General features: G+C 44.6%; 47 protein-coding genes, 1 tRNA gene and 1 pseudogene. 21 read left to right on the top strand and 28 right to left on the bottom strand.

Going from position 1 to position 55,234, the window contains the following annotated elements; translation table 11 throughout:
* Positions 1 to 176: 176 nt before the first annotated feature.
* From glyQ to H6F77_RS02830, 4 genes are all read left to right on the top strand, one after another.
* The gene (glyQ, locus tag H6F77_RS02815; protein ID WP_190485163.1) at positions 177 to 1,043 is read left to right on the top strand and encodes a glycine--tRNA ligase subunit alpha; all 867 of its coding nucleotides are present in this window, start codon (positions 177 to 179) and stop codon (positions 1,041 to 1,043) included.
* Between the two features lie 316 nt (positions 1,044 to 1,359).
* On the top strand, positions 1,360 to 1,839 hold the full coding sequence (locus H6F77_RS02820) for a DUF4079 domain-containing protein (RefSeq protein ID WP_190485165.1): 480 nt from the start codon (positions 1,360 to 1,362) through the stop codon (positions 1,837 to 1,839).
* Positions 1,839 to 4,271, top strand: a complete 2,433-nt coding sequence (locus H6F77_RS02825; protein WP_190485167.1) for a ComEC/Rec2 family competence protein — start codon at positions 1,839 to 1,841, stop codon at positions 4,269 to 4,271. Before H6F77_RS02820 ends, H6F77_RS02825 begins: the two co-directional genes overlap by 1 nt.
* 53 nt (positions 4,272 to 4,324) lie before the next feature.
* A tRNA-Ser gene (locus tag H6F77_RS02830) sits at positions 4,325 to 4,411 on the top strand.
* A gap of 17 nt (positions 4,412 to 4,428) precedes the next feature.
* On the opposite strand, the gene H6F77_RS02835 is transcribed toward H6F77_RS02830, so the two are convergent.
* The 3 genes from H6F77_RS02835 to H6F77_RS02845 all read right to left on the bottom strand — a co-directional run bounded on the left by H6F77_RS02835 (position 4,429) and on the right by H6F77_RS02845 (position 7,824).
* Complete coding sequence (locus tag H6F77_RS02835) at positions 4,429 to 5,325, bottom strand: phosphodiester glycosidase family protein (RefSeq protein WP_190485169.1); 897 nt, start codon at positions 5,323 to 5,325, stop codon at positions 4,429 to 4,431.
* A complete protein-coding gene (locus H6F77_RS02840) occupies positions 5,300 to 5,446 on the bottom strand; it encodes a hypothetical protein (RefSeq protein WP_190485171.1) in 147 nt (48 codons plus the stop codon). Before H6F77_RS02840 ends, H6F77_RS02835 begins: the two co-directional genes overlap by 26 nt.
* A 71-nt stretch (positions 5,447 to 5,517) precedes the next feature.
* Entirely contained in the window at positions 5,518 to 7,824 is a 2,307-nt protein-coding gene (locus tag H6F77_RS02845; protein WP_190485173.1) for a slr1591 family oxidoreductase, read from the bottom strand.
* Between the two features lie 107 nt (positions 7,825 to 7,931).
* On the opposite strand from H6F77_RS02845, the gene H6F77_RS02850 reads away from it, so the two are divergent.
* Entirely contained in the window at positions 7,932 to 8,534 is a 603-nt protein-coding gene (locus tag H6F77_RS02850; RefSeq protein ID WP_190485175.1) for a glutathione S-transferase N-terminal domain-containing protein, read from the top strand.
* 33 nt (positions 8,535 to 8,567) lie between these two features.
* Here H6F77_RS02850 and H6F77_RS02855 read toward each other — a convergent pair whose 3' ends face one another.
* Complete coding sequence (locus H6F77_RS02855; protein ID WP_190485177.1) at positions 8,568 to 9,308, bottom strand: ABC transporter ATP-binding protein; 741 nt, start codon at positions 9,306 to 9,308, stop codon at positions 8,568 to 8,570.
* On the bottom strand, positions 9,301 to 10,107 hold the full coding sequence (locus H6F77_RS02860; protein ID WP_190485179.1) for an ABC transporter ATP-binding protein: 807 nt from the start codon (positions 10,105 to 10,107) through the stop codon (positions 9,301 to 9,303). The genes H6F77_RS02855 and H6F77_RS02860 overlap by 8 nt, the downstream gene beginning before the upstream one ends.
* A 450-nt stretch (positions 10,108 to 10,557) precedes the next feature.
* Here H6F77_RS02860 and H6F77_RS28815 point away from each other — a divergent pair, with 450 nt between their 5' ends.
* From H6F77_RS28815 to H6F77_RS02875, 3 genes are read left to right on the top strand one after another with little or no spacing between them, the layout of a single operon-like run.
* Positions 10,558 to 10,635 (top strand): hypothetical protein, encoded by a 78-nt coding sequence (locus H6F77_RS28815; protein WP_375335914.1) that lies wholly within the window; start codon positions 10,558 to 10,560, stop codon positions 10,633 to 10,635.
* Entirely contained in the window at positions 10,629 to 10,820 is a 192-nt protein-coding gene (locus H6F77_RS02870) for a hypothetical protein (RefSeq protein ID WP_190485181.1), read from the top strand. The genes H6F77_RS28815 and H6F77_RS02870 overlap by 7 nt, the downstream gene beginning before the upstream one ends.
* A gap of 49 nt (positions 10,821 to 10,869) precedes the next feature.
* Positions 10,870 to 11,640 carry a class I SAM-dependent methyltransferase gene (locus H6F77_RS02875; RefSeq protein ID WP_242021862.1) on the top strand — a complete coding sequence of 257 codons (771 nt, stop codon included), beginning with the start codon at positions 10,870 to 10,872 and terminating at the stop codon, positions 11,638 to 11,640.
* Here the strand turns inward: H6F77_RS02875 and H6F77_RS02880 are convergent.
* From H6F77_RS02880 to H6F77_RS02920, 9 genes are all read right to left on the bottom strand, one after another.
* Positions 11,637 to 12,569, bottom strand: coding sequence for a branched-chain amino acid ABC transporter permease (locus tag H6F77_RS02880; RefSeq protein WP_190485183.1), 933 nt, complete (start codon positions 12,567 to 12,569; stop codon positions 11,637 to 11,639). The two genes, H6F77_RS02875 and H6F77_RS02880, sit on opposite strands and share 4 nt — an antisense overlap.
* Before the next feature lie 291 nt (positions 12,570 to 12,860).
* Positions 12,861 to 14,513 (bottom strand): diguanylate cyclase, encoded by a 1,653-nt coding sequence (locus H6F77_RS02885; RefSeq protein WP_190485185.1) that lies wholly within the window; start codon positions 14,511 to 14,513, stop codon positions 12,861 to 12,863.
* Positions 14,506 to 14,898 carry a response regulator gene (locus H6F77_RS02890; protein ID WP_242021864.1) on the bottom strand — a complete coding sequence of 131 codons (393 nt, stop codon included), beginning with the start codon at positions 14,896 to 14,898 and terminating at the stop codon, positions 14,506 to 14,508. The genes H6F77_RS02885 and H6F77_RS02890 overlap by 8 nt, the downstream gene beginning before the upstream one ends.
* Before the next feature lie 84 nt (positions 14,899 to 14,982).
* A complete protein-coding gene (locus tag H6F77_RS02895) occupies positions 14,983 to 21,033 on the bottom strand; it encodes a PAS domain S-box protein (protein ID WP_190485187.1) in 6,051 nt (2,016 codons plus the stop codon).
* A gap of 490 nt (positions 21,034 to 21,523) precedes the next feature.
* The gene (locus tag H6F77_RS02900; protein ID WP_190485189.1) at positions 21,524 to 22,474 is read right to left on the bottom strand and encodes a branched-chain amino acid ABC transporter permease; all 951 of its coding nucleotides are present in this window, start codon (positions 22,472 to 22,474) and stop codon (positions 21,524 to 21,526) included.
* Positions 22,475 to 22,608: 134 nt separating this feature from the next.
* A complete protein-coding gene (locus tag H6F77_RS02905) occupies positions 22,609 to 23,826 on the bottom strand; it encodes an ABC transporter substrate-binding protein (RefSeq protein ID WP_190485191.1) in 1,218 nt (405 codons plus the stop codon).
* A gap of 243 nt (positions 23,827 to 24,069) precedes the next feature.
* Positions 24,070 to 25,074, bottom strand: a complete 1,005-nt coding sequence (locus tag H6F77_RS02910) for a DnaJ C-terminal domain-containing protein (RefSeq protein ID WP_190485193.1) — start codon at positions 25,072 to 25,074, stop codon at positions 24,070 to 24,072.
* Positions 25,075 to 25,188: 114 nt separating this feature from the next.
* The gene (dnaK, locus tag H6F77_RS02915; RefSeq protein WP_190485195.1) at positions 25,189 to 27,312 is read right to left on the bottom strand and encodes a molecular chaperone DnaK; all 2,124 of its coding nucleotides are present in this window, start codon (positions 27,310 to 27,312) and stop codon (positions 25,189 to 25,191) included.
* Between the two features lie 227 nt (positions 27,313 to 27,539).
* The gene (locus H6F77_RS02920) at positions 27,540 to 27,935 is read right to left on the bottom strand and encodes a hypothetical protein (protein ID WP_190485197.1); all 396 of its coding nucleotides are present in this window, start codon (positions 27,933 to 27,935) and stop codon (positions 27,540 to 27,542) included.
* Between the two features lie 170 nt (positions 27,936 to 28,105).
* Here H6F77_RS02920 and pds point away from each other — a divergent pair, with 170 nt between their 5' ends.
* Together pds and crtB are read left to right on the top strand one after the other, a co-directional pair.
* Entirely contained in the window at positions 28,106 to 29,551 is a 1,446-nt protein-coding gene (pds, locus tag H6F77_RS02925; RefSeq protein ID WP_190485199.1) for a 15-cis-phytoene desaturase, read from the top strand.
* A gap of 146 nt (positions 29,552 to 29,697) precedes the next feature.
* On the top strand, positions 29,698 to 30,636 hold the full coding sequence (gene crtB, locus H6F77_RS02930; RefSeq protein ID WP_190485200.1) for a 15-cis-phytoene synthase CrtB: 939 nt from the start codon (positions 29,698 to 29,700) through the stop codon (positions 30,634 to 30,636).
* Positions 30,637 to 30,674: 38 nt separating this feature from the next.
* On the opposite strand, the gene H6F77_RS02935 is transcribed toward crtB, so the two are convergent.
* From H6F77_RS02935 to H6F77_RS02945, 3 genes are all read right to left on the bottom strand, one after another.
* A complete protein-coding gene (locus tag H6F77_RS02935) occupies positions 30,675 to 32,111 on the bottom strand; it encodes an adenylate/guanylate cyclase domain-containing protein (protein ID WP_199321152.1) in 1,437 nt (478 codons plus the stop codon).
* Positions 32,112 to 32,374: 263 nt separating this feature from the next.
* Positions 32,375 to 33,466: a molybdopterin-dependent oxidoreductase gene (locus tag H6F77_RS02940; protein ID WP_199321153.1), complete on the bottom strand. Its 1,092-nt coding sequence runs from the start codon at positions 33,464 to 33,466 to the stop codon at positions 32,375 to 32,377.
* Between the two features lie 30 nt (positions 33,467 to 33,496).
* The gene (locus H6F77_RS02945) at positions 33,497 to 34,084 is read right to left on the bottom strand and encodes a thioredoxin family protein (RefSeq protein WP_190485203.1); all 588 of its coding nucleotides are present in this window, start codon (positions 34,082 to 34,084) and stop codon (positions 33,497 to 33,499) included.
* Between the two features lie 158 nt (positions 34,085 to 34,242).
* On the opposite strand from H6F77_RS02945, the gene H6F77_RS02950 reads away from it, so the two are divergent.
* A complete protein-coding gene (locus tag H6F77_RS02950) occupies positions 34,243 to 34,698 on the top strand; it encodes a hypothetical protein (protein WP_190485205.1) in 456 nt (151 codons plus the stop codon).
* Positions 34,699 to 34,828: 130 nt separating this feature from the next.
* Positions 34,829 to 35,617: a class I SAM-dependent methyltransferase gene (locus H6F77_RS02955; protein WP_190485208.1), complete on the top strand. Its 789-nt coding sequence runs from the start codon at positions 34,829 to 34,831 to the stop codon at positions 35,615 to 35,617.
* A 20-nt stretch (positions 35,618 to 35,637) separates the two neighbouring features.
* Here H6F77_RS02955 and H6F77_RS02960 read toward each other — a convergent pair whose 3' ends face one another.
* The 3 genes from H6F77_RS02960 to H6F77_RS02970 all read right to left on the bottom strand — a co-directional run bounded on the left by H6F77_RS02960 (position 35,638) and on the right by H6F77_RS02970 (position 38,978).
* Positions 35,638 to 36,501, bottom strand: a complete 864-nt coding sequence (locus tag H6F77_RS02960; protein WP_190485210.1) for an NAD(P)-dependent oxidoreductase — start codon at positions 36,499 to 36,501, stop codon at positions 35,638 to 35,640.
* A gap of 125 nt (positions 36,502 to 36,626) precedes the next feature.
* Positions 36,627 to 37,319, bottom strand: coding sequence for a class I SAM-dependent methyltransferase (locus H6F77_RS02965; protein ID WP_190485212.1), 693 nt, complete (start codon positions 37,317 to 37,319; stop codon positions 36,627 to 36,629).
* 75 nt (positions 37,320 to 37,394) lie between these two features.
* On the bottom strand, positions 37,395 to 38,978 hold the full coding sequence (locus H6F77_RS02970) for a M48 family metalloprotease (RefSeq protein ID WP_190485214.1): 1,584 nt from the start codon (positions 38,976 to 38,978) through the stop codon (positions 37,395 to 37,397).
* Positions 38,979 to 39,088: 110 nt separating this feature from the next.
* On the opposite strand from H6F77_RS02970, the gene H6F77_RS02975 reads away from it, so the two are divergent.
* The 3 genes from H6F77_RS02975 (at position 39,089) to H6F77_RS02985 (ending at position 43,908) form a co-directional block, all read left to right on the top strand.
* The gene (locus H6F77_RS02975) at positions 39,089 to 39,385 is read left to right on the top strand and encodes a hypothetical protein (protein WP_190485216.1); all 297 of its coding nucleotides are present in this window, start codon (positions 39,089 to 39,091) and stop codon (positions 39,383 to 39,385) included.
* A 451-nt stretch (positions 39,386 to 39,836) separates the two neighbouring features.
* On the top strand, positions 39,837 to 42,173 hold the full coding sequence (locus H6F77_RS02980; protein WP_190485218.1) for a 3-keto-alpha-glucoside-1,2-lyase-like domain-containing protein: 2,337 nt from the start codon (positions 39,837 to 39,839) through the stop codon (positions 42,171 to 42,173).
* Between the two features lie 112 nt (positions 42,174 to 42,285).
* Positions 42,286 to 43,908, top strand: a complete 1,623-nt coding sequence (locus H6F77_RS02985) for a Dyp-type peroxidase (RefSeq protein WP_190485220.1) — start codon at positions 42,286 to 42,288, stop codon at positions 43,906 to 43,908.
* Between the two features lie 186 nt (positions 43,909 to 44,094).
* Here H6F77_RS02985 and H6F77_RS02990 read toward each other — a convergent pair whose 3' ends face one another.
* The 3 genes from H6F77_RS02990 to H6F77_RS03000 all read right to left on the bottom strand — a co-directional run bounded on the left by H6F77_RS02990 (position 44,095) and on the right by H6F77_RS03000 (position 46,770).
* Positions 44,095 to 44,565, bottom strand: a complete 471-nt coding sequence (locus H6F77_RS02990; protein WP_190485222.1) for a GUN4 domain-containing protein — start codon at positions 44,563 to 44,565, stop codon at positions 44,095 to 44,097.
* Positions 44,566 to 44,645: 80 nt separating this feature from the next.
* Complete coding sequence (locus H6F77_RS02995) at positions 44,646 to 45,686, bottom strand: N-acetyltransferase DgcN family protein (RefSeq protein ID WP_190485224.1); 1,041 nt, start codon at positions 45,684 to 45,686, stop codon at positions 44,646 to 44,648.
* A 46-nt stretch (positions 45,687 to 45,732) separates the two neighbouring features.
* The gene (locus H6F77_RS03000; RefSeq protein WP_190485226.1) at positions 45,733 to 46,770 is read right to left on the bottom strand and encodes a dipeptide epimerase; all 1,038 of its coding nucleotides are present in this window, start codon (positions 46,768 to 46,770) and stop codon (positions 45,733 to 45,735) included.
* Positions 46,771 to 46,847: 77 nt separating this feature from the next.
* On the opposite strand from H6F77_RS03000, the gene H6F77_RS03005 reads away from it, so the two are divergent.
* Positions 46,848 to 47,474, top strand: a complete 627-nt coding sequence (locus H6F77_RS03005; protein ID WP_190485228.1) for an NUDIX hydrolase — start codon at positions 46,848 to 46,850, stop codon at positions 47,472 to 47,474.
* Here the strand turns inward: H6F77_RS03005 and H6F77_RS03010 are convergent.
* Entirely contained in the window at positions 47,404 to 47,739 is a 336-nt protein-coding gene (locus H6F77_RS03010; protein ID WP_309228789.1) for a DUF6464 family protein, read from the bottom strand. The genes H6F77_RS03005 and H6F77_RS03010 overlap by 71 nt on opposite strands.
* A 255-nt stretch (positions 47,740 to 47,994) precedes the next feature.
* Here H6F77_RS03010 and H6F77_RS03015 point away from each other — a divergent pair, with 255 nt between their 5' ends.
* The 3 genes from H6F77_RS03015 to H6F77_RS03025 all read left to right on the top strand — a co-directional run bounded on the left by H6F77_RS03015 (position 47,995) and on the right by H6F77_RS03025 (position 50,388).
* On the top strand, positions 47,995 to 49,014 hold the full coding sequence (locus H6F77_RS03015) for a CHAD domain-containing protein (protein WP_190485230.1): 1,020 nt from the start codon (positions 47,995 to 47,997) through the stop codon (positions 49,012 to 49,014).
* Between the two features lie 89 nt (positions 49,015 to 49,103).
* Positions 49,104 to 49,733, top strand: a complete 630-nt coding sequence (locus H6F77_RS03020) for a Crp/Fnr family transcriptional regulator (RefSeq protein ID WP_190485232.1) — start codon at positions 49,104 to 49,106, stop codon at positions 49,731 to 49,733.
* 22 nt (positions 49,734 to 49,755) lie between these two features.
* The gene (locus H6F77_RS03025) at positions 49,756 to 50,388 is read left to right on the top strand and encodes an alpha/beta hydrolase (protein WP_190485233.1); all 633 of its coding nucleotides are present in this window, start codon (positions 49,756 to 49,758) and stop codon (positions 50,386 to 50,388) included.
* A gap of 146 nt (positions 50,389 to 50,534) precedes the next feature.
* Here the strand turns inward: H6F77_RS03025 and H6F77_RS03030 are convergent, their stop codons facing one another.
* Positions 50,535 to 51,029 carry an iron uptake porin gene (locus H6F77_RS03030; protein WP_190485234.1) on the bottom strand — a complete coding sequence of 165 codons (495 nt, stop codon included), beginning with the start codon at positions 51,027 to 51,029 and terminating at the stop codon, positions 50,535 to 50,537.
* A 108-nt stretch (positions 51,030 to 51,137) separates the two neighbouring features.
* Here H6F77_RS03030 and isiD point away from each other — a divergent pair, with 108 nt between their 5' ends.
* Together isiD and coaBC are read left to right on the top strand one after the other, a co-directional pair.
* A complete protein-coding gene (gene isiD, locus H6F77_RS03035; protein WP_190485235.1) occupies positions 51,138 to 51,350 on the top strand; it encodes a protein IsiD in 213 nt (70 codons plus the stop codon).
* Positions 51,351 to 51,488: 138 nt separating this feature from the next.
* On the top strand, positions 51,489 to 52,736 hold the full coding sequence (gene coaBC / locus H6F77_RS03040) for a bifunctional phosphopantothenoylcysteine decarboxylase/phosphopantothenate--cysteine ligase CoaBC (RefSeq protein WP_190485236.1): 1,248 nt from the start codon (positions 51,489 to 51,491) through the stop codon (positions 52,734 to 52,736).
* Between the two features lie 294 nt (positions 52,737 to 53,030).
* Here the strand turns inward: coaBC and H6F77_RS03045 are convergent, their stop codons facing one another.
* The 3 genes and pseudogenes from H6F77_RS03045 to H6F77_RS27750 all read right to left on the bottom strand — a co-directional run.
* Positions 53,031 to 53,699 (bottom strand): AIM24 family protein, encoded by a 669-nt coding sequence (locus tag H6F77_RS03045; protein WP_190485237.1) that lies wholly within the window; start codon positions 53,697 to 53,699, stop codon positions 53,031 to 53,033.
* Positions 53,700 to 53,792: 93 nt separating this feature from the next.
* Positions 53,793 to 54,422 (bottom strand): GUN4 domain-containing protein, encoded by a 630-nt coding sequence (locus H6F77_RS27745; RefSeq protein ID WP_309228790.1) that lies wholly within the window; start codon positions 54,420 to 54,422, stop codon positions 53,793 to 53,795.
* Positions 54,405 to 55,109: pseudogene (locus H6F77_RS27750) on the bottom strand (serine/threonine protein kinase); the annotation flags it as partial. The pseudogene H6F77_RS27750 and the gene H6F77_RS27745, both read right to left, overlap by 18 nt.
* Positions 55,110 to 55,234 lie beyond the last annotated feature (125 nt).

Below are 55,234 nucleotides of genomic sequence, written 5' to 3' on the forward strand. Positions count from 1 at the left end.
GGCCGTCAGTTCGCTTCGCTTGCGCTTGGCTCTCTCCACCGCTTTATCAATGTAGCTTGCTTCTCCTAAAAGTGTCAAGTATTTTGAAAAAAAAACTTCCAGGTTGCTAAAATAGCCTCGTAGAGCGGATTTGCGCCAAAATGAATTATGCGTTGCACGCTTGAGGGACGAAATTTGTGAATTTTCAGTCGGTGATCGCTACATTAAATGGATTTTGGGCCGAACGCGGTTGTCTGATTGCCCAGCCATATGACATAGAAAAAGGAGCGGGTACTATGAGTCCGCATACTTTCTTAAGGGCAATCGGCCCTGAACCGTGGTCGGTAGCCTATGTGGAACCTTGCCGTCGCCCCAGTGATGGACGCTACGGTGAGAATCCTAATCGCTACCAGCACTACTATCAGTACCAAGTAGTAATCAAACCTTCACCAGATAATATTCAAGAAGTTTATCTGGATTCGCTTAGAGCTTTAGGCATTCGTCCTGAAGATCACGACATTCGGTTTGTGGAAGACAACTGGGAATCACCGACTTTAGGGGCTTGGGGTGTTGGTTGGGAAGTCTGGCTTGACGGAATGGAAATTACTCAATTTACCTACTTCCAGCAGTGTGGAGGGCTTGATTGTCGTCCTGTCTGTATTGAAATTACATATGGTCTTGAGCGGTTGGCAATGTATCTCCAGGAAGTAGATGCATTGACTAAAATTCAATGGACGGCTGACATTACTTATGGGGATGTTCATCTTCAGGGGGAGATTGAGCAGTGTACTTATAATTTTGAGGCGTCAAATCCTGATTTGCTGTTTACGCTGTTTGGTCTTTACGAGCAGGAAGCAGAGCAACTTATACAACAGGGCTTGATTCTGCCCAGCCTTGACTATGTTTTAAAATGTTCTCATACCTTCAACTTGCTCGATGCTAGAGGTGTAATTTCTGTAACCGAGCGGACACGTTATATCGGCAGAATCCGCAATTTGGCACGAAGAGTGGCTCAACTATACCTAGAACAGCGAGAACGGCTGGAATTTCCGCTCAGAAGATAGGTAGAGTTTAAGAGAAGCGATGAATCGGTAAGACTGTAAATTATCTGGTTCATCTGCTATGAGGTTTAGTGGCACTTTAGGTAGACACACAAGATGCGATCGCATCTTGTGTTTTCCACAACCAGGTATCTGGCAGCCGTTTTACTTGCCAAAAGGGAGTTCGCAAAATTAAGTTAATAGCAAGATGACAATCAGCCCTAGCTGTATTAGAGGAACTTTTAAGGCATTAAGAGTTTAATAACAACGATTGCATCGTCTTCTGAGGGCACGCTTCAGTTACAATGTGACACGAACAAGTTTTAAGGATGTGAATCCAATGGCTAGTCTCAATGAGCTTCTGGAGCCAATTGCTAACCAATTCCGCAATCTGGGAATTCCAGCTCCAATCGTGCATTGGGGACATCCATTGATGATGGCAATTGTAGTGTTGGTAATGGGCAGCTTTGTTGGCTGGGTAGGCTGGCGCGGACGGTTAGTTGCCGATAAAGATGCCGCTATTAAAAGTCGAGCAGATCAGCGCAAACTTGCACCTTGGATGTTTCTATTCCTGTCACTGGGTTACACAGGGGGAGTTTTATCTCTGGGGATGCAGCATCAAGCTATTACAGAAAGTCCACATTTTTGGACAGGTTCAATTGTGCTAGTGTTGTTGGCTCTCAATGCAGTAATTTCTATGAGTAGCTTTGGAGGCAATAGACCGTCGATGCGGACGGTACACGCCTACTTAGGAAGCACGGCACTGTGTATTCTGTTCCTTCATGCTGTACTAGGTTTGAAGCTGGGTCTATCAATATAATGAATCCGGCAAGCGGCGCTATTTTAAGCCTAGCGTATATTCTTGGTTTAGTTTCTACAGCTATACTGGGCCTTCGGTCTACTGGACTTCAAGATTGGGAAAGATCTGGGATAGCCCTTTTAGGAATGGGGGTGCTAGGGGTCGTAGCGGCAACGATAGTACCAAAATTGTGGAGAAGTGGCCCAAAACCTAGATTGTGGTTAGCTGCTGCAATAGTTGGAGCGATCGCCTTTGTATACTTTCAGGTGAGAATGCCGCAGCTTGCTGAAAATGACATCAGCAAGTTTGTTCCACAGACTGGAGAGAGGGCGCAAGAACAAGTTGTAACGATTCAGGGCAAGGTTGATAGCATACCGCGCCTGACGAGGAATCAAAGAGCGCAATTTTGGCTAGAGGCGATACAGCTTAATGAGATAGAGGGTAGCCGGGACAAACCCGCTGATGTGAATAAGAAGGTGACAGGCAAACTTTACGTGACTGTGCCTTTACTCCAAGCTACAGGTATTTATCCAGGTGAAGCGATCGCTGTTACGGGCATATTATATAAACCAAAACCTGTTGCTAATCCAGGAGGCTTTGATTTTCAAGCTTTCCTAGCTCGGGAAGGAGGATTTGCGGGGCTTAGCGGGCGTCAAATTACCTTACCAAATACAGAGATAAGCGATCGCTGGGGATGGTGGGCTGTGCGGCAGCGAATTATTAGGTCGCAAGTTCGCGCCTTAGGAGTTCCGGAAGGCCCGCTTCTTAGTGCAATGGTAATCGGCAACCGTTCAGTCGATATGCCCTACGACATTCGCGATAGCTTCGTGCGAATTGGGTTAGCTCATGCTTTAGCCGCTTCTGGATTCCAAGTTTCTCTAATTTTAGGTGTTGTATTAGCACTTACCCAGCGGCATTCGGCGCGGATACAATTCATCTGCGGAGTGGTTGCATTGCTGATTTTTGTAGGCTTGACAGGGGTGCAACCATCAGTAATGAGAGCGGCAGTGATGGGATTTGGGGGTTTAATAGCCCTCGTTATGAAAAGAAAAGTCAAGCCCTTGGGATCGCTGCTTGTTGCAGCAACTATCTTGCTAGTATTAAATCCTTTATGGATTTGGGATTTAGGATTTCAACTTAGTTTTTTGGCGACGCTGGGATTAGTGGTAACAGTATCGCCGTTAACTAAAAAATTAGATTGGTTGCCGCCTGCGATCGCTACTTTAGTTGCTGTTCCTATTGCTGCAACAGTCTGGACTTTACCACTACAAATTTATACGTTTTACCTTGTTTCGCCCTACAGCCTTCTTGCAAATGTCATTAGCGCACCTTTGATATCAGTCATTAGTTTAGGTGGCTTTATCAGCGCGCTCGCTGCATTAATTTTGCCAATGGCGGGAAGCGCCCTAGCGTGGTTGTTATATTACCCAACGCACGCACTAATTATTCTTGTACAGTACTTTTCTCAGCTGCCTGGAAATACTGTTGCAGTTGGCAGCATTTCCCTTCTCCAAATGCTGGGACTCTACGGGCTAATTTTGCTAACTTGGGTTCATAATTGGTGGCAGCGGCGGTGGTGGTTCGCAATGCTTATTGCTTTGAGCCTGGTTGCTGTACCATCTTGGCAAACTAAAGCAGCTTTATTTCGCGTTAGTGTATTGTCAACAATGGGACAACCTGTATTAGTGATTCAAGACCAGAAGCAGGTGCTACTCGTTAATAGCGGGGATGCTGATACAGTCGATTTTACTGTTCTACCTTTTCTACAACAACAGGGTGTTAATCAAATTGACTGGGGAGTAGCAATTGATTCGCAGCCCGCTAGCAAAAGTGGCTGGATACAAATTCTTAAAAGGCTACCAATTAGAACTTTTTATATTAACTTTGGTACAAACAGCCCTACAGCAGCTAAAAATCGGGCATCAGAAGAAAAAAATAAAACACCTAAGCAAGATTCTTCTGTAGAGCAAGATTCTAGTAATTCTCCAAAAGATACTTTTACTGATACGGAAACAATTATACGTGCTGTTAAATCTCATCAAGGTATTCTGCAAAACTTGCCTGTTAAGAAAGATTTGCAGATTGGCGCAACAACTCTTAAGTTAATAAGTGCTTACCCTACGGTGTTACAAATGCAAATACAGGATCAAACTTGGTTATTAATGGGGGATCTTAAGTCTGCCGACCAAAGACAGCTATTATCTGAAAATCTGCCTCGCGTCCAGGTATTGCAATGGTCTGGAGAACCTTTGATATTAGAGCTTTTGAAGGCGCTAGAACCTAAAGTAGCGATCGCTTCATCTAATAGTATCGACCCAGAAACAGCCCAAATGATGCGGCAAAGCAATACTAAAATTTATTGGACTGGTAAGGATGGCGCTATCCAGTGGACGCCTAAAGGTGAGTTTGAGACAACCCTAGAGACCACAGAAAGCGATGGTTCGCTTTTATAAACCCCTGCCGAAGTATGCAATAGATGGTAAACTATACTAAGTAACAACTCTGTGGAGAGGTGGCAGAGTGGTTGAATGCGGCAGACTCGAAATCTGTTATGGGGTAACAGCCATCGTGGGTTCAAATCCCACCCTCTCCGTTTAAAATCTGCAAATATTAGCTGGATACTTGAGGATAGGATGGCCTTTCTCCGGCTTGGAAGCGCATCCAAGCGTCTCTGATAGCTGTAGGAGCTGGATGTTTTGCATCATAAACAACGATAACGTTTGTTAGCTCCCGTCCAGGACGAACCAAGATTTTTCCGGTTTTGGCTAGTGCTATAGATGAGCCACCATCAAGATTCATGGCTTCGTAACAGCCAATTTTCCTCATCAGCTGCGCCTCGCGTTCTAAAGTTAAGCGCGTTAGAAAGGTGACGAGAACGAGTTTTTTTCCCCCTGCTGGGAAACCAATGGCCGATCGAGGTGCAATCCCCATCACACGAGGATCGGTAAAGCCTTCAGTTCGAGGCGCTACAAAAATTTTTCCGTTTCTCAATAGTCTAGGACCGCTGGTGATGGAGAACCAGTGCTGATGCCATTCTGGAGTACCATCAATTCGTGTTGTCAGCATTTCTGGTATATTGCCAGCGCGGAGGCCTAGGGTTGTGCCATAGTTTTCTTGAGGAATATATTGAATAAATTGTCCGGCTGAGACTAAGTTTCCCAGCACTTGTTTTTGAGCATTTTTGCCAAAGAATGTGCCGCTGGCAACTATAGCAGCATGATACCGCGCAACCATCCTGCGAAAAGATTCATCGCCGTTAGCTCTTTCGGTGTTAGAAATGTTGGAATTATTAGCTAAACCAAGGACAATTAAAGTTTGAGGGTTAGTAAGGTCAATAGTGGTTTGATAGAAAGGAACTCCGGCAACTCGACGGCGCTTTACTTGTAAGGGTGGAGATGCGCTCGCTGGTGGGATTGTTAATGCTGTGGCTAAGGCAGCGCTACCTAAATATAGAAAAGACCGCCGCGACATTTTACCGAGGCTATTCGGTTGTTTTGAGCTGAGCATAAGAACCTTTGAGCAGAGTTGTGAAAAAGTAAATTATGGCGATCGCACCTTGTCTATAAAAATATTCCACCACCCGTAAATCATTAATTTTTGCGGTGTTGGAAATAATTACTCTGCTCAAAAAGCTATATCCGGAAAGTTAGGAATGGAGAACATTAAACCCCTAATCATCAGTCATCAGTTGCGAGATTGCTAAATAATTTCTATCGTTTTTGCTCCTTCAATTGCTGGAATGACACGACCAATAATGCGACTTTCCTGATAGCCTAATGCTTTTAGGGAGGCTAAACAGACGGCTGCTCGTTCAACAGGTATGGATGCAAGTAAACCACCTGCTGTTTGGGGGTCGAAGAGGATAGGAAAAATAGAGCGATCGCTCGCTTGTGATAAATTAGTAATATGTCGTGATGCCTGTAGGTTCTGCGGATATAAAGAACTAAATAGCTCTAAGTTTAAAGTCTCTATTGCACCATCTAAAACTGGTAGTGCTTCTAATTTCAACTCCACACCTACACTAGAAGCTTTAATCATTTCTACTAAGTGTCCCAGCAGACCAAAACCAGTAACATCAGTACAGGCAGATGCTTGATGTTCAAACAAACACTTAGCTGCTAGTTGATTTGACAACAACATAGACTTAACAGCGCCATCAATCCACCTACCTTTGGCTTTTAGGCGCATATCAGCAGCAAATAAAGTACCTGTACCCAAGGCTTTAGTTAAAATTAGTAATTGCCCTGGTTGCATACCGCTTTTTTTTAGTAATTGGTGCGGATAAGCTAATCCGTTGCACGATAGCCCAAATACAAGTTCAGTACCTTCAGTTGTATGTCCACCTACAAGAGGAGATTGCGATTGGCTAAGTATCTTCATTGCACCGGATAGCAATTGATATAAGGTTTCTTCCTGCTTTTCTTCTAATCCATAGGGTATTGTGGCAATTGCTAGGACGCTTTGAGGTTTTGCTCCCATAGCAAAAATGTCGCTTAAGCAGTGATTGGTAGTAATTTGACCAAAGATAAAAGGATCGTTGATTAAGGCGCGAAAATAGTCAATAGTATGCACCATCAAACACCCATCTGGAACTTTAACAACAGCGGCATCATCTGGGGTGTTAAGTCCAATAACTATATCGTTAGTAACAGTTAATAAAGATTGGTCTTTATTAAGTCGTTGCAACGCTTTTTCTAAAATAGTACTACCAACTTTAGAACCACATCCCGCACAATGCATCGCGGGAGTTGGGATTATAGCTTGCGATTCTGGAGTAGAGTTTATTCCAAGGCTTAGTAAACCAACGTTAAATTTAACTATGCGATCGCTAGCATCTGACATATCTGGCAAGTTACTGAACTTTGCCATAAATTGACGGTCAATATAATCTTTTAAACGCCATAATAAAGGAGATTGCCAGCCGAAAGCGCCCCAGGAGGCGATCGCGCTTCCGTCTCCAGTTCCAATTAAACTTAAATATTCTTTCTGAGGCCTCCAAGACTTAAGAGGTTTTTCTAGTAACTGACGCCGCAAATTATTAAACAATGGCTTCCCCGCACGCACAGCAAAGACGCCAGCTTTGGGACGCGGATGATTAACAATTGTAGCTATATCACCGGCAGCAAATACTTGGGGATGAGATAGCGATCGCAAATAGTCATCTACTTGGATAAAACCTTGTGAATCAGTAGCAAATACTGCTGATTCTATCCAATTAGGTGCTGAGGCTTGAGTTACCCAAAAAAGCTTATCGTAATCAAGTGTAAACCCCGAATTGCATTTAATATTTTGCGGTTGAACTTCACTTACAATTTCGTTTAAATGTAAATTAACGCCCTGTTCTATTAAAGATTGCTGAACCAGACGACGTACCCAGCGATTGTACTTGGGCATTAATTCATTACTACTATGGATTAAATCAATTTGAAGATTATCTATAGGTTGTTGAGAAACTTCAAAAAAAGGTTTGAGACGAGACTGCATTGCCAGTGCTAATTCAACGCCACCAGCACCGCCACCGACAATTGCAATTCGTATTGGTTTATTAGGAGTTTCGGCAACGCTTTTAAGCAGTTGGTTCCAGCTATCTAAAAATTTGGGTACTGGCTTGGCAGGAATAGCGTATTCTGCTGCGCCTGTTACAGATAATATGGCTGGAGTGCTGCCAATATTAATTGATAACAAGTCAAAAGCAACATCGGGGCGATTAGCACAAATGACTTTATTATTTTCTAGGTCTAAACCAATTACTTTATCAATCAACAATTGGGCTTGGGCAAATTGGGCTAGGGGTCGCAAGTCAATATGACTTTCGTCGTAATTATAAAAGCCTGCAACCATACCAGGGAGCATACCTGAGTAGGGGGTGTGGGATGTTTCTGTTATCAGGGTTAGGCGAACGCCTGGTAGCGGGTTCATGCCAAACATTTTTAGGACAATGGCATGGCTGTGTCCGCCACCGATTAGGACTAGATCTTTAATAATTGGCTGTGAGACTTGCTGCATTGCTAGGTATGCTATTTGCAAGAAAATAAGAGTTGTTGGGGAAGCGATCGCGCTGCCTTTTTCAGGCTACACTACGCTGTTAGATTTAATATCTAAGCACTTAACCCATGATCGATCTCTACACCTTCACCACCCCGAACGGTCGCAAGGCTTCCATAATGTTGGAAGAAGTTGCGCTACCCTACAACATCCATAAGATTGACATTACAAAAAACGAACAATTTAACCCAGAGTTCGTAGCAATTAACCCCAATAGCAAGATTCCGGCTATTGTTGACCAAGATACGGGTATAACTGTTTTTGAGTCTGGTGCTATCCTCATCTATCTAGCTGAGAAAACGGGAAAATTGCTACCAAGTGATCCAAAGAGTCGTTCTGAAGTAATAGAGTGGCTAATGTTTCAGATGGCAAGCGTAGGGCCAATGTTTGGCCAACTTAACCATTTTAGAAGGTTTGCACCCGAAAAGATTTCTTATGCCATCGAACGCTATGAGAAAGAAACTTTACGCTTGTACGGCGTATTAGATAAGCAGTTAGCAGATAAGGAATTTATCTGTAGTGATTACTCGATTGCCGATATTGCAACATATCCTTGGGTTGCCATTTATGAATTTCAAGGATTAACCTTGGATAATCACCCCAATCTCAAGCGGTGGGTTGAAACGATTCAGCAGCGTCCGGCAGTTCAACGCGGAATGGCAGTGCCATAAACAAGTGATAAGGCAAAAGAAAAAACTTTTGCCTTATCCTAAATAGGCTTTTTTAACGCGCTCGTCATTTAATAAATCCGAAGCTTTGCCTGTTAAAGTTATACTTCCAGCTTCAAGGACGTAACCTCTATCGGCAATTTGCAAAGCAAGGTTGGCATTTTGTTCAACTAAAAGGATAGTAACTCCTGTCTTCCGCAAGTTTTCAATAATCAAAAATATTTCTCGCACGATTGCGGGGGCAAGTCCTAGACTAGGCTCATCTAATAATAATAATTTAGGACGGCTCATTAGAGCGCGTGCGATCGCTAACATTTGTTGTTCGCCGCCGCTGAGAGTTCCTGCTAGTTGGTTACGCCTTTCTGCTAATCGCGGGAATATTTCAAATTGGCGGTCAATATCTACTTTTACCTCTGTTCGATCGGAACGAATGTAAGCACCTAATTCTAAATTATCAAAAACAGTTTGCCGTGCTAATACTCTACGTCCTTCCGGAGAGTGGGCAATGCCAAGTTGCACGATCTCATGTGTTTTACGGCGTGTAATGTTACGTCCGCTGTAAATAATTTCACCACTACGAGGAGTTATTATTTTAGATATAGCGCGTAGTGTCGTAGTTTTACCAGCACCGTTAGCGCCAATTAAGGTGACAACTTCACCAGAATTAATTACTAAATTAATATCCTTTAGCGCTTGAATACCGCCATAATTAACAAAAAGTTGGTTAATTTCTAGCAGCACCACTGCTGGTGACTGGGGTACATAATCATTAATCATTTCCTAGATAAGCTTCAATAACAGCGGGGTCGTTTCTAACAATAGAGGGTTCGCCCAAGGCAATCAATTTGCCAAAATTTAAAACTGCGATGCGATCGCACAAACCCATCACTAATGGTACGTGATGTTCAATTAAGATTATAGTTAAATTGAAATGTTTGCGAACTTCTCGAATAAATTCGCTAAGTTGATGCTTTTCACTAGGGTTCATACCTGCGGCTGGTTCATCTAATAGTAAAATTTGGGGTTCAAGAGCAAGGGCGCGAGCAATTTCTAAACGACGTTGATCGCCGTAAGGGAAATTTGTAGCTTTTTCGTAGGCGCGATCGCTCAATCCTACCAAATCTAGCAACTGCATAGCCTTTCTTTCAGTTTGGATTTCCTCCCTAGAAGCTGATGGCAAACCGAGAACGCCTGTCATAAAGTTAGCTTTGATATGGATGTGACGGGCGATGGTGACATTTTCTAGCGCAGTGCGATCGCCAAACAATCGAATATTTTGAAAAGTGCGGGCAATGCCTTTACTAGCAATAACATGGGGTCTTAATCTAGAAATATCTTCGCCTCCATAGATCAATTGCCCCCCAGAAGGCTGAATCATCCCCGTAATAAGATTAAACAGAGTTGTTTTACCAGCACCATTGGGGCCAATTAGTCCAAAAATTTCGTTTCTATTAACGGTGAAAGACACATCATTTACAGCAATCAAGCCGCCAAAACGACGACTTAGTGCTTTCGCTTCTAAAATAGAACTGCTGTTAGATGGCGGGATGTTAGGGTGTAGTTCAAGGTGGTTCATCTGCACATATTAACTTCTATGTGGCGAATTTCATTTCCCAGAGGATCTTTAGCCTGGGAAGGATTTACAATAGCCACATCTCTTGATTCTTCCTTTATTATCAGCTAATGCAGCGCTGCCTTATATAGTACGGGACTAAAAATGTAATGGCAGAAAATCTGAATCAGCCGGGAGATTACGACGCAGTTAAAGGCGGTAAAAACCCACTGCCTGCCGCTGAGTGGTGCAGTATTAGGCCGTTTGCTAGGAGTCAAGCACCGCTTAGGCAGGTAAGTTGTCGAGGTAAGACTCGCTGCTTTAAAAGATGTTCTTAACTACAGACAAGGCGTTAAAGCGAGATCCATATATAATTTGGAACGGCAGGAACCAGAAACGCATGAAGCAATAGGCGAATTCAATCTCTATTTATTTTTTAGATGCGTCCACACCCTAAGAGGCCATAACACAAGCGTGAGTTCAATTGCAATCAGTCCCAATGCGCGGACGCTAGCCAGTACAAGCTATGACAATACTATCAAGCTGTGGTAGCACTAAGTACACGGAAGCAAGTTCGTACCTTCACAGGTTCTACCAACTGGGTTACTTGCATCGCTTTCAGGCTAGATGGGCAAGCTTTAGTTAGTAGCAGTTGGGAGGAAATAAAAATATTTAATACACCATTTTTTCCTTACGATCGCACAAATATGATTTTAAAATTACTAGCTATTCCATAAATTGATTAACTAGCGATCGCACTCTTCTATCCCCTGAAATAAAACACGCATGATGACATCAATCAAAACTAAGTTTCAAAAATTACGTTTGGCATCAATTATCTTTTTTATTATAAGCTGTCTAGCTATTAACCCAGCGATCGCATCCCCCACAAACCCCGCTGCATCAACTATCTATCAACAGCGCACTGTCCACAGCCCAGATGGTACGGGGAAATTCTACATGAGTCGAGAAATCGCTAAAGTCATGGGCCATCAGGGAGCCATGTGGCTGGAGAGACCTAGTAGAGAAAATGAAGAAAAGCCTAATTTAATAGTGGATGCGCTGGATTTAAAACCAACCGATGTTGTTGCTGATATTGGTGCAGGTACAGGTTATTTAAGCTTTCGCCTTGCGCCTCGCGTTCCAGAAGGCAAAGTTTTATCAGTTGATATTCAACCTGAGATGCTAGATATCATTAATTTTCTAAAGCAAGAAAACCAAATTAACAATGTTGAGCCAATTTTAGGGAGAGAGAACAGCCCTAATTTACCCCCTGAAAGTGTTGACTTGGCAATAATGGTGGATGCTTACCATGAGTTTTCTTATCCTAGAGAGATGATGCTGGGGATTGTCAAAGCGCTTAAACCAAATGGACGAGTTGTTCTAGTTGAATATCGAGGTGAGAATCCCTTTGTACTCATCAAAGGCTTGCACAAAATGACCCAAAAACAAGTGCGTAAAGAAATGTCTGCGGTAGATCTACAATGGTTGGAAACCAAGAGTATTTTACCTCAGCAACATATTATGGTGTTTGAGAAACAAAATAACTCGCGTTAGCTTTGAGCTTTGCCGCTCTTTTTTCTGTTAAATATATCTGGTGTAACCAAACCTTGGGGGAAAAATATTGTTCCTATAACAATTAGCAATCCGAAGATAATTAAGCGCCCATCTCGCAAAAATTGAGTTAACCAAATTGGTAAACCATTAGTATCTGCGATCGCTCTTAGAACTTCTGGCAAAGCTGTAAATACCATCCCACCAAAAACTGGCCCCACAAAAGTTCTTGTTCCCCCAATTAAAACAGAAGTTAAATAAATAATACCCGCATCAAAGGTGCCTTGGCGGGGATTCCAAGTATTGAGAAAGTGGGCGCTTACTGCACCAACAACTCCCGCCAATATAGCCCCAAGCGTAAATGCCAAAACTTTGTAATAAGTCGGGCTAATTCCCATCGCGCCAGCAGCTAATTCATCTTCCCGAATTGCTATAAATGCCCTTCCCACCCGAATGCGTTCGAGTCGATAAAGTAATATCATACTAATAATTAGTAAAGGCAGCGCTATCCACAAATAATCTATTTGTTTTGTGAAAGGTTGGGGAATGCCAAAAATGCCAACTGCTCCGCCAGTAATATCAAGATTCTGGGACAATACCCGGAGAACTTCCACAAAAGCAATGGTAGCGATCGCCAAATAAATTCCTCTCAATCTTAGAGCCGGAATTCCTACAATAATTCCTAATACCCCACATACTAAACCTGCTATTAACATCTCCAATAGCAGTATAGGGATGGGGAATGGAGTACCAGATGATTTAAATATGGAAGTAGATAGAATCGCTGCAATATATCCACCCAAAGCATAAAACCCAGGGCTAGCTAAAGACAACTGTCCAGCCATGAGGGGCAAATAAAGAGAGAGTCCCAGTAGCGCCCCTAACACCATATTGACAATTAGAGGCCCGTAAATGTCTAAAAATTCACCCATTAGCTTATATTACCCGATAATACGGCTATAGAATATATTAAATGTTTTATTTACCTCTTTAGGTAATATTCGCACAAGTTAGTATATGCCACTTAGAAAAACACTTAATAAACTTTCATAAGATTGCTTTTAGCACTAATAAAAAATTTTATATTAATAACTAAAATGCTTTTAAATTTGCTAAAAAGGCAAATAAATTCCCTATTAATACTAAAATATCTAACTTAATATGCCATTTGATTTAACTGTTATTGATAGGTAAAAATTAGTGTATATCCGCATTTTTTTTGTTTATTCGCCTAACACAACTTGGTTGCGTCCCCTGCGTTTAGCTTCATACAAAGCTTTGTCAGCAGCTTCATTAAGTAAAGTAGAATCTACTTCCGTCGGATAAGCAGCGATACCGCAGCTAAAAGTCACAGAAAACTCAGCGCCCTCAGATTGCTGCCTGACGTGGGCAAAGCCCTCGCGCAGTTCATCGAGTACTTTAACAGCCGTTGGCCCATCTGTATCGGGTAAAATAATAGCAAATTCTTCCCCGCCATAACGCCCAATAACATCAGTTTTACGGAGACGCTGTTGCAAAATACGGGACAAACTTTTCAGCACGCGATCGCCAGTCAAGTGGCCGTATGTATCGTTAACTGCCTTAAAATCATCAATGTCAATCATGGCAAAAGCTACATGATTATTTTGTCGCTCAGCCCGTTTTATCTCGATAGCTAACTGTTCTTTAATCGTCGTATGGTTAAGCAACCCCGTCAAACTATCGCGAACTAGGAGCGATCGCAACAACCGCGATCGCTGCACTCTAGGCATCACCGAAGCAATTAAATGTCTGGGCTGAATAGGCTTATTAATAAAATCATCCCCACCCAACTGAATCGCTGCTAGCTGTTTATTAACATCAGTTTCTGTCGATAGAAAAACAATCGGAATGCCCACATAAGTCGGTTGCTGGCGAATTACGGCAGCTAGTTCCAAGCCATCGCAACCCGGCATATACATATCCATCAAAATTAGATCCGGCCTGAACTCAATCAACGGTGACATAATTTGCAGCGGATCTGTAACTACAAAAGTAGTCATTCCTGCCTGCTTTAAAGTCACGGCATAGTAAGCCGCTAAACAAGCATCATCATCAACAATTAAAATGCGATATGGTTCTGGTGCTTCCGTCGCCGTCAGGGTATCTAAAGCATCAATCAACTCCCCAATATTGATAGGTTTAGGAAAATAAGCTTTCCCCCCTGCCCGCACAGCCTGCAAACGAGCCATCAGATCGTTCCTAGCCGACATGAACACAACGGGAATAGGTTGTTCGCGTCCTTTCTGAATCGTGGCAATTGTTTTCGGGCCTGCCAAACTATCTTCAGGAAAGACCACATCCATGATTACTGCTGCTGGGAGGGTTTGGGCGATCGCCGCTTCAACTTTGGCAAAGTCGTCATAGGTGTGAACTGTATAGCCGAAACAACTGATTTGCAGGGCTAAATCTTGCAACAAATCCGGGTCATCTTCAACCAGCAAAACTAGACGGCTGTTTGAGGATTCCGATGGTGCGATCGCCATCGGAAAATTAATATTCATTTCCTCCAAATGGGGCGGAGGAGCGATCGCAGCCTGTTTCAATACCGTTAACAAAACATTTATCTGGCCTTCCTGTTCTGCGGTTAGCGACTCGCCGCTTTCCATGACAGCTTTAACAAACAGTTCCAGCGTCCGTGCGGTATTGCCAAGCGAAACAAAACCAAACGTTGCACTAGAACCACCCAAACGGTGTGTAAGATTATGCAGATCTACTAGAGGTTGATTATCTGCTGGATTTTCTAGAACCTGTCTCCAAGTTTTTTCAACTTGTGCAATTCGCTCCGGTAGTTGCTGTGTATAAGCAAGCCGTAAAGCGAGTAACTGTTCTTGTGCATCTTTAAGGGCATCAAGCATGGTATTGCAACCATATGCGGTTGAGATTTGCTGAGAGAGTCATAGGATCAAATGGCTTTGCAATCACATCCCAAACACCCAGTTGTTTATAATAAGCTACTTCATGAGTTTGGACTTTTGCTGTCAAAAAAATCACAGGAGTGGTTAAAGTTTGCGGTAGTTCGCGCAAAGCTTTGAGCGTAGCCATCCCATCCATACCCGGCATCATTACGTCCAGTAAGATGAGATCGGGGGCAAAAATTGGTGCTGCTTGAATTGCTTCCTTGCCCGAACTACAAATTTCAACTGTGAAACCGCCAACAACCTTTAAGCCCAAGCGGGCGACGGTCTGGATGTCAGGGTCATCTTCCACAAGAAGGATACGAGTTAAAGGTGGTATGCTCAAGGCTGTTTCTCTTAGGCGTGTTACGAAGAGCGTTTGATTTAGGGACAAGCAAGTTGGGGGCAGCAACCCTCTCCCCATTAATGCTTATAATAATTGCTGATTATTAATCAAGCCACCATGCCCAATCAAGGATTTGATAGTATCTAGCAGCTGCTGATTGGAAGTGCGAGATTTTACTAGAGCAGCTGCCACTTGCTGCACTGCTTCCATACCAACTTCCTTGGCTGAGAACACTACAGCCGGGATTGGCGGACGAGACGGGTTATTGAGATAAGGTAGTAATTCTAGACCCGATCCATCTGGTAAACTGACGTCAAGCATAACGAGGTCAAAGGTTTTGGTTTTGAGCTTTTGTTTAGCCTGCTGAAGATTCTTGGCCGAATCAATTTCAACTAAATTGTGCAAAATGGTTGCGACGACTTGAGTTAAATCGGGATCGTCTTCAACATAGAGGACATGGGGTTTGAGAGTATTTTCTTGTGCAACTGCTTGTCTTACTGCTGACATCAATCGACCTTGATCGATCGGTTTATCCAGCCAATCAAGCACGGCAAAGCCACCGCCGCTGAGTTCTTCGCGTCCTTGCAAAGCTTTAGCAGAAACAACAATAATGGGCAGGCGCTGGGTAGTTTCATCCTCCCTGAGTTCGCGGATCAAAGAAATGCCATCTTTATCGGGGAGAGCCAAATCTAAAGTCATCGCCGCATAACGATGTTGTGCGAGTAACTTTTTAGCTTCCGCTGCATCATAGGCAATGTCTGTAAGTACACCATGTTGCTGTAGCATCATGCTCAACAGCGTGGCAATATCGCGGTCATCTTCACATACTAGAATGCGTGGCAGTAGGGGGGATGTGTCGCTAGTATCTGAGTGTGAGAGTTCGTACCATTCTGGTAGCTCGAAGTAGAAGCTAGTACCAACATTGATTTCGGTTTCAAAACCCATCTGACCGCCAAGTTTTTGAATTATGGCTTTAGAGATGCTTAAACCCAAGCCAGTACCGCCCTTCTGGCGGGTAGCTGAGGAATCTGCCTGGGCAAATTTCTGAAAAATGCGGGGACGAAATTCTTCTGGTATCCCAGAACCGCGATCGCTGACTGTAACCCGGATAGCCTGAGCAAGGCGAGAAACCGAGACAACTACAGTGCCATTGTGTGGAGAAAATTTTGCGGCGTTGGAGAGTAGGTTAGTCAATACTTGTATCAAGCGATCGCGGTCAACATTTACCTTCACATCTGGCAAAGCGCCGTCTACAACCAACTGTACCCCCAATTGTTCGGCATAGACCCGGTTTGCTTCTATAGCCTGCTGTACTAGCGGCATCAGTTCAAGCGGCTTCATGTTGAAGTCCATCTTCCCAGATTCGATCTTTTCAATGTCTAAAATGTCGTTTATCAACAAAATCAGACGTTCGCTATTTTTGTAAGCAATATCTACCAGCGCTTTTGCATCCCCAGGAATTTCACCCGCGATACCACCCAGAATCAGGCTCAGAGACCCGCGTACCGAAGTTAGCGGCGTTCTTAATTCATGACTAACAATTGACACAAATTCATTTTTCAGGCGCTCAACTTTCTTACGCTCAGTAATGTCGCGTACAATAGCCAGCACCTCATCAGCACCATTGGCAACAACCCGCGCCTCGCAATCGCGAGCCGCAGGGTCTAATACTTGATATTCAAAAACTTGTGTCTCGCCAGTTATAATTGCCTGACCCACATAATGCATTGTCTGTTGTGCTACCTGGCTTGGTAACATCTGATGGACAGTTCTACCAATGACGGCATCAGCACTGAGGGCTTGATTATCGTTTTTAGCCGCTCTGTAGTCCAGATAAGTTCCATCCCAACGGATGCGGTACATCGAATCTGGAATAGCGTCGAGCAGTGCCCTATTTTTCTCCTCGCTTTGGCGTAGTATTTCACTTTGGCGTAGCGCTTCTTCGGCTTGCTTGCGTTGGGTGATGTCCTTCATAAAACAGTGATGGCCGATAAATCGCTGTTCCTTGTCGTAAACAGAGATCATCACCACCTGCTGGTGAAATATCGATCCGTCTTTACGAACCCCTCTTGCCTGAGTTTCCACCTTGCCATCGATTAACATTTTTTGATAGGCAGCTATTAAATTTTCTAGATCTTCAGGATGTACCGTAGGCGTCCATTGCATACCCACCATTTCTTCAGGCTCATAACCAACGGCACGGGCATAGGCTTTGTTTACAGCAATATAGCGTCCGCTTGTATCAAGCCGCGAAATTCCCTCTACGGCATTTTCTAGAGCAGCTCCTAAATTGCGTAAATTTTCCTCTGCCTGCTTGCGTTCGGTGATGTCAAAAATAGCCCCATCGAGGCGAATTAATGCTCCGCCTTCATCAAGGATGCCCTGGCCTTTGTTATAAACCCATCTCACAGCCCCATCAGCTCTAATTATCCGGTACTCAATGATGTAAGGCTGTCGGGCTTCTACCCCTTCAAGTACAACCCTCTCCACCATTGTTGCGTCTTCGGGATGAACAATACTGGCAAAGGTTCGTACCAAATTTTGAATAAAGTCAGAAGCAGGATAGCCAGAAATTTCTGCGATCGCCTCACTGATGAACTCCATCGTCCATTCCCTGTCACAGGCACAACTATAAACAGCACCGGGGATGTTAGCGACTAGAGTGCGGAATTTTGCTTCGCTGCTGGCGAGTGCGGTTTCCGCAAGCAAGCGATCGCTTGCTTCCATTGCCAAAGCAGCCATATACGCCAAATAATTTGCAAAGTTTTCCTCCTCTACCCCCCACTGCCTTTGCGTACCGATGTGTTCCAGACAAAGTACCCCTACTGTCCGCCCACCGAGCCGAATCGGGACATCCAACATTGAGGTAACGCCCAAAACACTCAAATAAGACGCCGAAAACTCCTTCGTCCGGGAATCGGTGTGGGCATCGTGAGCAGCAATTACGCGCTCTGCCTCCAGTGCTTGGAAATAGCTCGGATAATCAACACCCTCAAGCTCTATACCAAAGCTGTGTTCGTGATTAATCAGTTCGTACAAGTCAACGCATTTAATCTTTGTGGGGATACCGCCCTGCGATCGCCCGTTATACAACCACACGCTCGCTCGTGCGACGCCCAGAGTACTAACTGCTGTTTCGGTAATTTCCCGCCATGCCGCATTTAGATCGCCCGCGTAAAGTGGCTGACACCTAGCCAGATCCATCAGTGCTGTCTGCTGTCTGCGAAGCCGCGTTTCATTTTCCTGGCGTGCTGCTTCCGTCTGCTTGCGCTCGTTGATGTCGTGGAAATAAACCGACAGACCATCTGCATAGGGATAAGCTCGCACCTGAAACCAAGTATTCAACGGTGGATACAACTCTTCAAACTGAATAGTGGCTTGATCGGCTACAGCTTGGTGATAGTGCAAGGAGAAGATTGAGCCAACAGTTTCTGGAAACTCATCCCATATAGACTTTCCTATTAACTGCTCTTTAGTTTTGGAAAAAAGCTGTTCTGCTCGCGAGTTCACATAGGTGAACCGCCACTCTTGATCTAGGGAAAAGAAAGCATCCGTGATGCTTTCTAATATATTGTTAACCGTCTTGTGGGATTTTTGTAAATCTGCTTCGACCTGCTTGCGATCGCTTATATCTCGAAAGTACCAAATTCTGCCATAGTCTTCCCCTTGTGGCGAAAGTACAGCCGCTGAGTAACGGTCAAAAACGCTCCCATCTTTTAAATAAATTTCATCGCGGCTAGATTCACTGGGATGAGTATACAAATACTCCACCTTGCTAATAAACTCTTCTGGATCTTCAAGGCTTGACAGCACATAATTCACCATTATTCTGTCATCCCCAGAGCTTATAAGATCGTCTGGTATTTGCCACATTTCTTGAAAGCGGTGATTGTACGAGGTAATATTTCGCTTCTCGTCAATCACCAAAATTCCATCGATTGCTGCCTCCTGTTGCGCCTTCAAGATAGAGTTGCTGCGTCGCAGTGCTTGCTCAGATTGCTTGCGCTCGGTAATGTCTGTCGAAATGCCGCACACTGCATAAGAACAACCAGCAGAGTCGCGTAAGGGAAACTTTACAGAAAGGTAAGTGTGTAGAACATCTTCTACAGGAGCCACCTCCTCCCACTCTAAAGCAGATCCAGATCTTAGTACCTGTTGGTCGTTGGCATGAAAAGCGTCAGCTAACTCATGCGGAAAGATTTCGTGGTTGGTCTTCCCTATAATCTGGTCTCGATCGAGGTGAAACAACTTTTTAAACAGGCTGTTAACTAACAAAAATCGCCCTTGCTGGTCTTTGACGTAGATAACTGCTGTGGAGTTATCTAAAATTGCCTGCAATCGCGCCTCGCTGTCGCGCAAAGCCGACTCAGCGGCTTTACGCTCAGCCAGTTCAGATTGCAACTTCTCAAATAGAGCAGCTTGCTGAATCGCGATCGCCATCTGCACGCTTAACGTTCTTAGCAGCTCGACTTCCTCAAGCTCCCAGTGCCTTGAAGACTGACAGTGATGGGCAATAAGCAGCCCCCACAACTCTTCTCCTTGCATAATAGGCACGACCAAATTGGCTCGCACGCCAAAACGCTCTAGGGATTCAACATGGCATGGAGCGAGTTCAGCATTGTATATATCGTCAATTGCTCTAATACGACCGTTTTGGTAAGCAGAAACGTATCTTTTACCAAAGCATGGGTCTTTAATATTGCTCCCCAGAACAGATTGATATTCGTGAGCCACTGACTCGACAACTACAGTGCCGCTCCAATCAGGCTCAAAGCGGTATAAGAGCGCCCTATCCGTCTTAAGAAACTGCCGCACTTCGGCAACGGCAGTGTTGAGAACCTCATCTAGGTTCAGCGACTGGCGGATGCGCTGGCCAATTGCTCCTAAAAGCTGTTGCCGTTGCAACATTTGTTGCAATACTTGTTCGGCATGCTTGCGTCCGGTAATGTCAGTGTGGATACCAATTAGTCCGACAAGATTGTTATTATCGTCTGCGATCGCATCAGCCCGTAGCAAAATATTTAGCACGCGACCGCTGCGAGTACGCATCTCGACTTCACCGCTCCAGCAGGAGGTGCTATTTGTAATAGCACTCACTACTTCACTAGCAACATTCGGATCGCAGTAGCGTGCGGATGGCCCGCCAGCCGCATTCAGTTCGTCTGTTGTATAGTCAAATAATTCAATAAATGCCTGATTGTGATAAATAGAACGCCCTTTAGCGTTAGTAATAATGATGGCGTCACTGGCACTTTCAACTGCTTTGCTAATGCGAAGTAGTTTTTCGTCAGCTTCCATACGGTAGGTAATGTCGGTCTGCACCCCAACAAAGTTAGTCACTTTCCCTTCAGCATTGCGTACCGGAGCCATTCGCAGCTCGTTCCAGAATAGAGTGCCATCTTTGCGGTAATTACGCAAAACGATACTGCACTCTTTTTGCTCTTGAATCGCAGCTCGTAACTCAGCGCGTCCGGGTTGATCGGTGTCACTTCCCTGCAAGAAGCGGCAGTTACGGCCTACTACTTCAGCACTGCTGTAGCCTGTCATCTGCTCGAAACGAGGGTTGATATAAATAATTGGGTTGTCTGGCTGCGTTGCATCGCTAATCGCGATGCCGTCAGTACTAGCAGCGATCGCTCTTTCCAACAGACGTAGGTTTTCCTCAGTCTCGTTGTAGTGAGTTAGGTTATGTGTAATTGAAAAGCCCCGTACTAAGCCGTTTTCGTCCTGCAAACCTGCGATCGCGCCCTTAGAACAATATCGCGATCCAGCTTTATTCTCTGCGATCGCCTCTCTCGACACAATTGTGCCCCCAATTTCCCCCTGTCTGCTGTACCAAGGAGAAATTTCCCACTTCACCAAGTCTATGCTGCCATCAGCTTGTAGCAACGATTGTTCGTACTTTTCAATCGCTCCGCCTAAGACTCTTTGGTGGATTGCCTGCCAACCTTCAGTAATTTCATGCTCTAGCTGATAGTAATAGCAACCAATAATATTTTGTTCGCCAAGGCCACAAGCATTTAACCACCGACGGCTCGCTACTAGATAACGCATATCGCGGTCAAACATGGCCACAGCAGCGGGTGCATATTCTACAAACTGTTGAAGCAGATATTGATTATCTAGGCAATCCATAGCTAGGAGTACGTCTCATATTAAATCCATCCCATTCTTATAATTCCCACCAACAGCTAGAAACTATCATTTACCGAAGCGATAAACTACAGTCGAAGCTAGTATAAGGGATTCCTAACCAAATTTATTTTGGTATAAAGAGGTTTATCAGGTTTAATTATTTTTTTATTTATGTATTATGATTAATTGTTTTCGGCAGAAAGCGGTAGTAGGGCATTCGGCGATCGCTCCATCTTACACCTATTAATTCCTGCTTATAGGATAACAAGTAAATTGTTATTTACCTCAATAAAAAGTTTAATAAGTAAGTAGCTTACCAAAGCTAAACGTAAAAAGCTTGTTATATCCGTATTAATGCTGAAAAACTTAAATTTAACAAAGCACCCTAGCCATTTGGTCCCAATTTTTTTACTTTTCCAGGAAACACAGTCGCTAATAAAAAAATTAGTTCCCAGTCTTTAATCCTCAGTTAGATAAATTTAAGGAGCAATTACACCTTCTGGATAAAGCGACGACCCAGCAATCCTTGCGGTCTAGCCAACAGCATTACGAATAAAATGCCAAAAGCTACAGCATCCTTATAAGCAGACAAATCTGAAGGAACAAATGCCTCCACCAGCCCAATAACCAAACCGCCTAAGACAGCGCCGGGAATGCTGCCTAAACCACCCAATACAATTACAGCCAAACCTTTCAGGCCATAGTTAAGGCCAAAGTAAGGATTAGCAATGCTTACGCTAGAACCTAATAAAGTGCCCGCCAACCCAGCCAGAAAACTGCTGACGAAAAACGTCAGGACAATAAATCCATCTGTGTTAATTCCTAACAAACTAGCAGTAGTAGGATCTTCAGCTACAGCACGCATTGCTTTACCATATTTAGTCTGGTTAATCAGGTAAGTTAGTATGACCAGGATAAATACGCAAACACCAAAAATTACCACTTGAACGCTGCGGATAGGAATTGGGTTTTCTAGAGTGCCAAAGTTAATCGAAGCTGGCAAATTACCATAAGTATTTGCGGGAAAACTGTAACTTTCTGCACCTACCAAATACTGAATAAGATTAACAATAACTAAAGCCACGCCTAGACTGGAAACTACCGTCAACAAAGAATCTGCGCCTCTATACCGCAGAGGTTTGAAAGCAAGGCGCTCAACAGCAACTCCAACTAAACCAGCAAGCGTACTGCCTAAAATTAAAGCCAGTGCGAATGGAAGTTGTATGGGTATTGATGCATTAGCAAGCAACCCATTAAAACCGAATTTACCCCCCATGAGTGCATAGGTAAAGTAAGCACCAAGGGTAAACAGCGCTCCATGTGCAAAGTTAATAATGCCTAAAATAGAAAATATGAGGGTATAGCCCAAGGCAAAAATAGCATAAACGCTGCCTATCGACAAACCATTAAGAAATTGTTGTAAAAAAATACTTGCGTTCATACTTTATTTATTAAAAAATTTTGCAAACCAAATGCTAGCCTTTTTCCCTGGGAAAAAGGTTGGGTATGGGGGTTTATTAATTCTCACATTTAGCAACACTTATTTTTGAGTTGCCAGCCATCCTAAATGCACATCTACTTCAAAAAAGTAAATTTACCGTTACTACCATCAGCATCTACTTTCAACTGGGCAACATAAAAGTCTTGTTGAACTACATCGCCCGTTGGTGTGAATGCAATCGCTCCCAAAGGTGTATCGTACTTTCCAGTTAGCAACTGCTTGTTTAGCTCTGTACGCATTTGAGCCAAAGGCATTCCGTTGACTTTTGTTTTCTTATTCAACTCCTTTAAAGCTTCAGCATACACCTGAACCGCAGTAAAAGCTTGAGCGCTAAACTGTGGCGGCTCTGTCTTATATTGATTTAAATAAGCAGTACGAAAGGCAGTATTAATTTGAGTGGGGTGTTCGGGATTATAAGCCTGAGCAACTAAAACCCCATCGCAAAGAGCTTTACACACCTTGAAGATGTTGGAAGTGTTAAAGCCATTTCCTCCAATAATTAAACCTTTATAACCGAGTTCCCGCAATTGCCTTACTAAATTTCCTCCATCTGCCGCCAGTCCAGAAATAATTATCAAATCTGGTTTGAGGTTAATAGCGTTAGTCGCTTGAGATTGGAAGTCTGTATCAGTAGTTTGAAATTTCTGTACCGTTACAATATCAAGCTTTTGATCTTTCAGAGTTTGCTGAAATATCTCTGTTTCCGATCTATTAAAAGCATCATTTTGAGCGTAGAATACTGCAACTTTTTTAATATTTGGATTAATCTTAAGCGCAGCTTTAACTGAATTAGGAGCAACAATAGAAACTGGTGCTGAAACCCGGGCAACGTAATCGCCAATTTCCGGTATGCCTTTTGCAGTATTAGATGCTCCAATTACGGGAACTTTAGCACTTTCTGCAATCGGGTCGGCACTAAAAGCTTGTTGCGATAACGTTGGTCCAACAATACCTACTACTTTATCCTTATTGATAAGAGTTTGAAAAGCATTAATTGCCCCTTGTTCCTCGCCGCTAGTGTCTTGAACAACTAATTTAATGGGCGTACCATCAATGCCGCCTTTATCATTTAAATACTTTTCAGCTATTTTGGCGCCATTAAGACCCTCTTGGCCAAGCAGAGCAACGTTGCTGGTTAGAGCTAAGGCAATGCCAATCGGAATGGTGGTAGATGAACTTGCTGCGGATGGACTATTTGTAGGATTTGTAGAGGTGTTAGTCTGAGCGCAGGCTGCTAGGAGAAGAGACAAAATAATAAAAAATGCAGAACTAACAGTACAGTTTCTTTTCATAGCTAGGATGGAATGAATTAATACAATAATAATCTGAAATACTTTTTACAAAAAGTTTTCCAGACCCACCGAAAAGTTGGAGATAAATTAATAGTCTCACGGAAGCGATCGCGCTGTTGCATTTAAGCGGCAATTTTTCCTACATACGAACAAGATTTAAATATTCGTAGCACGCTGCGTACAACAGGAAACTTGGCCGCGATCGCCAACTAAAACGGCGCTGGGTTTCCCAACCTCGACGCCCTATCGCATATCTATACGTGGCTTAAAGGTTTCAATCTGACGCAGCTTCTCGTATAGTTCCCGTTCTTGGAGGCTAATATCTTTAGGGACAGCAATCTGAATTTCGACTAACTGATCTCCCCGCCTGCCGTTGTCGATAGGGTAGCCTTTATTCGCAAGGCGCAATCTCTTGCCATGCCCGACGCCACTAGGAAGCATCATTTTTACGAGTCCATCTAAAGTAGGCACTTCCACCTGTCCGCCTAGAACAGCCTCGCTAGGCGTAACAGGCACTTGGCAGTAAATATCTACACCTTCTAACTTAAAAAAAGGATGGGGATCTACTGTAATTTTCAAGTAGAGATCTCCACCGTCAATACCCTGCTTCTTCAACCGCAGCCGCTGTCCAGTTACCATTCCTGGGGGCATTTCCACTTCGAGCGATCGCCCATCTTCCATGCGAATCCGCTCTCGTCCTCCGGTATAAGCTTTTTCTAGCGGTAGTGTAAGTTGAGCTTCCACATTTTTGCGGCTTGATGTCATGGTGCGAGAAGTTTTCGTATACCCAGGACTCCACGCATCAGACGAAGCAACCCTAGCACGCGCTGTGCCATTTGTTTGCGACGCTGCCGCTTCGCGTCGCCCTAATAGATCGTCAACAAAGGTGCCAAACTCTGTGTACTGTTTGTAATCAATATTTTGCCCAGCCGCGTTAGGTTGGTTTTCGCCACCCCTTGAGCGATCGCCCCAACCTCTAAACCCAGACTTCCTCGGCTCTTTTTTCCCGTTAATCCCTGTCTTTTTCCAAAATCGGCTAAACTCGTCGTACTGCGATCGCCGCGCTGGATCGGAAAGCACTTCATAAGCCTCACCGATATCTTTAAACTTTTCCTCTGCTGCTTTGTCTCCCGGATTTACATCGGGATGATACTGTCTCGCCAGCCTTCGGTAAACCTTCTTAATTTCTTCACTTGTAGCATCTCTTGCCACGCCCAAAATCTGGTAGTAATCCCGAAAATTTTCCATATGCCAGTTCTAGATTTTAGATTTTAGATTTTAGATTTTAGATTTTAGCGTTCAATCCAAAATCACCGGAGGTGTAAAAACCTCCGGCATGGCATAATCCAAAATCCAAAATCTCTACAACCAATCATCATCATCATCCCAATCCTCCTCATTCGAGGTTGTTCGCGTAGTGCGTCGGGGGATATTGTCATTCTCTCTACGATACCTACTGCCCCCTAAATCCCCGCCACGACGGCGTTCATCGCGATCGCGCATCGGGCGTTCATCGCGATCGCGTATCGGGCGTTCGTCGCGTATCGGGCGTTCATCGCGATCGCGTATCGGGCGTTCGTCGCGATCGCGCATCGTATTGCCAAACAAGCTATCGCTTTCTCCTGAGAATGTGCGACGAATAGATCCAAAAAAGTCGTCATCGTCATCTATCGATTGCAGCCGCACCTCTCTGTTGAGTTCATACAGGGCATCTTGTAGATCTGATTGTGCCCGATCCATACCCCGCTCGTCGTCACGCGCGACACTATCTCGCACTTCTTGAATCAGAGCTTCAATTCTACGCCGCTGTCCGCTGGCAAACTGCATACCAAATTGCAGCGCCACTTCTTTTAGTTGCCGTTCTGCTTGAAAAGCCAGCGCTTCAGCGCGGTTGCGCTTTTCCACTCGTTCGCGCCGTTCGCGATCGCCTTCTGCAAATTGTTCTGCCTCCCGGATCATCCGGTTGACTTCCGACTCACTTAATGTAGAAGCTCCTTGCACTATAATGCTCTGCTCCCTACCCGTTGTCCTGTCTAAGGCTGTCACCTGCAAAATCCCGTTGGCATCAATATCAAAAGATACCTGAATCTGCGGCACTCCTCGCGGCGCTGGTGGTATTCCTGTCAGCTTAAAACGACCCAGCGACTTGTTATCCGCCGCCATCTGCCGTTCGCCTTGTAGTACGTGAACCTCTACCAATGTTTGATTATTTTCTGCCGTTGAGAAAATGTCCGAACGTCTTACTGGTATGGTTGTGTTGCGGGGTATAAGTTTTTTCATCACGCTGCCGATAGTTTCTAACCCCAGCGACAGGGGAGTAACATCAAGCAGCAAGACATCTTTAACTTCACCTGCTAAAATTCCCGCTTGGATAGCAGCGCCGACAGCTACCACTTCATCTGGGTTGACGTTTTCATTAGGTTCTTTGTCAATAAAGCTGCGGACTAGATCTTTGACTAAGGGAATGCGGGTAGAACCACCCACCAAAACCACTTCGTCAATCTGGCGGGGTGAAAGATTGGAATCGGCGAGGGCGCGTTTGACAGGTATACGCAATCGATTTACCAAATCGCCACACAAATCCTCAAACTGCGCCCTAGTCAGGCGAGTTTCTAGATGTACCGGGCCATCTTCTGTGGCTGTGATGAATGGTAAGTTGATATCAGTTACCATCACACCGGAAAGCTCAATTTTGGCTTTCTCGGCGGCTTCGGTCAAGCGTTGTAGGGCTTGGCGATCGCGCCTTAAATCTACACCATCGGTTTCCAAAAATTGTTCGGCTAGCCAATCAACGATTTTTTTATCAAAATCATTGCCTCCTAGCTGGGTATCGCCGCTGGTTGCTTTAACCTCAAATACCCCATCCCCCACTTCCAGGATGGACACATCAAACGTGCCGCCTCCCAAGTCAAATACTAGGATAGTTTGGCTGTCTTTGCGATCCAGCCCATAAGCTAGAGATGCAGCGGTTGGTTCATTGAGAATCCGCAATACTTCCAATCCAGCAATCCGCCCTGCATCTCGCGTCGCCTGTCTTTGAGAATCGTTGAAGTATGCAGGAACGGTAATTACCGCGCCAGTTACAGATTGTCCAAGGTAGCGCCCCGCTTCATCTGCTAATTTCCGCAGCACCATTGCTGAAACTTCTTCAGGAGCAAATTCCTTTTTGAGACGCGGACACCTGATTTTGATGCTCCCATTCTCATCGCGGCGAATCGTATAGGGAATTTGCTTCGACTCTGGATTGAGTTCGGAATATTTGCGACCGATGAAGCGCTTGATGGCATAAAAGGTATTTTGGGGGTTGAGGACTGCTTGCCGACGTGCCATCTGTCCGACAAGGCGTTCTCCGTCCTTGTTGAAAGCAACTACAGAGGGAGTAGTTCGCATACCTTCGGCATTGGCAATAACAATTGGCTTACCGCCTTCCATGACAGCAACTACTGAGTTAGTTGTACCCAGGTCAATGCCGACTACTTTGCCCATGCGATCGCGTTCTCCTTGCTTAACTTAATATATTGAGAACCTTTGTTGCATTTATTGTATCTTGCCTATGGTAAGGCACGGGGGTGAGGAATGCTCCCACCTGGCTTACTCAGATTTTGAGAGCTGAGATGGTAAAACGTCAAAGATATAGCAGACAAATTAACCTAAGACTGGCGGAATGTTACCAGCTTTGCTGCGAGAAAAATTATAGGCGCGATCGCCCTTAACTAAAACTCTTCTTCATCATCTTCGCCAAACAAATCCGGAAACCATCTATCCCACTTACTCTCATGCTCGTAATACGATCGCGGATCTTTGGGATAGCACAGCGTCAGTTTTGTGTGCTTGAAAGCAACTGTATCCTCAAAGCGATTGAAAATCGTGTCTACCTTCTGATACAACCGCTTGTAAACCACACTACTCGGACAGACGATTACCAATTCTGTCATTCCATTTTCATGGCGTGTAATTCTCCACTCGCAATGACTAAATAAAGCTTTCAGCGAACCATTGAGCTTTAGATACAAGCGTTGTCGCTGCTCTCTTACGGCTGCCAGATCTATTGCCAGCGCCCGATCTTGCTCGCTAAATGGTTGAGGTGCATCCAGGTTTTCCTGACTCATTATTCCCTCCCAGTTCTGCTCTGGCTACTGATATCTAGTATCGCAGCCATGTCGGCTAGCGCAATTAAATCGCCTAAATTTGCCCATCCATCAAGTGCTAAATGTAACGAAATGCAAAGTATAATGAGACCCAGAACACAAGCAAGCACTCATAAGGGTAGTACCATAAAATGCGAGTTGCGATCGCTGGGGGGGGATTAGCAGGTCTTTCCTGCGCTAAATATTTGACCGATGCAGGCCATACTCCTATTGTCCTAGAACGCCAGGACGTGCTTGGGGGTAAAGTAGCAGCATGGCAAGACAAAGACGGAGACTGGTATGAAACCGGGCTGCATATCTTCTTTGGAGCTTATCCCAATATGTTGCAGCTCTTCAAAGAACTGGGCATTGAGGATCGGTTGCAGTGGAAAGAACATACCATGATTTTCAACCAGCCCTCAGCCCCTGGTACTTACTCCCGCTTTGACTTCCCAGACATCCCAGCCCCATTCAATGGCGTTGCGGCCATTTTGGGCAACAATGATATGCTGACCTGGCCGGAAAAAATTCGCTTTGGAATTGGTCTAATTCCAGCGATGGTTCAGGGGCAGAATTATGTCGAAGAAATGGATAAATACTCCTGGACGGAGTGGTTGAAAAAGCAAAACATTCCCTTAAGGGTAGAAAAAGAAGTCTTTATCGCCATGTCTAAGGCGCTAAACTTCATAAACCCAGATGAAATTTCTGCTACCATCCTGCTGACTGCCTTAAACCGCTTCCTCCAAGAAAAAAACGGCTCGAAAATGGCCTTTCTGGATGGTTCCCCCACAGAGCGTTTGTGTCAGCCGATGGTAGATTACATTACCGAGCGCGGTGGCAGCGTGTTATTAAATTCCCCCTTAAAGGAATTTTTGCTAAACCCTGATGGCACGGTTCGGGGATTCTTACTTCGGGGATTGAATGGCGCAGCAGATGAGATTGTCACGGCGGATGCTTATGTATCTGCGATGCCAGTTGACCCGCTGAAGGTGATGCTACCAGAGCCTTGGCGTCAAATGGAGTATTTCCAAAAACTGGATGGATTAGAAGGGGTTCCGGTAATAAACGTCCATCTATGGTTTGATCGGAAGCTAACGCAAATCGATCACCTGCTATTTTCGCGATCGCCCCTACTGAGCGTTTATGCTGACATGAGCAACACCTGTCGCGGCTATGCCGACCCCGACAAGTCCATGCTGGAGCTGGTACTAGCACCTGCAAAAGACTGGATTAGCAAATCCGACCAGGAAATTGTAGACGCCACCATAGCAGAACTAGAAAAACTCTTTCCCGACCATTTTGGCAACGACAACCCAGCAAAGTTGCTGAAATATCACGTAGTCAAAACCCCGCGTTCAGTCTACAAGGCAACTCCAGGCCGTCAGCAGTACCGTCCGTCTCAGAAATCGCCCATTACAAATTTTTACCTTACTGGCGATTACACCATGCAACGTTACCTAGCGAGTATGGAGGGAGCCGTACTTTCTGGTAAGCTGACAGCGCAGGCAATTTCGAGCAGCCAGCAGTCACAAGTCAAAAGTCAGGAGTCGGAAGTCGGTAGTCAGGAGCCAGGAGTTCAGCTAGCAGCTAGCTCTTAGTCCCTGAAAAAGGCAAAAATGACAAGGTGAAGATAATTTACTTGCCTTTTGCCTTGTGACACACTTAGACCCTGAAAAACGAAAAAGCTGCTTTTTGCTTTTTAAATTTTGCCTTGTGACGCCCATAGCTCCTTTGCCTGTAAAGAATGCTGCAATTGTCTAATTCCCCGCGCATGAGAACGCTGGCCTCAATAGCCTCAATAGAGGACTCTTACCAACTTTGTCGCCAGATTACGGCCAAGTACGCTAAGACGTTTTATCTGGGTACGCTACTGATGTCAGAAGCCAAGCGTACAGCCATCTGGGCTATTTATGCTTGGTGTAGGCGCACAGATGAACTCGTAGACGGTTCTATGGCCGCGATTACGACTCCTGAAACTCTGGATAGGTACTCGCAACAACTAGAATCTGTTTTTGCCGGAAACCCAGTCGAAGACCAGGATGTCGCGTTGGTAGATACGCTGCAACGCTTCAAACTGGATATTCAACCATTTCGGGATATGATTGCAGGCCAGCGCATGGATCTGTATCGCAGCCGCTATGAGACTTTTGAGGAACTAAACCTCTATTGTTATAGGGTTGCGGGTACGGTTGGCTTGATGTCGCTTGCAGTGATGGGGATAGACACATCGCTACAAACGGCTCCTTGGGATCGGCAACAGTTGGTTAAGGATACTACTGAAGCCGCGATCGCGCTGGGAATTGCCAATCAGCTAACCAACATCCTGCGAGACGTTGGCGAAGATGCCCGCAGAGGACGTATCTACCTGCCCCTAGCAGAATTAGCTCTGTTTAATTACACCGAAGAAGATCTGCTAAAAGGCGTCATCGATGAGCGCTGGCGCGAATTAATGCGGTTCCAAATTCAACGGGCACGTAAATTCTACGATGAGGCAGAAAAGGGCATCTGTGGCCTTAGCGCAGACGCCCGATGGCCTGTGTGGTCGGCTTTGATGCTTTATAGCCAGATTTTGCCTGCTATCGAACGCAATCAGTATGATGTGTTCACTAAAAGAGCCTACGTCCCTACTCCACGCAAATTGGTGTCTTTGCCTGTTGCTTGGCTAAGGGCGCAAGCGCTTTAAGAGAGTTTTGAGTAAAGCCGGAGCGTCTCCGGCTCTACTCAAAATTCAAATTCATTAAAAACTGGGAGTTCGTAGATGGCAACTGGCTCATCCTTGCCCCTAACTTTTACTGACTGATCTACCAATCTCAGGTTGAAGGCTTCCGGATGCCGCAGTGCTGCAACTACTGGCTCTGTTACCAAAGTTGAGCAACTATATTTCCTGGTAAGACCCTCGACGCGGGAGGCTACGTTTACAGCGTCGCCAACGACTGTAGATTCGATGCGGGAACTGAAGCCGACAGTACCCATAACTACTTCGCCCCTGTGAATTCCAATACCTATATCGATCGTTGGCAAGCCTTGGCGCGATCGCTCTTCGTTAAATACCTGTAGCATGAACCTCATGGCTCTCGCGGCATGTAGAGCGCCATCTGTGGCTTCGTCGTCAAACAGCGCCATGATCGCATCGCCAATATACTTGTCTATAAAGCCGCCAGTTTCACTGATGGCAAGCCCCATTGAGGCAAGATAATCGTTGAGAAAAGAAAACACCTCAAGGGGAGTTAGATGTTCTGACATCGAGGTATAGCCCCGAATGTCAGCGAACAGGATCGTAATTACCCGCGTTGAGGCGACGCCAACCTGAATGTTCTCAATTCCATCAGAGGCAATGACGGAGAGAAACTTCTCCGGGACGAAACGTTCAAACGACTCAATTGTTTTTTGAAGCCTGCTAAAAGAATCCTGTAGCGCTGCGGACATCTCGTTAAATGCGATCGCCAAATCGCCGATTTCATCTGCGAGATCTACTTCGGCGCGATGCTGCAAATCGCCAGCAGCAATCTTAGAAGCGCTGACCTGTAAGCGCCGTATCGGATTTGAGAGTTGATGAGCTAAAACATACGCCCCTGCTAGACCAACTCCAAGCCCAAAAGCACCTACCAGTAATGCTTTTCTAATAGCATTACTGACTGCATCATTTACGGCAACAAGAGAAATTCCAATCCGAAACGTACCTATTTTCTCACCAGCAGAGTTGCGTATAGCTGTCGAGACTTCTATCACTCGCTCACCACGACGCGCCCGTATCTTGCCTTTGGGAAACTCAAGGTCGCGCAGAATGAAGGTTTCAACAACAGTTGTATTGTACAAAGTTCGATTAGCACCTTCTGTGATTCCTGGCGGTACTATGTCGGGAACGTACTGCTCCTGAAAATCTATAGGTGAAGCCGCGACGATCTGATTTGAAGCCCGCACATCAGAAACAAGCATATACATGAAGTCTGAGTTTCGCTCCATCAACAGGGTAAGCCCCAACCGGATCTGGCTCCAGTTCTGGTCTGTCAGTTCATTTGTCCATGCATTAGCTAACGCTACAACTAGCGACTGCGCTTCACGCCGCTTCTGCTGCCTATAAAGGTGGCTCTCGTTCTTAGCCCAAAGCCACACCACTGAGCCGATAATTACCACAATTAAAAGTGTGGTGGCGGTCATAATCCGGGTGTGGATCGAGCGGAAAATCGCAACCTTCATAAGCAATTAGCAATTAGCGACTAGCGATTAGAAAGGAGCCGTTCGATGGTAACGCCCCTGGATCGCATAGCGTGATTGGGACAACTGATAAAGTACAAAAAGCTAACAGCTATTTGGTAAGACTACTTAAAGCTAGCAGCTAACGGGAAAAAGACAATTTGGTAAATTAATGTATAGTTTAACCGGAGGGGTAGTAGAAATGCTTACCAGGCTGTAAATACTAGCTAAGGGCTATCTATTACCTCAATTTCCTCGACGAAAGTCATCCAACGTTGTTTATCGTCTCTAGCTTGGCAAGAGGCTGGTAATGCAAGGGTCAAGGGACCGCCCATGTGAGCGGGAATCGGCTGGCGATCGTTACCCCAGCGCGTTGCTAGCAGGATGTCACAGTCGCGCAGGTCTTTTGCTGCTAATCGGCTCGGATTTAAGGGGTCGCGATAAACTGGCGGTTTACCCCGAACAACTACAACACTGCCTTCGGGCAACGCTACTCCGCTAGCGGCGATCGCATCGCGCAGGCGCACGCCTTGGAGCTTAACTTTACCTATAGGCCAGCCAATCGGGTAGCCAACAGGTTCTTCAATGGTAACTTGTTGCAGTTTGTCGAGGGTATTGATATCAAGAGTGCGTGAGGGTTGATCGGATTTGCCAGAAGATTTTTGGCCAACGCTAGCAGAATCTCCAACGCGCAGCTTTATTTGCTCAGTACCCACCACTATATTGGTAACGTAAAATGCCCAGAAGCGATCTGGATATTTTATTTGCAGTTCTGGGTAGTCGGTGTAGGGGAATATTAAGTAAAGGGGGCCACCTTCGCTGCGGGAAAGGGGCTTGCCATTGCGTTCTAGCGCGATCGCAATCGGGTAACGCTTTAAGTCTTCCAGGGTGACGGTTGCTCGGTAAGCGTCGTAGGATACAAACGTTACTTCTTTAACATCAGACTTAACACCAAGCTGGTCTAGCAGCTTCGCGACTGGTATGGCACGAAAAGAAAAAATTGCTTTGGGGTTGCTGGTATGATGCGGCTCTTGTGTTTTGACAATTGTTGTTGCCAAGGCGTTCAGTTTCTCGAAATCCAGTCGCACTGGCTCCTTAGCTGGGATTTGCCCGGTAATTGCGAGTTCCCAATTTTGCCACCGATCATCTTTTTTATGAACCGCAACCATTACGGCATTTTGCGCGATCGCCTGTTGACGCCATGCATTCAGTTGAGCATCGGTTGGCTCGTTCGTACACGCACTCAGGAACGCAACAGGCCAAAGCTTTAGCAGTCGAAAAAATGAAAACGATTGGGGCTTTGTATTGATGGCTTTCACTTTAAATTTAGGTCTTAGTCTGAGCGCTGGCTAAGACTGCCCGTAATATGTTGGTTCCTTTCCTAGCTTCCATTTGATGTTACAGCCGATGCTGGGCTTCTGGTCGGGGTTTACTGGTTTTCCTGCTAGGACAGCATCGATAGCTGCTCTTAAATCTTTACCTGTTACAGGCTTGTCTGTGCTGGGTCGGCTATCATCAAGCTGACCGCGATAGACAAGCTGTCTATCTGCATCAAAGAGGAAAAAGTCTGGCGTACAAGCTGCGGTATAGGCTTTGGCGGTTTCTTGGGTTTCATCGTAGCACAGAGGAAATATGAACCCTAGCTCTAAGGCGATCGCTTTTAACTGTTCTGGTGAATCATCTGGATATTTAATAGCATCATTGGCGCTAATTGCCACAATTGCTAAATCTTTTTCTGCGTAGTCTTCTCCAATTTGCGCCAATTCGGTTTGTATGTGCTTGACAAATGGACAATGCTTGCAGATGAACATTACCAATAATGCTTTTTTACCCGCAAAAGTGGCTAAGGAAATTGTTTTTCCAAATACTACTTCCGGCAGATGAAAATCCGGGGCTTTGGTTCCCAGCGGCAACATTGTTGAGGCTGTTCGCGCCATTGCTTGCACTCCTTGGATAAACCGCTTTTCCACTATTTTGACTTAAAGATGGGCTTAAGCGATCGCGATCGCTACCTTTGCTTTTTTTGCAACTGTATAGTACATTTGTACTAACAAAATTCTTAACCCCTCAAATTCATCAGGTAGCTCAAAAAGCCATGAGAAAACTGCAACCAGGAAGGTTTGAAAACGTGACTGAAGGGCTGCCTAAATATCTTGTCACAACAAAGAAGTCGCAGCTGCAAATCAAAACTTACCAGCAGACACTACAGCAAAGGGTTATAGATGGCTTGAGAAGTTTGGAGGCGCAAGCAGAACATATAAATCAGCTTTCAGCAGATCTAGAGGAGGCGATGTTTGAACTCAAAGCGATCGCTAGCGAAGTAAACAAAGATTTGAGAACAATACAGGCTACAACTAAACCTTTCCCGCGTCAGCAACAACAACTTCCTGAAATCTGCCAGTATTGGAAAACTAGCGTTCCTCATGTTGGGCAAAAGCCAAGCGGAGCGTTAGTATTGACGACGCGACAAATCGATCTATTCAAGGCAGAACGGGAAGCGGCGTTAATTGCCAAGGAACTGCGCCAGAAAGCAACAAGAAAAAGACGATAATTGTAATTTAGAAGTAAATTGTAAGGGTGGGTTACGCTGTAGCTAACCTACCATAAATAGAATATTATTTCCAACTCGTGAGTAAAATATACTATTGTATTTAGCACCAATTAAATTAATCCCTAATTTTATGCAAGAAAATAACCTTTCATCAACGCCACTACACAACATGAACCCGCTAAGTCGATTTTCCGACAGGGCGGATGATTATGCTAAATATAGACCGAGTTATCCAGCAGCAGCAATTAATACTATCGTTGAAGGTTTAAATAATTTGTCGCAAGTTGTAGCAGCGGATATTGGCGCAGGGACGGGGATTTCTTCGCGGTTGCTAGCTGAACGTGGAATTAGGGTAATTGCAATAGAACCAAACGCAGCGATGAGAGAAGCAGCATTGCTTCATCCATTCTTGGAGCTGCGAGAAGGTACAGCAGAAGCGACTAATTTAGCAGATGCATCCGTTGATTTAATTAGTTGTTTTCAGTCTTTTCATTGGTTCGCTCCTCAGCCAAGTCTTGAGGAGTTTCGCAGAATTTTAAAGCCAAACGGACGCCTAGCCGTAGTTTGGAACGAGCGCGATCGCGCTGACGAATTTACGCAAAATTATAGCCGCTTGGTACAGAGAGCATCAAACAATCATCCTGCTGAATCGCGTCTTGTTTCAGTAGATCCGCTGTTAACAAGTCCAATTTTCCCTAATGTCAGCCGTTACAATTTTGAGTACAGGCAAGAGTTAGACTTGGAAGGACTAATTGGACGTGCTATGAGCGTATCTTACATACCTCGTGAAGGAGAGGCGCACGAGCAATTAATCTCAGGTTTGACGGAATTGTATAACAGCGATCGCGATCGAGATGGCTTTGTTCAGTTAGCTTACTGTACTAGCGTGTATATCGCCGCGCCTAATATTAAAGTTTAAGTAAAATCAGTCTTCTTATATTATTTGTCGGGATTAATAGCCGAAAATAGCGCTGAATAATCAGCTTCTGCCAAACCTAAATTTTGTGCAATTTCTAAAATCTGCCGTATACCTTCAAGACTGCTAACATTCAAACCTTTTGACTTAGCCTCGTTTAGAAACAAGTTAGTGTCTTTAAGCATATGTTTAGTTGGAAAATTAGGATTGCTATAATCTCTGTCTAACATCCGCTGCAACTTCTTATCAAAAGTTGGTGCATACAGCGCACTTTGCCGCAATATTTCCATAAACCGCTCAACTTCTACGCCTTCACGCTGCACAAAACCTAAACTAAGCGCAAACGCACCAGTAAGCGAAGGAATCAGTTGATTTAGCGCTAATTTAACAGCAGCAGCCGCACCTACTTCGCCAATATGCAAAGGTTCTGAGCCAAAATGTTTTAGAATTCCAGACCATTTTTGATATTGTTCTGGCGAAGCGCCCACCATTACTATTAACTTACCTGCTTTTGCTTCTGGGGTACTCCCCAAAACGGGCGCTTCTATATAGTCGCCACCAGCAGCAACAACTTGAGACGCGATCGCTTTGCTTTCTGTTGGCGATATAGTTCCCATTTGGATAACTGTGCGTTCTGCTAATTGTTGTTTAGCACTATCTGAAAATAGAATATCTTCTATTGCCTGAGCGTTAGTTAACATCAAAATAGTGCAGTCTGATTCTCGAATTGCCTGCTCTGGAGAATCTACAATTTCAGCACCAGCATCCCTTAGCGCTTCCAATTTTGACGCAGTGCGATTGTAGGCAATAATGGGAATTTCAGCCTCCAATAGTCTTTGCGCCATTGGCTGGCCCATGAGTCCAGTTCCTAGAAATGCTACTTTCATAATTACCCTGACCTCATGTAAAAAAGCGACAGGGTAGGCATCATGCCTACCCTGTCAATACCACTTATATTAAACAATGAATACAGCAATTAGTCAAGCTAAATTTAAGTAAACTGCTGACTTTTTTAAAGCTCGTTGGAAGGAGAAGAAAGAGATAATTTAATACTGCAATATTTCTCTGCCGTCCAATGGCGATCGCTCGATTGATAGACGTTAACATCCGGCAATCCAGCTTGTTGAATTAATGCTTTAACTTCATCCAACGTAAAGGCAGCATATAGCGAATCTCGAAATAAATTTTTTTGGTGTTCGTCGTATTCTTCCCCGATACTCTCAACCAAATTGTTGATAATTTCCGCACTCTCCGGTCGAATTAAATCCCGGAGCAGAATTGCGCCATCACGGTTCATCACTCGTTTAATTTCTTGCAAAAATGGCAACGGTTCTGGCAGATGGTGGATAAGGCTATTAGAGATAACCATATCAAATTGCTCATCTCGATAAGGCAAGCCCTTAGCATCGGCTAATTCCAATTTAATTTGTTGTTGCAAACCAGCATTATCAACATTTTTTCTGCCGATTTCAAGCATAGACTTTGCCATATCGATGCCAGTAATATGCCATTGAGGACGCTGCTGACAAATTAATATAGGAATGCGAGCGGTTCCCGTTCCAGCATCCAACACAATTGCAGATGTTGAAGCTAACTCAATAGCGCGTTTGGCAAAAGCTGTGTTTACTTCAGTGAAGTCCATCGCATCGTATTCGACAGCTTCTTCCGCGCTGTCCATGACTTCAGGTTCTAATATTCGTTGCATGGGTAATTTTTCGGTTGCGTGTTAATTGTTCATGGCTCATAGCAAGAAACAACAAGCTAAGAACCATGAAAGTTGTTAATTTCTATTGCGCCTGCGATTTCTAGGCTTTTTCTTCTCAGCTGCTAGCAAGTTTTTCACTTTTGCTTGCATTTCCGAGTGCCGTGCTACTCCCTCATAAGCATACCTATTATATGCGTTGGTAGAAACTAAATTTTCCAGAGAACTAATACGTTCATCTGTGACAGGGTGAGTGGAAAGCCAACTAAAAACAGGGCGATCGCGGTCTTCTTTATTCAGAGTTATCATCAAATTGTGCAACCCATCAGCGGCATAGCCGCTAGAAGCTAAAATCCGAGTACCCAGAACATCCGCCTGACGTTCCATATCCCGGCTGTAGTTGAGGACTATTAAATTAGCAAGCGTCCCTCCATAGGGTAAAAATTGTGTGGCGCTAGCAGTCAAATTACCCTCAGTAACTAACTGAAATCCATGAGATAAGACAGCGTGGGATAGTTCATGAGCTAATAAACCAGCCAACTCAGCTTCAGAGTTAGTTTTAGCGATCGCTCCTGCATTAACAAATACTTTCCCGCCGGGTAGAGCGAAAGCATTGAGTTTGTCATCGTTAATAACATAAAACTCATATTGGAAATCATTTCTTCCAGCTACAGTTGCCAGTTTATTTCCCACTTCGCGGACATATTTAAGCACCTCTTCATCTTCTAAAAGTGGTATTTCTCGTTTTACCTGCTTTGTAACTGACTGACCGACCGCTGATTCCCCGCGCAGTAGCAAATAGGTCGATTCAGCAGCCGATATCGGGCCGAGAAGATTGCCCGTAATAACGTACCCCAAAGCACCAGTAATTACATTAGCGATCGCATTACCTCTTAACTGTGCCCGCAAATGTTGTTGGTAGCGTTTTAAATGCTTGTCCGCCAAAGTTTCAAACTCTGGCGCCGCCGGATGTTTTGGGTTTAACAAAGCAAATTGACGTGCCGACAAAGAAGCTTCCAGCCACTTTTTATTATCTACAAACCCGTTAATCTTAGCCGTGAGTAAATCCGGTTGGTCTGGATAAACAGCGGTTGCCCGTTCCAAAACTTTTAAAGCTTCTTCTGGCTTGTTATAGTCTTTAAGTGCTTGAGCGTAAAGTAACTGTCCGGGGATAAATTCGGGATATTGCTCCACTAAAAACTGTAGCGGTACAAAAATTTTAGTTTCCAGCTTTTGTTCCATACCAGCTTTAGCCTCGCGCCAGTAAACTTGACCTGCTGGCGATAGCTTTTCAGCGTCGGTAATTGCCTCTTTTCTCTCAGTAAGATCTGTGGCTTTTTTAAAGGGCGGTTTTGCTTCGCGGTATAGCTTTTGGGCGGCTGCCGATTGACCGCCGAGATAAAGTTTATCCGCTTCAATTAGCTTCTGCTTGCGTGCAATTTCTTCGGGAGTTGGCTCCGGTTCTTTATTTTTTTCCTCTGGTTTACCTTCCTCCGTGCTGGTTGCTTCTGGAGTTGGCTTTGTTGAAGGTTGGGGGGTCTTGGGAGGGGCTGGTTTTTCTACCGTTGGCGGGGCTGATTTTGCTTGCGCCAGAGTAATTGATGCAGAAATTGGCGACAGAAAGCAGAGGGCGATTAGCAGGAAGTTCCAGAATCGTTTCATGGCAGCTGGCGGCATCTATAAGTTTTTTTCTAATTTATGCAAACTTTTTTTTATCCTCGCGAAACTTTTAAAAAGTTGAGATCGCGAGGCGTGTTGGATGGCATCTTAGCATGGCTGAGGGTCTTACCGGACTACTAACGCTATGGCTGTTGCTTAACAGGAATTTCGATAAGAAACTCTGTCCCCATCCCAAGTCGGCTAGCAAAACGCAACTGGCCTTTGTGTTTTTCCTGCGATCGCTCAAAGCTGCTATTTTCTCTAACTCTGGAACACGCGATCGCGATCGCGCTTTTTTAATGCATTATTTTGTCTTGTTCGTATTTGTATTTATAATTACTTTTTTATTTTTCCTTAACTTTTCTTTTATAATTTATTCATTAATATTACCCAGTATTATTCTTAATTAATGATTAACTTTTGTCAATCATTAATTATCCTCTTGACAACGCCTAACGGCATTGACTACGTTGGATATGTTTTGTCTTGCAACACAAGTTGGCCAATATAGCTAACGTAGAAATGCGGTAAATTGTTCCAAATTACTTACGAAATAATCCGGAAAACCAAATTTCAGCCCGTAGGTAATTAAGCAGATTGCGGAAAATAAATTTAGAAGAAGGTGGACTAGAAACTGCTTTTGTTCAAAAAAGCATGTCTAGAACACAAATTTTTTCTGCGTATCTGCTGAGAACAATTTAAAGCGATCGCACTCTCTCGGAGCGTTGTGTGAAATAAGGCTTCACAGTTCGCCGAGAAAAGAAATTTTAACTTGGGAAGCATCTGCTGTTGAGGGTATGCATTATGCATATCTGTAATTTTTGTACAGCAATCATCGTATTTAAATACGACTAATTTTTCATGCCTGCAAACTTACCAGAACTGCAACCTCACGAGAAGAACAAGGTAGACGTACAAAGTACTACCTTTGCTATTGATGCTGTTGCCCGATTTGTATGCAACACTTTTGAAGAAGCACTCAGCAATCCTCAATTTGATGCCATAGTAATTGGTTCGGGGATGTATGGTGCATACTGTGCCGAAAAGATTTATAGATTGAGCGCGATCGCTGGCAAACCACTGCGCGTTTTAGTCCTAGAAGCAGGGCCATTCTTGATCTCAGAACACATCCAAAACCTATCGCGAATAGGGTTCGGCATCCAAGATATCGTAGCCGATCAGCCTTGGAAAAGTAACGTGGGTTTCTCGTCACATAGCTATTGCGTCGGTGGGAAATCAGTATTTTGGGGCGGATGGTCGCCGCGTTTGACCAGAGAAGATTTAGATTTATGGCCTGCTGAAATACGCCAATATTTGCACGAAAACTATAATCTTCTCGAAGAAGAAACAGGCGTAGATCCAGGCACAGAATTTATCCAAGGCGAACTACATGAGGCAATAAAAGACGCCGTAGACGCCGCCTTACCAATGGTAAAAAATCTGGATGAATGGCAAGAACCTCCCATTGCAGTACAAGGGCAATCTCCCGCCTCTGGCTTATTCAGCTTTGACAAATTTAGCAGCCTTCCACTATTAATTGATGCCCTTCGTGAAGATGCCGATAATAGCAAGGGCAACGATGGCGCACGGCGGCTTCTATTAGTACCCAAAGCCCGTGCCCTTAAGCTCGAAACTAACAAAGGATTTGTAAACAAAATCGAGCTTTCAGTAAATGGAAAAAAGGAATCTATAGACGTTAATCCCAATTGTTCTGTTGTTTTAGCGCTAGGTTCCGTTGAATCAACGCGCCTAGCTTTAGCCTCTTTCCCAACAACAGTTAACTCAGCCGAAGAACTTTTGGGAAGGAACTGTATGGTTCACAGCCGCAGCAATACAACCATGCGGATCAAGCGTTCAGCCTTAGCACCTGCATTATCTAATAAATTGCAAACAGCAGCTTTGCACGTTCGCGGTTCAATAGATGAAGGCCGTTTTCACCTACAACTGACCGTCGCAGCCAACCGCGACGGAAACTCGGACGCGCTCTATTTCCGCATGATTCCCGATCTCGATTTGCTAGACGCAATTCTAGCTCAAGAAGATGCTGAATGGATCGCTATTACCATCCGGGGAATCGGCGAAATGCAGGGATTTAAAGATAAAGCCATACGTTCATCGGACACCAGTTGGATGGATCTAAGTCCCTTTGATAAAGATCAATTTGGCAATCCCAGAGCCTTTATTTATCTGAAGGAAACTGATGTTGATTTAAAGCTTTGGGATGCAATGGACAAAGCCACCCTTGACTTAGGGTTGAAATTGGCAGATGGGAATCCCGATAATATCGAGTATTTCTACAAAAAGAATGGAGTTGAGGCTTGGTATAGCGATCCACCGCCAGCAGCAACTTTTAAACCGGAAGGCGTACGAGACGGTTTAGGAAGCACATTTCACGAGTCTGGCACGTTATGGATGGGAGAACCAGCAAAGTCCGTAACTGATGTAAATGGTCAATTCCATCATGTTGGTAATGCCTTTTGCACAGACCAAGCATTATTCCCAACTGTGGGTTCTGCTAATCCGGTTTTGACTGGTTTGGTGCTGTCTCGCAAAGTGGCTTCGCAGATTGTAGAGCGCAATTTAGTAGAAGGGCAAGTATTCCCCACCGAGCCTGGTTTTACTCCCCTATTTACGGGTGACTTTTCTAACTGGAAAACAACTGGCGGGGGAGGATTTCAAGTTCTATTCGGAACAATTTTGGAATCATTTACTTTTGCGCGAATTGGCGTGCTGTACACGGTGCAAGAGTATAGCGATTTTATTCTCAAGCTTGACTGGCAGATGTTCGAGAACGATGCTAACTCAGGCGTTTTTCTACGCTTTCCAAGTCTAGAGGATAACCCTTCGGACGCAGAAATAAACGCTGCATACAAGCAGTGCTATGAAGTTCAAATTGATGAAACAGGGTTTAATTTTACTGAATTTCAAAAAGGGAATCCCCTTCCCTATGGAAGTGCATTTCATAAAACGGGAGCGATTTACGAGTTAGCACCAGCGCGGAAATGGGCTTCTAAGCGGTTGGGATTGTGGAACACCTATGAGATTGAAGCGAAAGGAAATTCTATCAGCGTCAAACTCAATGGAGAACTGGTGAGCGAATACTCTGGCCCAGAAGCGCGATCGCTAAAAGGACATATTGGCTTGCAATATCACACAGGTCGAGTTCAGTTCCGCAATATCCGCATCAAAGAACTCTAACTAAAGGTAGTATTCGCGGTTCACAAACTATCGACAATGAACCGCGAGTTATCCCGATCCAGGGCAATCAAACAGTAATGAGATTTAATTAGTTCCGAGGCTTAAACGCATCATGTCGAGCAACACATCAGAAAACAAAAATCTTAATTGCAGCATCGAGAAAGATGACCGCGATCGCAAAGAAAAACAGTTAATTAAAGAAAAGCGCAAACAAGCAGGTATCGGCTTCCCTTCTGCTGGAATCCAAAAACACTTGTTAATCGTTCGCCTAGATATTGCAAGCGCCGCAGAAAACGATAAAGAAACCGTAAAAAAAGGTCTGACTAAACTCTGCGATCTGTTTGCAAGACTCGATAAGGGCAAGAAGAAAATCGAGATTCTTAATGAAGAAGGCAATCTAGAACTTACTTCGCTGTCAAAATATCATTTTTCAGCCACTATCGGTTTTGGTATTGGCTTCTTCAACCACCTTTCCATCCCAGAAGACAAGCGCCCGAAGCGTCTCAAGGAAATGCCCGATCACACGGGACTTGGCGACATTGCGCCCTACAGTCTCAGCCAAACCGATCTAATTATTCAGCTTGGTTCTACCAACGATTTTATTAACCGTTGGGTGCTAGAAAATGCGGTACAACCAGTGGTAACAAGCGAAGAAAATAACCCCGAAGCAACAGACATCGTATCGGCTATCCGAGGCTGGGCGATAATTGTTGATGTTAACGCTGGGTTTCAGCGCGTAGATGGGCGCAACTTGCAAGGTTTCAATGATGGGGTATCCAACCCGCGCCGCCTCAGCCAACTTTTCGATGATATTGTTTGGACGACGCAAGAGGACGAAGGCAACCCAGATTTAGTAGACGGCACTTACATGGTCTTCCAAAAAATCGTACACGACTTAGATCAGTGGCGGTCTTTGAGCGTGAAAGAACAGGAGGAATGGGTAGGACGCAGCAAGGGTACGGGGTTGTTGCTGGGTACGCTGTCGGAAGAAGAAGATAACAAACTAGGGGAAGATTTGCGATCGCCCGACGCCGAGACCCGCAAAGCCGCCCTGAAAAAATGGAAGCCTTTGTTTCAAGCGCAGGAGAATCCAGAGACGCGATTCTTTGACCATGAAAACAGCGATTTAAATGGCAAGCCGAAGTTCGGCGAAATCCCCCTTAAATGCCCTGCTTGGTCGCACGTCCGCAAGGCTAACCCGCGCGAAGAGGATAATATCACGAACTCAAATGATTTAAAGATTGAGGCGCATCTAATCTTCCGTCGCGGCTATCCTTTTATGGAAAGCGATATGGACAACAAAACTCGGTCGGGATTATTGTTCGTCTGCTTCCAACGCGATATTACCGACAAGTTTGAGTTTATTAAGAAAAATTGGTTTAACAATCCCGATTTTCCAGTGCCATTTTTCCGACCGTTCAGCGAGGCAGAAAAAGACTTTCGCCATCAGCACGGGCGCTTTAGCGTAGCGGAGTTGGAGGCGATCGCAGATAACGTTGAGGCGCGTAAGATCCTTGGCTTAAGCTGTCCTCACGCTTTTGCTGCTGCGCTAAAAGAAGCGGAAGACAAGCTAACACAGTGTACGGGGCTAGAAGGTTTAGGCGGGCCCTCGGAGCATGGCGTAATAACTACGGGACAATTTTTAGCTACCGTAACTCTTGGGGGCGGCTATTATTTTGTTCCGCCTATTCCCAACAAAAATATCGCCAATATTGGTCAGCAATTCTTTGATTAATCAAGGCTTTTTGGCTGCGAATTGCTCTTAATCATGTCAGCAACAGGTTGTTTTATTCTCGATTTAATCTGTTGCTGACTTTACATTGCTAGTAGAGCGCGATCGCTTTTTTCAAAGCTTGTTTTTTACTGGCGACTTTAGAAAAGTTTTGAGTTTACTTATCCCACATATAGAAAGCTTTAGATATTAAAGATTACAAATATCCAAGCGCCTATAAAAATTGTCCGCACTGCGCGACCACAACCCCCAAACTAGAGATGCAACCCAGACACCACAACCAGGAAGGTGGCCTGTGGGAGCCTTGATATCATAATTTAGCGATGATATACTCAACCATTTTCCTCCTACGCGCCATCCAACGCGATCGCCCATTTTTTCCCAGTCTCGTTCGGCTTCTTTATAAATCGAATTTTGCACGCTAAAGCCAAAGCACTTGTTGGAGGATGTTAGCCAAAGCTGGTCAATCGTGTGTAAGTCAGTGCAAGGTAAATGGTAGAGAGAATCCTCATTTAACCAGCCAATACTTTCTCGATTGGCAATCTTGAGCATTATTTCGCGCGTTTCATCATCAGCTTCTTTCCACTTGCCAGCTGCTAGAAAATCGCGCAAGGTACTGTAGTTTGCACCCACATCAGATAATAGTTCAACTTCGGACATCCGCTTCTCCTCGCGCCCTTATATTTGCAGCTTAAGCAATTTCACAACAGCAACTATTATCGCTGAAAGACTTGCTTTTACTAATTAATCGCTGCATCTAACAAGATATCAGCACCAAACCTCACAGGATCGGTACAAGGTAGCCCTGTTTCTGCTTTTATCTGTTCAATAGCTGATTGTGCAGATTCAGCGTCGAGGTGATGGGTATTGAGAGCGATCGCTGCTACCTTAACAGGCGCAAACGCACCCCCAGCAAGCGCTACAGTCTCATATAACTTAACCACCTCATAAATCGGCGGAATCAGTACGTGGGGATTATTCTTAACATGAACTTGTCCGGCTCGATGTACTAATATTAAATGCGTTGGCTGCGAACCGCGCATTAATGGCAGCGTTGCTGTTGAGCCTGGATGTAAAAACGAACCTTGCCCCTCAATAAACAAGATGTCGTAATTTTCTCCGTATTCCATCACCATCTTTTCCACAGCACCCGCGGCAAAATCCACCCTAACTGCATCTAAAGCTATTCCATCCCCAACAATCATCATGCCAGCTTGTCCAGTTGCCAAAAATTTTGAGCGCAAACCCCGTTTCTGAGCTACTTTATTAAGTTCTAAACTTGTTGACATTTTGCCGACGCTCATATCAGTTCCTACTGTTAAAACGCGCCGACACTTCAAATTCCTAGCCCTTGCAGCAGCAATACCCAAATTCTCTGGTTCTTGACGAACATCCCAAATCCACTGCCCATCTTTAAGTAATGCTTGTAAATCTGGATCTTTACCCAGCCGAGTGTGCAAACCATTTACTATTGATAAACCAGATGCGATCGCGCCCTTTATTTCTTGAAACCACTCATTAGGTAACACTCCTCCCGACGGTGCAATGCCAATAATTAGCACATCGGGTGCATAACTTAACGCTTCTTCAACGGATGCAACTATTGGCGCGTTTCGAGGAATACCAGTCACATCCTGCAAAGACTCACCAACACATTCTCGGTCAATTACTGCCACAACTGGAGCTTCACCGTAGCGTAAAATAGATAGCCCAGTTTTGCCGTTAGGGCCGCGAATTCCTTCATGCAATAAAATTGCTACTCGATTTTTAGCTGTAAGCATAAAAGAAAATATGGTAATAGATTTTGTAGGGTGGGCAGATACCGAACTACTGAGTTACGCCTAATCCTGGTAAATCATTTGGCAACAAACGCCCATCTCTCACAACTGCACCTTTAAAAGGATCGTCAATTAAGTTTAGCTGACTATCCAAATCTATATAATTAGCGAGTGGAGAAAGTTGAGCAGCCGCAGTATTTGCCAAAGTACTGTCAGAATAGCAACCAAACATCACCTGCAAACCGCAAGCTTTGGCTATATTTACCATACGAATAGCCTCAGTTAATCCCCCCGATTTCATTAGTTTGATATTAACGCCATGTATGCGGTCTGCAAGTAAAGGTATATCCTTACTTGTAAAGCAGCTTTCATCTAAAAAAATGGGGATGGGCGATCGCTTGTGCAGTTCTGGCAACTTTTCCTCTTCTCCCCGCGCCAAGGGCTGTTCCAAATACTTAACACCCAAATCTCCCAGCCAAACAGACATCTTCAACGCATCATCCAGGCTCCAACCACCATTGGCATCTACACTCAGTATTGCTGCTGGCGCTTCTTCGCGCACCGCCATCAACATCGCCCGATCTGCTTCAATCCCCTCCGGGCTGCCTAACTTTACCTTCAAAAAGCCTGCCCCCGTTACAGTTCGCCAGTCGCGCACTCTAGCTTTTGCCGCTTCTGGAGAACTGATGCCTATTGTTACTGAAGTCGGTGGTATGGAGTTGCGGTTTAATCCCCACAACTTCCACAATGGCAAACCTACGCGCTTCCCCAGCCAGTCGTGCAACGCCACATCTAATCCCGCACGCGCTGACGAGGGTAGTCCGCTTGCTATCAAAACCTCTTCTATCTGTCCCCTCTCAAACGGGCTGAAGGCTTCGAGTGCTGGTGCTATTTCCTGCAATGCTTGCAATATTGTTTCAGTATTTTGTCGGCGATCGCCTATCGAGAATGGTGAGGCTTCCCCCCAACCCTCAATCCCATCCGACTCCACCCGCACCCAAACGTTCGTTGTTTGCGCTGTAGTCCCGCGACTGATAGTTAAAGCAAACCGCTTGTTTACCCTAAAGGTTTCAACGCCAACCCTCATAGTTTCTGTATTGTATGGTTATAATTCACGAAGCCTGTTTAGCCTTTCCAATTTATTGGTAATTAGGGAAGAAAATTATGAAAAACTTGAAGAAATGGAAAACCTTGCGATCGCATATGGTTCTTGACCACCGCTGGTGTAAAGTCAGGCGAGATGAAATTGAATTGCCTCAAGGCGAAATAATAGATGATTTTTTTGTAATTATCAGGCCGGATATTGCTCTTATCTTACCAGTTACCTCCCAAAAAGAAATTGTGTTTGTGCGCCAGTACCGTCACGGCGTTGGTGAAATTTTACTAGAATTGCCAGCCGGAGGATTTAATCCCTATGAGGAAAGCGGTTTAGCTGCGGCTGCTAGGGAATTGCAAGAAGAAACTGGATATATTGCCGATAACATAATTTCCTTAGCTATCTTATACGACAACCCAGTAAAAGATACAAATAAAATCCATTTATTCCTTGCAGAAAATGTTCATCTCTCCAGCGAACAAGAGTTAGATATTACAGAAGATATTGAAGTGGTTTTAATCCCCCTACAAGATGTTGTCAAAAAAATAGCTTTAGGAGAAATTAGCGTTTGTGGAACTATTACCGCCATTTTATTAGGATTAAATTTTTTATCCCAACGAACAGCTACAAATCAATATTCAAAGATTCCTTCACTTGATAATAAGGACACTCCTGACACGGCCCGAAAGGATTAATAGCGCAACGCAGATAAGCAGAGCGGGCGTTATACTCGCAAGTAATGTCGCCAACTAAATAACCAACCCCTTCAACATAATTCCGGTCGAAAAGCGTATCGCTTGTTTGTAGCGAACGGACAGCCGTCGCAGTTCGCGCTGCTTGCAGAGATTCTCGCGCTTTTACCTCTGCCTTACGCATAACCCACACTGAAATCAGAGGTGGCATTAGACTTAAACCAAAAACCACAATCGCTTCTACCATGCTGCGAATGACCTCATCCACATATTAATAGTGTTAGGGTAATATACAGCGATCGCGATCGGCGTCACCCATCAGTAGTAATACACCATAATTATTTGCCAGAACTGTAGTGCAAACGACAACATTATTAAATGCATTAAACCTGCCTTTTTGTCAATTGACCATACGCAACAGCTAATGAATAAAACTGGCAAGATTTATATTTCGTAAGTACGATATTTATACCTGGGTTAGTAATTTATACTGAAAGATTGCATTGTAAAAAGAAAATATACTATGAAAAAATCACAACAGGCTAAAGGCAATACCCTGGGAGACTGGGCTTATCTAGCCATTGAAAAACACCTAGATAAAATCATCAAGCAGGAAGCCGACGTTATCAAAGACCGAGATCCAGAAGCAGTACACCAGATGCGCGTGGGGATGCGTCGCTTGCGTTCAGCGGTGACAGGTTTTGCACCAGCGCTGGACTTACCCAAAGACGCTAGCGAGAAAAAAATTGCCAAAATAGCTCGCCTGCTAGGGCAACTGCGCGATTTAGATGTTCTCAAGGAAGCCATAAAAACTCATTATCAACCAACGCTACCCCAAGCAGAACAAAAATCTTTGGCAAAAGTTTTGGATCATCTAGCCAAAGAGCGCAAACACGCAATTGAAGCTATAAAGTCTAACAAGTCCCAAGAAGACTACGAAGAAGTTAAAGATGCATTTGAAAAGTGGTTGAAGAAGCCAACGTTTACTAAATTAGCCAGTCTGCCTATTAACGACGTACTGCCAGAATTACTCCTGCCTGCGGTAAGCAAACTGTTTTTACATCCAGGTTGGCTAGTCGGTGTATCAGCTAAAAACGGAGAAATTTCTTTTACTAACACTTTAACTCTGGGCGAGCTAGGAGAATTATTAGCCGAGCAAGGGCTAATGCTTCACAGCTTGCGTAAAGAAGCGAAGCGGGTGCGCTACCAAATGGAGCTATTTACTGAATTTTACGGCTCCAATTATGCAGATTCTTTGGAAGATATTACAGAAATCCAAAGTATTTTGGGCAAAATTCAAGACTGCGCCATATTGGCAGAATTTATGGCGGATGTTTTTAAGTCAGATATTCAAAATTATTTGCCGACGCTGGCGCAGCAGTTGGCGCAAACTAGCTACGATGCTTGGCAAGAGTGGCGTCCTTTCCAAGAGAAATATTTACATGCAAAAGCACGACAAAGGGTGCATCTGGCTTTGATAAAACCAAGTGGCGAGCCGCCTAGAACGACTAAGGACAACGATAAAAATTTAGTCATAGGCTAATCAAAACATTACCAACTCTTTACCTTGAAAGCTTAGAGTACGGGTGGTCTGCTATCCTCAGCCAGTTTTTCATAACTGGAAACCCCCGTATGCTTCCACTAACCAAAGCCCCGTTAGAAATAACCCAGTTCGACCCCATTGAAGCACGACGCCTGCACTTTTATGGCAGAGGAGAAAATATTCCCTTGGTTCCTCAAGGTTTTTGGCAGGTATACCAGGGTTTGGTGCAACTGAGTACGATTAACGACAATGGTGAAGATGTGTTGCTTGGTTGGGCCGGAAGTTCGACGTTTTTTGGGCTTTGGCTAACTAACTTGCAAACATATCAGGCAAGGACGTTAACAGATGTGTACGTCAAGTGGTTTTCTCTGAGCGAGATAGAAGCTTCACCGCGTCTGGCTCAGATTCTTGTACCACAACTAGGACGACGGATGCGGCAGACAGAAGCGCTTTTAGCTATAGTGGGGCAGCGTCGGGTTGAAGATCGCTTACACAAACTGCTGGTGCTGTTAAAACAGGAAATTGGTCAACCTGGGGCTGAAGGAACGAGGTTGAGCGTTCGCATGACGCATCAGAATTTAGCCAATGCGATTTGTACGACGCGGGTGACAATTACAAGACTTTTGAGTAAATTTCAACAGCAGGGGTGGATTGGCTTCGACCGCGATCGCCACATTATCCTAAAAGATAGCAGCTTCGCGAATTTCGCTGAGTTGTAAGTTGCATTTTTTAGGAGTCGCGTTGTCTTTATCGGTTATTTCAGTTCCACCTGTAAGCGGTAAACCGACTGCTGGGTTGCTAGCAGTTTTGCATGGGTTCGGCGGGAACGCTCAAGAATTGGCATCTTTAGCCCCCGGTTTGAACTTGTCCGATTATCAGTTGATGTTTGCTAATGCCCCTTTTTCTCATCCCTATACCTCAACGGGTAGGATGTGGTACGACTTGGGGCGATCGCAAGATGCTCCCCAACAGCTAGCACAAAGCCGCCAATTGCTTACTGAATGGCTCACCTCACTCGAAAGCGCTACCGGAATACCCCTTTCGCGCACGGTTTTGTGTGGCTTTTCACAAGGCGGAGCAATGACGCTGGATGTAGGACTTAATTTGCCGCTAGGCGGGTTAGTAGTTCTCAGCGGCTATTTGCACCCCGTATCTCAAAGGAGCGATCGCGGTTATCCACCCGTGTTAATTGCACATGGTACGCAAGATACTATAGTGCCGCTTAGTTCCGCCCAGAAAGCACGCGAGGCTTTAACCGCCTTGGGAGTATCTGTGCGGTATCAAGAATTTAATATGGGGCATTATGTTCTCCCAGAGGAGTTACAAGTGGTGCAAAATTTTGTCCTAGAAGTTACATCCAATGTTAAGAAGTAGGACTGTTTCCACCCTCGTACCAACCAGCTCTATCCCTATAAGTGACAAAATGCTGTTTTTATAGCAGCGTCTACCCTTGGGGGACATCCTGTATGGGATGTTCCCCCACTCACTGAGTTAATGTATGTCCGCGCCTCGCATATTTGCTAGCGATTATCCAGTTTATCGACTCGCGTTCCTAACTGGTCTAGGTCTTTCTTTAACTGCTGCATTTGCTCAGTGAGGTTGTCTACATCTGCTCTTGTTGCAGCGTTTGCATTTGCAGGGCGCATTAAGTTTATCTGCTTGAAACAAGCGTTTGCACCAGCAGCAAATTCATACCGCGTTAGGGGGCGATCGCCTCGAAACGTGCCATCGGGATAACCCGATACACAGGCGTAGCGTTCAACAAGATCTCGCACTGCTTGAAACGCCCAGTCAGACGGACGCACGTCCCTGAACTGGGAAACATCATTAACTTGAGCAATTGAGTCTTTTGCCTTAGTGGCGATCGCTCCTGCTACTTGTCCTGTCTCGGCTTGAGGTTCTGTAAAGGGGGCGATCGCCCTTGCTGGCAGCACAAATGCAGAAGCAGAGATAACTAAAGCAGTACCTAGAAATGCTGGAGCAAGTTGCAAGTTAGATAATATTTTAGCCAACATTAATTTATTTGATAGAGCAATATATCATAATTATAATTTCCGTTTAGCCACATTTAGTGATAAGTTGGGTACGCTTAATGGAGATGCCAATCGAGGGAGGCGCAATCTATGACGACTTTAAGCACTTTTAGCGGGGATATTTCTAAGCTGACCGCCGCTGAGGTAGAACAGCTGGCTGCACGTCTGGAACTAGATGATTACGCCAGTCCTTTTGAGGGATTGCAGGATTGGCATTTGCTACGAGCGATCGCGTTTCAGCGTCCAGAATTAATTGAACCCTTTATCCACCTGCTTGACATTCAAGCCTACGATGAAGCCTGACGATTTTAGATTTTAGATTGGGGTTGACCATCTTTTCGACGGTGTTTTGGATGATAGATGTAAAGATGTAGCGTATTGTGTCTTTACAATCCCCAATCTTAATTTCAAAATCTCCCATCGGAACATTCAAAATCCCACATGGAATCTTCCTTAAATCTAAAACCGGGCAGGGTTTTAATTGGCATAGGCGGCGGTATCGCCGCCTATAAAGTTTGTGAAATTATCTCAACTCTTGCTAAATCTGGTGTAGAAGTTCGCGCGATTCTCACCGATTCCGCCCAGCAATTTATCACGCCCCTGACTGTAGCAACTCTATCTCGTCATCCTGCCTACACCGATGAAAATTTTTGGCAACCAGTTCACAAACGTCCGCTGCATATCGAACTGGGAGAATGGGCAGATGTGTTTGTTATTGCTCCTTTAACAGCTAATACACTTGGTAAGTTAGCTTATGGTTTAGCTGATAATTTGTTAACTAATACCGTATTAGCTTCTACTTGCCCAATTTTGTTAGCACCCGCAATGAATACTGATATGTGGGAGCAGTTAACAGTGCAACGCAATTGGCGAGAGTTGCTGATAGATAAACGCTACCACAGTGCTGGCCCAGGAGCGGGGATTTTAGCGTGCGATCGCATTGGTGCTGGACGTATGGCAGAACCCTCTGAAATTTTGCCCCAAATTACATCGCTATTGCATACAAATGGTAAGCGAGATTTAGCAGGAAAGCGAGTATTAATTAGCGCTGGGGGAACGCAAGAGTATCTAGATCCCGTGCGTTTTATTGGCAATCCCTCGACGGGTAAAATGGGCTTGGCTTTGGCTTTAGCAGCAATGCATCGAGGCGCAGTTGTTACTTTAGTGCATGGTACTTTAACCGCTTCTGTCCCATCTTTGGCGGGAGGAATAATTAAAACTATCCCTGTTGTCAGCGCCGAACAAATGCACCATGCAATGCGCGAGTGTTTGCCAGATGCAGATTTAATTGTGATGTCGGCGGCGGTAGCAGATGTGAAACCAGCAGATTATAGTGCAGAGAAATTACCAAAGCGATCGCTACCTACGTCCTTACCTCTAGCACCAGTACCGGATATTGTGGCAGAGTTAGCTAGCCTCAAACAGCCGCATCAAAAAATAATTGGTTTTGCTGCACAAACTGGCGATATTGTAACTCCAGCGCTGGATAAATTATATAAGAAGAAATTGGATGCGATCGCTGCAAACCCTATCGATCAAGCAGACAGCGGTTTTGGCAGCGATAACAATCGAGCCGTATTTCTAGACAACCAAGGACGCCACATAGAAATTCAGCCTTGCAGCAAATTAAAAATGGCTCATTTATTGTTTGATTTTGTGCAAACTATTTCGATGGCAAATGGTAAATAGAGCTTGATAGCTGAACAAATCGCCTCTGCCTTGATATTATGAGAAAGAGAAAAAGGCATTTTATTCTTGTTTACTTCTACCTAAATTATTCATAAACTATTAGGAATTACAACAGAGTTATTTCCTTCTTTATCTAGCTTCTGTTTTCTCCTCTCCCCTTTCTCGCCTCTCTCCTTTCTTTTCTTCGCGTCCTTTGCGTCTAACGCGCTGACGCGCTTCGCTTCGCTGACGCGGTTCATCCTCCTTAAAATCGAAAGCAGGGAGAGAAAAATGAAATAGAGCTAGAAGGAAATTTTAAGTTGATCTTGTGGGAATAGCAGCAACAATTTGACGCAGCATCATAACTTGCCAATAAGGGAAAGGAGCAAGTAAAACAGTACCAGTGCCCTCAAAACTACTAACTAAAAACTCACCTGAAGTCATAGTACCAAGCAGAGACTTAGTAGCTTTTTCAACGCGATAATTCAAAGATTTAGTACGCGCGATCGCAAAGCTTCCATCCACCACTAACCTATCGTTTTCCAAACGAACTACTTCGACAGGCCCTTGCGCCACCATAACAACTTTACCGCTTCCTTGGACATTGGTTTGAAACAAACCTTCGCCGCCTACTAACCCAGTTATCATCTTATTGCGCTCGACGCCAACTTCCACAGAACCATCCGAAGCCCAATAAGCGCCACTATCTAAAATCCACTCCTCACCATTCAAATCGAGTATGTGATAACCAGATAAGGATGGCTCTAAATATAACTCACCAGTACCAGTATAAGTTGGACGAAATATATTTTCTCCCGTTGCCAGAGCTTTAAAAAATCCTCCGGCTGAAGGTGCTTTAGATTCCATTAAAATATTACCTAGCATATAGTACATTGCGCCGGATTCGGTGCGTACCATTTCATTTCTTAAAGTTACCTTAACCAGACGTAAACCTTCTTTCTCTATAACTTCAAACTGTGCCATAAGTGTCCTGCTTTTGTATGGAACTGGAAAAAGCTAGATAATAGCCAGATATTATATCCACTATAGTGAAGTAAGTTTCCGGAGAATTTTTTTCTACTCAAGGCGATAGAAAAGATTTAATAATCCTACCCACCAACCAACCTCAGAAAAGACATATCCGCTAGGGAGATGACCTAAAGGAGCGCTACACTCGTCAAATATAAACCGCTCGTAAGGAATCCAAGAGCGATTTATCCGCCAACCAACGCGATCGCCCCATTTGCATAAAGTTTCATAATTTGCCTCAACCTGTCCGCCAATACTCTCCCAGATTTCTTTTTGCATACTAAAGCCGAATCGCTCCTTGCTATGTTTAATCCAAAGCTGGTCGATGATACTGAGGTCTTTTGAAGGAAAGTTTTTAATATCTTCTATTCTGAGCCAGCCTTCATTTTCGCGATCGCAAATTTTAAGCATCAAAGCCGCCGTTTCACGATCTGCTTCTTGCCACTTTCCTAATGCTAAAAAAGCCTGTAAATTGCGGTAATCTATCCCCCTGGCTGAAGTCCGTCTATTAATTGCCGGAGGCGGAGTTATAGCCGTTGGAATCTGGTTAGAAATTACTGATATTTGAGTGATGCTTGATACTTGGTGTTTAGTACTATAAACAACACTCTGATTAGCACCAAGCATTGCTAGCCAATCTTGCACTGACTGAGGGCGGTTTTCTGCCTTAAACTCCATGCCCTTAATAATAGCTTGATTGACAATATCACTGATATTTACATTGAATTGTTTGGGCGAATCTAACCGAATGCTAGCAGCTCTTGCAGGGGCAGAAGTTGGCAGTTGTCCAGTAAGCAAATAGTACAGCGTTGCTGCTAGCGCATAGACATCGGTAAACTCTCCCGATCTTGCTTGGAATGCATACTGTTCGATGGGTGCAAAACCAGGAGTTAAAGCTTGCGTCCAGCTTTGCGTAACATTAGGGATAAATTGCCGCGCAACGCCAAAATCAATTAAAACTGCTTCCGGTTTGCCAGCACGCACCATAATGTTTTGTGGCTTTACATCGCGATGCAGCAAACCTTTATCGTGAATTAAGGTTAGCGCACCGCCAATCTGCCGAATATACAGCAATGCTTCTGCTTCCGACAGGATACCCCGTCCGGTGACGCGCTGCCAGAGGTCTTCGCCGTCAACATACTCCATTGCAATGCAAGGCAAATTTCCCTCGTAGAAGGCGTTTTCGATCTGGACGATATGAGGATGCCTGCATAAGGCTAGGCGTAGGGCTTCATCTCGAAAATCGTGCTTATTTTTGTCGTGAAACTGGTTAATGCTTGAGTTGCTAAGCAAGTGAGGTTTGAGCGTTTTTATAACAACCCAGTTGCACCGTTTGTCTCTGGCTAGATAAGTGATGCCAAACCCACCCTCTCCTAGCGGGACTTAAACAGATTTCAAGCCCAAACAAAGCCCAAAGCTGCGATATTCGCGATGAATACGTCCCGATTGTGGTTCAGCCACTCGACAAAACGGAAAGACATTGCTGTCCG

It is taken from the genome of Microcoleus sp. FACHB-831, from assembly GCF_014695585.1.
Taxonomy (GTDB): domain Bacteria; phylum Cyanobacteriota; class Cyanobacteriia; order Cyanobacteriales; family FACHB-T130; genus FACHB-831.

Coding starts and splice junctions, on each gene's coding strand:
- H6F77_RS02820 (WP_190485165.1), top strand. CDS start 1,360: ATGGCTAGTCTCAATGAGCTTCTGGAGCCAATTGCTAACCAATTCCGC.
- H6F77_RS02825 (WP_190485167.1), top strand. CDS start 1,839: ATGAATCCGGCAAGCGGCGCTATTTTAAGCCTAGCGTATATTCTTGGT.
- H6F77_RS02835 (WP_190485169.1), bottom strand. CDS start 5,325: ATGCTCAGCTCAAAACAACCGAATAGCCTCGGTAAAATGTCGCGGCGG.
- H6F77_RS02845 (WP_190485173.1), bottom strand. CDS start 7,824: ATGCAGCAAGTCTCACAGCCAATTATTAAAGATCTAGTCCTAATCGGT.
- H6F77_RS02850 (WP_190485175.1), top strand. CDS start 7,932: ATGATCGATCTCTACACCTTCACCACCCCGAACGGTCGCAAGGCTTCC.
- H6F77_RS02855 (WP_190485177.1), bottom strand. CDS start 9,308: ATGATTAATGATTATGTACCCCAGTCACCAGCAGTGGTGCTGCTAGAA.
- H6F77_RS02860 (WP_190485179.1), bottom strand. CDS start 10,107: ATGAACCACCTTGAACTACACCCTAACATCCCGCCATCTAACAGCAGT.
- H6F77_RS02875 (WP_242021862.1), top strand. CDS start 10,870: ATGATGACATCAATCAAAACTAAGTTTCAAAAATTACGTTTGGCATCA.
- H6F77_RS02880 (WP_190485183.1), bottom strand. CDS start 12,569: ATGGGTGAATTTTTAGACATTTACGGGCCTCTAATTGTCAATATGGTG.
- H6F77_RS02885 (WP_190485185.1), bottom strand. CDS start 14,513: ATGCTTGATGCCCTTAAAGATGCACAAGAACAGTTACTCGCTTTACGG.
- H6F77_RS02895 (WP_190485187.1), bottom strand. CDS start 21,033: ATGGATTGCCTAGATAATCAATATCTGCTTCAACAGTTTGTAGAATAT.
- H6F77_RS02900 (WP_190485189.1), bottom strand. CDS start 22,474: ATGAACGCAAGTATTTTTTTACAACAATTTCTTAATGGTTTGTCGATA.
- H6F77_RS02905 (WP_190485191.1), bottom strand. CDS start 23,826: ATGAAAAGAAACTGTACTGTTAGTTCTGCATTTTTTATTATTTTGTCT.
- H6F77_RS02910 (WP_190485193.1), bottom strand. CDS start 25,074: ATGGAAAATTTTCGGGATTACTACCAGATTTTGGGCGTGGCAAGAGAT.
- dnaK (WP_190485195.1), bottom strand. CDS start 27,312: ATGGGCAAAGTAGTCGGCATTGACCTGGGTACAACTAACTCAGTAGTT.
- H6F77_RS02920 (WP_190485197.1), bottom strand. CDS start 27,935: ATGAGTCAGGAAAACCTGGATGCACCTCAACCATTTAGCGAGCAAGAT.
- pds (WP_190485199.1), top strand. CDS start 28,106: ATGCGAGTTGCGATCGCTGGGGGGGGATTAGCAGGTCTTTCCTGCGCT.
- crtB (WP_190485200.1), top strand. CDS start 29,698: ATGCTGCAATTGTCTAATTCCCCGCGCATGAGAACGCTGGCCTCAATA.
- H6F77_RS02935 (WP_199321152.1), bottom strand. CDS start 32,111: ATGACCGCCACCACACTTTTAATTGTGGTAATTATCGGCTCAGTGGTG.
- H6F77_RS02945 (WP_190485203.1), bottom strand. CDS start 34,084: ATGGCGCGAACAGCCTCAACAATGTTGCCGCTGGGAACCAAAGCCCCG.
- H6F77_RS02950 (WP_190485205.1), top strand. CDS start 34,243: ATGAGAAAACTGCAACCAGGAAGGTTTGAAAACGTGACTGAAGGGCTG.
- H6F77_RS02955 (WP_190485208.1), top strand. CDS start 34,829: ATGCAAGAAAATAACCTTTCATCAACGCCACTACACAACATGAACCCG.
- H6F77_RS02960 (WP_190485210.1), bottom strand. CDS start 36,501: ATGAAAGTAGCATTTCTAGGAACTGGACTCATGGGCCAGCCAATGGCG.
- H6F77_RS02965 (WP_190485212.1), bottom strand. CDS start 37,319: ATGCAACGAATATTAGAACCTGAAGTCATGGACAGCGCGGAAGAAGCT.
- H6F77_RS02970 (WP_190485214.1), bottom strand. CDS start 38,978: ATGAAACGATTCTGGAACTTCCTGCTAATCGCCCTCTGCTTTCTGTCG.
- H6F77_RS02975 (WP_190485216.1), top strand. CDS start 39,089: ATGGCTGAGGGTCTTACCGGACTACTAACGCTATGGCTGTTGCTTAAC.
- H6F77_RS02980 (WP_190485218.1), top strand. CDS start 39,837: ATGCCTGCAAACTTACCAGAACTGCAACCTCACGAGAAGAACAAGGTA.
- H6F77_RS02985 (WP_190485220.1), top strand. CDS start 42,286: ATGTCGAGCAACACATCAGAAAACAAAAATCTTAATTGCAGCATCGAG.
- H6F77_RS02990 (WP_190485222.1), bottom strand. CDS start 44,565: ATGTCCGAAGTTGAACTATTATCTGATGTGGGTGCAAACTACAGTACC.
- H6F77_RS02995 (WP_190485224.1), bottom strand. CDS start 45,686: ATGCTTACAGCTAAAAATCGAGTAGCAATTTTATTGCATGAAGGAATT.
- H6F77_RS03000 (WP_190485226.1), bottom strand. CDS start 46,770: ATGAGGGTTGGCGTTGAAACCTTTAGGGTAAACAAGCGGTTTGCTTTA.
- H6F77_RS03005 (WP_190485228.1), top strand. CDS start 46,848: ATGAAAAACTTGAAGAAATGGAAAACCTTGCGATCGCATATGGTTCTT.
- H6F77_RS03015 (WP_190485230.1), top strand. CDS start 47,995: ATGAAAAAATCACAACAGGCTAAAGGCAATACCCTGGGAGACTGGGCT.
- H6F77_RS03020 (WP_190485232.1), top strand. CDS start 49,104: ATGCTTCCACTAACCAAAGCCCCGTTAGAAATAACCCAGTTCGACCCC.
- H6F77_RS03030 (WP_190485234.1), bottom strand. CDS start 51,029: ATGTTGGCTAAAATATTATCTAACTTGCAACTTGCTCCAGCATTTCTA.
- isiD (WP_190485235.1), top strand. CDS start 51,138: ATGACGACTTTAAGCACTTTTAGCGGGGATATTTCTAAGCTGACCGCC.
- coaBC (WP_190485236.1), top strand. CDS start 51,489: ATGGAATCTTCCTTAAATCTAAAACCGGGCAGGGTTTTAATTGGCATA.
- H6F77_RS03045 (WP_190485237.1), bottom strand. CDS start 53,699: ATGGCACAGTTTGAAGTTATAGAGAAAGAAGGTTTACGTCTGGTTAAG.
- H6F77_RS27745 (WP_309228790.1), bottom strand. CDS start 54,422: ATGGAGTTTAAGGCAGAAAACCGCCCTCAGTCAGTGCAAGATTGGCTA.